General features: G+C 34.2%; 53 protein-coding genes, 1 tRNA gene, 2 other RNA genes and 5 pseudogenes. 31 read left to right on the top strand and 30 right to left on the bottom strand.

Annotation, left to right across the window (positions count from 1 at the left end; translation table 11 throughout):
- Nucleotides 1–467: 467 nt before the first annotated feature.
- A complete protein-coding gene (gene surE / locus INQ25_RS05195) occupies nucleotides 468–1,220 on the top strand; it encodes a 5'/3'-nucleotidase SurE (protein WP_213863222.1) in 753 nt (250 codons plus the stop codon).
- A gap of 20 nt (nucleotides 1,221–1,240) precedes the next feature.
- Here surE and hisS read toward each other — a convergent pair whose 3' ends face one another.
- Nucleotides 1,241–2,467 (bottom strand): histidine--tRNA ligase, encoded by a 1,227-nt coding sequence (hisS, locus tag INQ25_RS05190; protein ID WP_213863221.1) that lies wholly within the window; start codon nucleotides 2,465–2,467, stop codon nucleotides 1,241–1,243.
- Nucleotides 2,464–3,036 (bottom strand): NifU family protein, encoded by a 573-nt coding sequence (locus INQ25_RS05185; protein WP_151807847.1) that lies wholly within the window; start codon nucleotides 3,034–3,036, stop codon nucleotides 2,464–2,466. Before INQ25_RS05185 ends, hisS begins: the two co-directional genes overlap by 4 nt.
- A 160-nt stretch (nucleotides 3,037–3,196) precedes the next feature.
- Here INQ25_RS05185 and INQ25_RS05180 point away from each other — a divergent pair, with 160 nt between their 5' ends.
- Nucleotides 3,197–3,457 (top strand): J domain-containing protein, encoded by a 261-nt coding sequence (locus INQ25_RS05180; protein ID WP_227738613.1) that lies wholly within the window; start codon nucleotides 3,197–3,199, stop codon nucleotides 3,455–3,457.
- A gap of 19 nt (nucleotides 3,458–3,476) precedes the next feature.
- Here INQ25_RS05180 and INQ25_RS05175 read toward each other — a convergent pair whose 3' ends face one another.
- Nucleotides 3,477–5,006, bottom strand: coding sequence for an N-acetylmuramoyl-L-alanine amidase (locus INQ25_RS05175; protein ID WP_246484101.1), 1,530 nt, complete (start codon nucleotides 5,004–5,006; stop codon nucleotides 3,477–3,479).
- A gap of 68 nt (nucleotides 5,007–5,074) precedes the next feature.
- Between INQ25_RS05175 and INQ25_RS05170 the strand changes: the two genes are divergently transcribed.
- From INQ25_RS05170 to INQ25_RS05155, 3 genes are all read left to right on the top strand, one after another.
- On the top strand, nucleotides 5,075–5,245 hold the full coding sequence (locus tag INQ25_RS05170; protein WP_010082675.1) for a J domain-containing protein: 171 nt from the start codon (nucleotides 5,075–5,077) through the stop codon (nucleotides 5,243–5,245).
- Nucleotides 5,246–5,349: 104 nt separating this feature from the next.
- A complete protein-coding gene (locus tag INQ25_RS05165; protein WP_213863220.1) occupies nucleotides 5,350–6,579 on the top strand; it encodes a cytochrome b in 1,230 nt (409 codons plus the stop codon).
- Nucleotides 6,580–6,947: 368 nt separating this feature from the next.
- Nucleotides 6,948–7,706 (top strand): cytochrome c1, encoded by a 759-nt coding sequence (locus INQ25_RS05155; protein WP_213863224.1) that lies wholly within the window; start codon nucleotides 6,948–6,950, stop codon nucleotides 7,704–7,706.
- 138 nt (nucleotides 7,707–7,844) lie between these two features.
- Here INQ25_RS05155 and INQ25_RS07015 read toward each other — a convergent pair.
- A pseudogene (locus INQ25_RS07015) lies at nucleotides 7,845–7,943 on the bottom strand (IS5 family transposase); the annotation flags it as partial.
- Between the two features lie 47 nt (nucleotides 7,944–7,990).
- Here INQ25_RS07015 and INQ25_RS05145 point away from each other — a divergent pair.
- Together INQ25_RS05145 and truA are read left to right on the top strand one after the other, a co-directional pair.
- Nucleotides 7,991–8,113: pseudogene (locus tag INQ25_RS05145) on the top strand (IS630 transposase-related protein); the annotation flags it as partial.
- 71 nt (nucleotides 8,114–8,184) lie between these two features.
- Nucleotides 8,185–8,922, top strand: a complete 738-nt coding sequence (gene truA / locus INQ25_RS05140) for a tRNA pseudouridine(38-40) synthase TruA (RefSeq protein WP_010963021.1) — start codon at nucleotides 8,185–8,187, stop codon at nucleotides 8,920–8,922.
- A 79-nt stretch (nucleotides 8,923–9,001) separates the two neighbouring features.
- On the opposite strand, the gene dnaN is transcribed toward truA, so the two are convergent.
- From dnaN to INQ25_RS05115, 5 genes are all read right to left on the bottom strand, one after another.
- The gene (gene dnaN, locus INQ25_RS05135) at nucleotides 9,002–10,159 is read right to left on the bottom strand and encodes a DNA polymerase III subunit beta (protein ID WP_038199350.1); all 1,158 of its coding nucleotides are present in this window, start codon (nucleotides 10,157–10,159) and stop codon (nucleotides 9,002–9,004) included.
- A 123-nt stretch (nucleotides 10,160–10,282) separates the two neighbouring features.
- Nucleotides 10,283–10,780, bottom strand: coding sequence for an invasion associated locus B family protein (locus INQ25_RS05130; protein ID WP_006279310.1), 498 nt, complete (start codon nucleotides 10,778–10,780; stop codon nucleotides 10,283–10,285).
- Nucleotides 10,773–11,666: an RNA polymerase factor sigma-32 gene (locus INQ25_RS05125; RefSeq protein ID WP_041582625.1), complete on the bottom strand. Its 894-nt coding sequence runs from the start codon at nucleotides 11,664–11,666 to the stop codon at nucleotides 10,773–10,775. The genes INQ25_RS05130 and INQ25_RS05125 overlap by 8 nt, the downstream gene beginning before the upstream one ends.
- 138 nt (nucleotides 11,667–11,804) lie before the next feature.
- Nucleotides 11,805–11,972: a hypothetical protein gene (locus INQ25_RS05120; protein ID WP_213863219.1), complete on the bottom strand. Its 168-nt coding sequence runs from the start codon at nucleotides 11,970–11,972 to the stop codon at nucleotides 11,805–11,807.
- 12 nt (nucleotides 11,973–11,984) lie between these two features.
- The gene (locus INQ25_RS05115) at nucleotides 11,985–12,698 is read right to left on the bottom strand and encodes a P44/Msp2 family outer membrane protein (protein ID WP_213863218.1); all 714 of its coding nucleotides are present in this window, start codon (nucleotides 12,696–12,698) and stop codon (nucleotides 11,985–11,987) included.
- Between the two features lie 440 nt (nucleotides 12,699–13,138).
- Here INQ25_RS05115 and INQ25_RS05110 point away from each other — a divergent pair, with 440 nt between their 5' ends.
- Entirely contained in the window at nucleotides 13,139–13,315 is a 177-nt protein-coding gene (locus tag INQ25_RS05110) for a hypothetical protein (RefSeq protein ID WP_213863226.1), read from the top strand.
- Between the two features lie 135 nt (nucleotides 13,316–13,450).
- On the opposite strand, the gene INQ25_RS05105 is transcribed toward INQ25_RS05110, so the two are convergent.
- The 3 genes from INQ25_RS05105 to ffs all read right to left on the bottom strand — a co-directional run bounded on the left by INQ25_RS05105 (nucleotide 13,451) and on the right by ffs (nucleotide 15,386).
- Complete coding sequence (locus tag INQ25_RS05105; RefSeq protein WP_041573540.1) at nucleotides 13,451–13,765, bottom strand: YbaB/EbfC family nucleoid-associated protein; 315 nt, start codon at nucleotides 13,763–13,765, stop codon at nucleotides 13,451–13,453.
- 21 nt (nucleotides 13,766–13,786) lie between these two features.
- Nucleotides 13,787–15,271 carry a DNA polymerase III subunit gamma/tau gene (dnaX, locus tag INQ25_RS05100; RefSeq protein WP_213863217.1) on the bottom strand — a complete coding sequence of 495 codons (1,485 nt, stop codon included), beginning with the start codon at nucleotides 15,269–15,271 and terminating at the stop codon, nucleotides 13,787–13,789.
- Between the two features lie 15 nt (nucleotides 15,272–15,286).
- Nucleotides 15,287–15,386, bottom strand: an RNA gene (gene ffs, locus INQ25_RS05095) — signal recognition particle sRNA small type.
- Between the two features lie 123 nt (nucleotides 15,387–15,509).
- On the opposite strand from ffs, the pseudogene INQ25_RS06500 reads away from it, so the two are divergent.
- Nucleotides 15,510–15,629: pseudogene (locus INQ25_RS06500) on the top strand (WPE palindromic element domain-containing protein); the annotation flags it as partial.
- A gap of 92 nt (nucleotides 15,630–15,721) precedes the next feature.
- A complete protein-coding gene (locus tag INQ25_RS05085) occupies nucleotides 15,722–16,375 on the top strand; it encodes a glutathione S-transferase family protein (protein WP_065094500.1) in 654 nt (217 codons plus the stop codon).
- Between the two features lies 1 nt (nucleotide 16,376).
- On the opposite strand, the gene INQ25_RS05080 is transcribed toward INQ25_RS05085, so the two are convergent.
- Nucleotides 16,377–17,024 (bottom strand): O-methyltransferase, encoded by a 648-nt coding sequence (locus INQ25_RS05080; protein WP_010081993.1) that lies wholly within the window; start codon nucleotides 17,022–17,024, stop codon nucleotides 16,377–16,379.
- A gap of 250 nt (nucleotides 17,025–17,274) precedes the next feature.
- Between INQ25_RS05080 and INQ25_RS05075 the strand changes: the two genes are divergently transcribed.
- Complete coding sequence (locus INQ25_RS05075) at nucleotides 17,275–17,553, top strand: DUF2671 domain-containing protein (RefSeq protein ID WP_006279425.1); 279 nt, start codon at nucleotides 17,275–17,277, stop codon at nucleotides 17,551–17,553.
- A gap of 29 nt (nucleotides 17,554–17,582) precedes the next feature.
- Here the strand turns inward: INQ25_RS05075 and INQ25_RS05070 are convergent, their stop codons facing one another.
- The 3 genes from INQ25_RS05070 to ssrS all read right to left on the bottom strand — a co-directional run bounded on the left by INQ25_RS05070 (nucleotide 17,583) and on the right by ssrS (nucleotide 18,989).
- Nucleotides 17,583–18,287 carry a DsbA family protein gene (locus INQ25_RS05070; RefSeq protein WP_038199341.1) on the bottom strand — a complete coding sequence of 235 codons (705 nt, stop codon included), beginning with the start codon at nucleotides 18,285–18,287 and terminating at the stop codon, nucleotides 17,583–17,585.
- Nucleotides 18,288–18,341: 54 nt separating this feature from the next.
- A complete protein-coding gene (locus INQ25_RS05065) occupies nucleotides 18,342–18,809 on the bottom strand; it encodes a type II toxin-antitoxin system RatA family toxin (RefSeq protein WP_213863215.1) in 468 nt (155 codons plus the stop codon).
- 19 nt (nucleotides 18,810–18,828) lie between these two features.
- Nucleotides 18,829–18,989: non-coding RNA, 6S RNA (gene ssrS, locus INQ25_RS05060), on the bottom strand.
- A 116-nt stretch (nucleotides 18,990–19,105) separates the two neighbouring features.
- Between ssrS and INQ25_RS05055 the strand changes: the two genes are divergently transcribed.
- Nucleotides 19,106–19,696: an MlaC/ttg2D family ABC transporter substrate-binding protein gene (locus tag INQ25_RS05055; protein WP_010963011.1), complete on the top strand. Its 591-nt coding sequence runs from the start codon at nucleotides 19,106–19,108 to the stop codon at nucleotides 19,694–19,696.
- Nucleotides 19,693–20,982 (top strand): bifunctional folylpolyglutamate synthase/dihydrofolate synthase, encoded by a 1,290-nt coding sequence (locus INQ25_RS05050; protein ID WP_022626401.1) that lies wholly within the window; start codon nucleotides 19,693–19,695, stop codon nucleotides 20,980–20,982. Before INQ25_RS05055 ends, INQ25_RS05050 begins: the two co-directional genes overlap by 4 nt.
- Here INQ25_RS05050 and INQ25_RS05045 read toward each other — a convergent pair.
- Nucleotides 20,950–21,444, bottom strand: a complete 495-nt coding sequence (locus INQ25_RS05045) for a hypothetical protein (protein WP_231115854.1) — start codon at nucleotides 21,442–21,444, stop codon at nucleotides 20,950–20,952. The two genes, INQ25_RS05050 and INQ25_RS05045, sit on opposite strands and share 33 nt — an antisense overlap.
- Before the next feature lie 274 nt (nucleotides 21,445–21,718).
- On the opposite strand from INQ25_RS05045, the pseudogene INQ25_RS05040 reads away from it, so the two are divergent.
- Nucleotides 21,719–22,650, top strand: a pseudogene (locus tag INQ25_RS05040) (IS110 family RNA-guided transposase).
- 480 nt (nucleotides 22,651–23,130) lie between these two features.
- Here the strand turns inward: INQ25_RS05040 and INQ25_RS06495 are convergent.
- Nucleotides 23,131–23,259: pseudogene (locus tag INQ25_RS06495) on the bottom strand (DnaJ domain-containing protein); the annotation flags it as partial.
- Nucleotides 23,260–23,883: 624 nt separating this feature from the next.
- Between INQ25_RS06495 and recA the strand changes: the two are divergent.
- The 6 genes from recA to plsY all read left to right on the top strand — a co-directional run bounded on the left by recA (nucleotide 23,884) and on the right by plsY (nucleotide 30,015).
- Nucleotides 23,884–24,951 carry a recombinase RecA gene (gene recA / locus INQ25_RS05030; RefSeq protein ID WP_010963008.1) on the top strand — a complete coding sequence of 356 codons (1,068 nt, stop codon included), beginning with the start codon at nucleotides 23,884–23,886 and terminating at the stop codon, nucleotides 24,949–24,951.
- Nucleotides 24,952–25,130: 179 nt separating this feature from the next.
- Nucleotides 25,131–25,823: a phosphatidylserine decarboxylase gene (locus tag INQ25_RS05025; RefSeq protein WP_007548750.1), complete on the top strand. Its 693-nt coding sequence runs from the start codon at nucleotides 25,131–25,133 to the stop codon at nucleotides 25,821–25,823.
- Nucleotides 25,820–26,590, top strand: coding sequence for a CDP-alcohol phosphatidyltransferase family protein (locus tag INQ25_RS05020; RefSeq protein WP_015589351.1), 771 nt, complete (start codon nucleotides 25,820–25,822; stop codon nucleotides 26,588–26,590). Before INQ25_RS05025 ends, INQ25_RS05020 begins: the two co-directional genes overlap by 4 nt.
- 22 nt (nucleotides 26,591–26,612) lie before the next feature.
- The gene (locus INQ25_RS05015) at nucleotides 26,613–27,956 is read left to right on the top strand and encodes an alanine/glycine:cation symporter family protein (RefSeq protein WP_213863214.1); all 1,344 of its coding nucleotides are present in this window, start codon (nucleotides 26,613–26,615) and stop codon (nucleotides 27,954–27,956) included.
- Nucleotide 27,957: 1 nt separating this feature from the next.
- Nucleotides 27,958–29,424 carry an alanine/glycine:cation symporter family protein gene (locus tag INQ25_RS05010; protein ID WP_155969383.1) on the top strand — a complete coding sequence of 489 codons (1,467 nt, stop codon included), beginning with the start codon at nucleotides 27,958–27,960 and terminating at the stop codon, nucleotides 29,422–29,424.
- A 12-nt stretch (nucleotides 29,425–29,436) separates the two neighbouring features.
- Entirely contained in the window at nucleotides 29,437–30,015 is a 579-nt protein-coding gene (gene plsY, locus INQ25_RS05005; RefSeq protein WP_213863213.1) for a glycerol-3-phosphate 1-O-acyltransferase PlsY, read from the top strand.
- Here the strand turns inward: plsY and INQ25_RS05000 are convergent.
- The 3 genes from INQ25_RS05000 to INQ25_RS04990 all read right to left on the bottom strand — a co-directional run bounded on the left by INQ25_RS05000 (nucleotide 30,006) and on the right by INQ25_RS04990 (nucleotide 32,931).
- Nucleotides 30,006–31,883, bottom strand: a complete 1,878-nt coding sequence (locus INQ25_RS05000) for a hypothetical protein (RefSeq protein WP_213863212.1) — start codon at nucleotides 31,881–31,883, stop codon at nucleotides 30,006–30,008. The two genes, plsY and INQ25_RS05000, sit on opposite strands and share 10 nt — an antisense overlap.
- 52 nt (nucleotides 31,884–31,935) lie before the next feature.
- A complete protein-coding gene (locus INQ25_RS04995; protein ID WP_006280506.1) occupies nucleotides 31,936–32,832 on the bottom strand; it encodes a cation diffusion facilitator family transporter in 897 nt (298 codons plus the stop codon).
- A gap of 26 nt (nucleotides 32,833–32,858) precedes the next feature.
- Nucleotides 32,859–32,931: transfer RNA gene (locus INQ25_RS04990), tRNA-Val, on the bottom strand.
- Nucleotides 32,932–33,181: 250 nt separating this feature from the next.
- Here INQ25_RS04990 and INQ25_RS04985 point away from each other — a divergent pair.
- The 3 genes from INQ25_RS04985 (at nucleotide 33,182) to INQ25_RS04975 (ending at nucleotide 37,884) form a co-directional block, all read left to right on the top strand.
- Nucleotides 33,182–36,532 carry a peptidase M2 gene (locus INQ25_RS04985; RefSeq protein ID WP_213863211.1) on the top strand — a complete coding sequence of 1,117 codons (3,351 nt, stop codon included), beginning with the start codon at nucleotides 33,182–33,184 and terminating at the stop codon, nucleotides 36,530–36,532.
- A gap of 17 nt (nucleotides 36,533–36,549) precedes the next feature.
- On the top strand, nucleotides 36,550–36,699 hold the full coding sequence (locus tag INQ25_RS04980; RefSeq protein WP_174930912.1) for a hypothetical protein: 150 nt from the start codon (nucleotides 36,550–36,552) through the stop codon (nucleotides 36,697–36,699).
- A 519-nt stretch (nucleotides 36,700–37,218) separates the two neighbouring features.
- Nucleotides 37,219–37,884 carry a collagen-like triple helix repeat-containing protein gene (locus INQ25_RS04975; protein ID WP_213863210.1) on the top strand — a complete coding sequence of 222 codons (666 nt, stop codon included), beginning with the start codon at nucleotides 37,219–37,221 and terminating at the stop codon, nucleotides 37,882–37,884.
- Nucleotides 37,885–38,659: 775 nt separating this feature from the next.
- Here the strand turns inward: INQ25_RS04975 and glyA are convergent.
- From glyA to INQ25_RS04955, 4 genes are all read right to left on the bottom strand, one after another.
- Nucleotides 38,660–39,937 (bottom strand): serine hydroxymethyltransferase, encoded by a 1,278-nt coding sequence (gene glyA / locus INQ25_RS04970; RefSeq protein ID WP_213863209.1) that lies wholly within the window; start codon nucleotides 39,935–39,937, stop codon nucleotides 38,660–38,662.
- Between the two features lie 40 nt (nucleotides 39,938–39,977).
- Nucleotides 39,978–41,192, bottom strand: coding sequence for an MFS transporter (locus tag INQ25_RS04965; RefSeq protein WP_213863208.1), 1,215 nt, complete (start codon nucleotides 41,190–41,192; stop codon nucleotides 39,978–39,980).
- Nucleotides 41,193–41,267: 75 nt separating this feature from the next.
- Entirely contained in the window at nucleotides 41,268–42,482 is a 1,215-nt protein-coding gene (locus tag INQ25_RS04960; RefSeq protein WP_213863223.1) for an MFS transporter, read from the bottom strand.
- A 212-nt stretch (nucleotides 42,483–42,694) separates the two neighbouring features.
- Complete coding sequence (locus INQ25_RS04955) at nucleotides 42,695–42,856, bottom strand: hypothetical protein (protein ID WP_213863207.1); 162 nt, start codon at nucleotides 42,854–42,856, stop codon at nucleotides 42,695–42,697.
- Between the two features lie 142 nt (nucleotides 42,857–42,998).
- On the opposite strand from INQ25_RS04955, the gene INQ25_RS04950 reads away from it, so the two are divergent.
- Nucleotides 42,999–43,487 carry a hypothetical protein gene (locus tag INQ25_RS04950; RefSeq protein ID WP_006280043.1) on the top strand — a complete coding sequence of 163 codons (489 nt, stop codon included), beginning with the start codon at nucleotides 42,999–43,001 and terminating at the stop codon, nucleotides 43,485–43,487.
- 45 nt (nucleotides 43,488–43,532) lie between these two features.
- Here the strand turns inward: INQ25_RS04950 and INQ25_RS04945 are convergent, their stop codons facing one another.
- Together INQ25_RS04945 and hemE are read right to left on the bottom strand one after the other, a co-directional pair.
- Nucleotides 43,533–44,726, bottom strand: coding sequence for a pyridoxal phosphate-dependent aminotransferase (locus INQ25_RS04945; RefSeq protein WP_213863206.1), 1,194 nt, complete (start codon nucleotides 44,724–44,726; stop codon nucleotides 43,533–43,535).
- 68 nt (nucleotides 44,727–44,794) lie between these two features.
- Nucleotides 44,795–45,811 (bottom strand): uroporphyrinogen decarboxylase, encoded by a 1,017-nt coding sequence (gene hemE, locus INQ25_RS04940; protein WP_213863205.1) that lies wholly within the window; start codon nucleotides 45,809–45,811, stop codon nucleotides 44,795–44,797.
- Nucleotides 45,812–46,213: 402 nt separating this feature from the next.
- Here hemE and INQ25_RS04935 point away from each other — a divergent pair, with 402 nt between their 5' ends.
- A complete protein-coding gene (locus INQ25_RS04935) occupies nucleotides 46,214–47,032 on the top strand; it encodes a transporter associated domain-containing protein (protein ID WP_007549273.1) in 819 nt (272 codons plus the stop codon).
- A gap of 66 nt (nucleotides 47,033–47,098) precedes the next feature.
- Here the strand turns inward: INQ25_RS04935 and INQ25_RS04930 are convergent, their stop codons facing one another.
- On the bottom strand, nucleotides 47,099–47,443 hold the full coding sequence (locus INQ25_RS04930; protein ID WP_233395610.1) for a hypothetical protein: 345 nt from the start codon (nucleotides 47,441–47,443) through the stop codon (nucleotides 47,099–47,101).
- 14 nt (nucleotides 47,444–47,457) lie between these two features.
- Entirely contained in the window at nucleotides 47,458–47,751 is a 294-nt protein-coding gene (locus INQ25_RS04925; RefSeq protein ID WP_006280049.1) for a hypothetical protein, read from the bottom strand.
- 133 nt (nucleotides 47,752–47,884) lie between these two features.
- Here INQ25_RS04925 and purM point away from each other — a divergent pair, with 133 nt between their 5' ends.
- On the top strand, nucleotides 47,885–48,922 hold the full coding sequence (purM, locus tag INQ25_RS04920) for a phosphoribosylformylglycinamidine cyclo-ligase (RefSeq protein WP_007549277.1): 1,038 nt from the start codon (nucleotides 47,885–47,887) through the stop codon (nucleotides 48,920–48,922).
- On the opposite strand, the gene purC is transcribed toward purM, so the two are convergent.
- A complete protein-coding gene (purC, locus tag INQ25_RS04915; RefSeq protein WP_010081959.1) occupies nucleotides 48,919–49,641 on the bottom strand; it encodes a phosphoribosylaminoimidazolesuccinocarboxamide synthase in 723 nt (240 codons plus the stop codon). The genes purM and purC overlap by 4 nt on opposite strands.
- 74 nt (nucleotides 49,642–49,715) lie before the next feature.
- Here purC and trmD point away from each other — a divergent pair, with 74 nt between their 5' ends.
- The 5 genes from trmD to INQ25_RS04890 are packed head-to-tail and all read left to right on the top strand — an operon-like array spanning nucleotide 49,716 to nucleotide 53,121.
- Entirely contained in the window at nucleotides 49,716–50,426 is a 711-nt protein-coding gene (gene trmD / locus INQ25_RS04910) for a tRNA (guanosine(37)-N1)-methyltransferase TrmD (protein ID WP_007549279.1), read from the top strand.
- Entirely contained in the window at nucleotides 50,410–50,787 is a 378-nt protein-coding gene (gene rplS / locus INQ25_RS04905; protein ID WP_006279489.1) for a 50S ribosomal protein L19, read from the top strand. The genes trmD and rplS overlap by 17 nt, the downstream gene beginning before the upstream one ends.
- A gap of 15 nt (nucleotides 50,788–50,802) precedes the next feature.
- Nucleotides 50,803–51,066, top strand: a complete 264-nt coding sequence (locus tag INQ25_RS04900) for a hypothetical protein (protein ID WP_155975176.1) — start codon at nucleotides 50,803–50,805, stop codon at nucleotides 51,064–51,066.
- On the top strand, nucleotides 51,067–52,317 hold the full coding sequence (pstA, locus tag INQ25_RS04895; protein WP_213863204.1) for a phosphate ABC transporter permease PstA: 1,251 nt from the start codon (nucleotides 51,067–51,069) through the stop codon (nucleotides 52,315–52,317).
- A gap of 6 nt (nucleotides 52,318–52,323) precedes the next feature.
- Nucleotides 52,324–53,121: a phosphoribosylformylglycinamidine synthase subunit PurQ gene (locus INQ25_RS04890; RefSeq protein ID WP_044471287.1), complete on the top strand. Its 798-nt coding sequence runs from the start codon at nucleotides 52,324–52,326 to the stop codon at nucleotides 53,119–53,121.
- Nucleotides 53,122–53,922: the final 801 nt, after the last annotated feature.

The raw sequence follows: 53,922 nt of genomic DNA, 5'->3' as shown, positions 1-53,922 counted from the left end.
TTACTAAGCAGAAAAAAAGACAAAGAATCCCCGAGTTAGCTAGTCTTTTACTATCTCTGTCGAGTATTGGCATTTTTTGATGTCTTGTAACGCTTTGTAAGCGCGTTCAGCTTATTTAGATAAAAATCTAGATGTAGATGAAGTTTTGTAAAGACATACAGTATCTATATACTGCAAAAAATTGAACATAAGACGCCGATACATTAAGTAATCCTTACCTTTTAATCTGCAGATTGGCGAAAGCAAATACAATAGCTTCAGTTTTATGATAAGGGGGCTGGCGGAGTTTGTCAAGTAAGTTTTTTCGTTTCTATTGTAATGACAGTTATGGCCTGTGCAAGAAATCTATTGATTTACAGCAGGTTCTTTGTTACAGTCCACAGTTATGCAAAGAAACTTAAAGCCTCATGAGTTTATTTACAGCCAGTGGTTTACATAATTTGGAGCTGTATAGCTGAGTATTGTATATGATAATATTAATAACAAACGATGATGGTTTTGGAAGTGAAGGAATAAAATTACTCAAAGAGGTTACACGGAATTTTGCGTCAGAAATATGGATAGTGGCACCAGATACTGATAGAAGCGGAGCTGCAAGATCTCTTGATTATCCAGTGAAACAATCTATTGGAATAAAACAACATAGTGAAAGGGAATTTAGTGTGTCTGGTACTCCTGCAGATTGTGTCATTATTGCGCTAAATAAAGTTATGAATAAAAAACCAGACTTAATATTGTCCGGAGTAAATATTGGATCAAATGTCGGGGACGATATTTGTTATTCAGGAACAATTGGTGCTGTAATGGAAGGTGCTGCAAGGTCTATACCTTCTATTGCGCTAAGCCAAGTTTATCATGATAAAATAGACTGGCACAATACAAAGGTTTTTGCACCAAAGGTTATTGCCAAGCTAGTTAAGGTTGGTTGGCCTAAAAACATAGTGATGAGTGTAAATTTTCCTGCTACGGAAAAAGTAAAAGGAGTAGAATTTGCTGAACAAGGTGAATATAACATTGATGGGGATTTAACTTTTACTGAAAATTCGAATGGCTCTTTTAGCTTAAATTGGTCTCGAGAGCACTCAGGCAGTGGTAGTATAAATAAAATAAAAGAAGGATTTATTACTATTACACCGGTAAAATTAGATTTTACAGATTATGATACATTGAATACTATGAAAAATTCTTGTGCAGACGAATTTTCTTCTATAGCTGACTGAGAAAAACATTTGCATTGCTCCTAATAGATGTTTTCTATTGTATTATCGCGAGCAATTATTTTTTCTTCACCTGTATCCATGTTTTTAATCTTTAAAATTTTACTACTCAATTCTTCATCGCCAAAAATTAAAGCAGCTTTAGCATTTGCTTGATTTGCTTTTTTCATTCGGGTTTTGAGCGTTCCGCTATATTCATAGATTACATATAAACTATTTCTGCGCAATTCATTCGCAAGTGTTAAAGCATGTTTTTCAGCCTCTCTACCGATTGGAATTAGGTAAATAGGTCGCTCTTCTTTCGGAGAATAATTGATTAACTCCATTATGCGTTCAATACCTCCTGCAAATCCTATCGCTGGAGTGTGTTTTCCACCCACTGAAGATACTAAATTATCGTATCTTCCACCGGCAAAAACTGCCCCTTGTGCACCTAAATCCTCTGTAACAAACTCAAACACTGTGTGGCAATAATAATCCAAACCTCGAACTAGTTTATTGTTTACGGTATAAGGTATATCAAGAGCTGTTAATCCATTTAGTATTTGTTCAAAGAAATCTGAGGACTCTTTCGTATAATAATTGCTGATTTTAGGCGCATCAGAAATTATTAATCTATCTTTCTCATCCTTAGAATCTAGTATTCTGAGTGGATTTTTGATCAACCTATTTTTGCTATCTTCTGATAGATCATTTTGATACTTTGTAAAGTATAAGATCAAAGCTTCTCTATACTTAGTTATTGTTTCACTATCACCCAGAGAGTTGATTTCCAGCTTTACATTTTTATTGATGCCAAATTTAGTTAGTAAGTGCTGAGCGAGTGATATCAATTCAACATCGGCTTTTGAATCTTCTACACCAAAAACCTCAAAATTTATCTGATGAAATTGCCTTTGTCTTCCCTTTTGCGGTCTTTCGTAACGAAATGCAGGTCCTGTTGAGAATAGTTTTATCGGTGTTTGCAGTTTTTTTTCAATTAATAGCCTGACAATCGCTGCAGTGAACTCAGGACGTAAAGTTATGCTCTTTCCCCCTTTATCATTGAAGCTATACATCTCTTTAGTGATGATATCTGAGCTATCACCTAAGGTTTTTGTAAAAACCTCCGTGTACTCAAATATTGGAGTTTGGGCGGGCAAAAAGCCGTATAAACTTGAGATTCTGCTTGCTGTTTGCTCTATGTGTTTAAACTTGTACCATTCATCAAACAGGAGATCTTTTGTTCCTCTAACCGTTTGATTAGTCATAGTGTGGTCTCTATACCTGCAATCTCTGGTATGTGGTAGCTCAGCATATTTTGCACTCCTTGCTTTAAAGTAATTGCAGCACTTGGGCATCCAGAGCAAGCTCCTTGTAACTCAACATAAACTATCCCGTCTTTATAGCCACGAAATTTGATATCGCCACCATCTTGAGCAACTGCAGGTTTGATATAACTTTCCATTAATTCTTTTATTCTATTTACAATTTCTATATCATTTTTATCAAAAAATTCTTCATCCGGTATATTATTATCATTTACTCCTTCTTTATCTAGTGCTTTTCCACCTGAAGTAAAGTGATCCATGATTGTAGTTAAAATTTCTACTTTTAATGTATCCCAATTAATTCCACCCAATTTTGTTACTGAAATAAAATCATGACCAAAAAACACTCTTACCACATGTTCTATTTGAAAAAGATTTGCTGCTAGTTTAGAATTTTTTATCTCATTTGCATTTGAAAAATCAGCCGTTTCTCCTTCGTTTAAAATTTCAAATCCAGGAAGGAATTTTAGCGTATTTGGGTTTGGTGTTTCTTCAATCTGGATGAACATGTTATTTACCATGACAATTATAATTGTTACTATTTAATCATAAAATGATAAAAAAATATACATGTCATTCATCTTTTTTCTTTTTTTAGTATTCATAGTAATTACATTTGTCTTGCCTAGCGTTGTTATATTTTTTCTTTTCCTGACAAAAAAAAATAATATGAGTTTCATGATGAACTCTATATTGAGTAAGTTTTTGAACGAATTTAGTAGCAGTAGAAGTTATACTGAAAATTACACTGGTGATAACATGTCCAAGGATGAAGCATTAAAGATACTGGGGCTGAATCCTGAGGCAAGTCAAAATGAAATCAATAAAGCATATCAAAATTTAATGAAATTAGTTCACCCAGATAAGGGAGGCTCGGAATATTTTGCGCAAAAGCTAAATGCGGCACGTGATAAATTGTTAAAAAAGTGATCTTAAAAAAAGTTTTCGTTTAACGAATTTCTTCCTTTGCTTTTTCTAAATACTCCAATATTGCTTCATGTAGTGCAGTCCATGTTATCTGTTCTTCCAGGGAAGGTATAAATTCTTGTCTCCAAGCATTCTTAAACTCCTGAAACCACTGTTTTTCAAAACCCTGAAATTCTAAAGAAATATCTACTTTAAAGCTATCAATTAAACTGGAAACTTCTGCAGCTTTAGAGCTATCTAGTGATTTTAAAGATAACACTCCACTCTTTAAAATCTCTAACTCTTCCAATACATTAAGCTTAAATGGTTTATAGAGTGAAGACCATATGCGATATCTTAAATAAGAATCATAGTATAACTTAATTTTGTACATTAAAGTGGTAGATGCATCAGGAGAAATGTTATTCTCATATTGTGCAAGAGAAGATAATAAATTCTCATAATCTACTTTGCTTAAACATGGTTGTAGAGTCGATTTAATTTTTTCACTAAAGGTTAGATAACTAGAAGAAATGCCATGACTATATTCACTAAAGAATTCAGGAAATATATCTGCTTGTTCTAGTTTAAGAGGTAGATCTTTTCTAATTTCTCTTGGTAAATTATGTATTGAAAACTGATAAATAACCCATACAAAATTCTCATCAAACTCATCTGAGTAATCAGCATTATTATCAGGAAAAATTACATTACCTTTCTTATCATTCCAAGGTTCTATCTTATAGAAAAATCTGTTCAGCCTTTGTTTTAATTTCAAAATACCTTCATTTCTATCACCTGCTTTATACAATGTTTTGCCCATTTTGTGTTTAGCATCTTTAGGGTTTATTCTGTCACTTATGTGCAATCCAATTTCATTTTTCTCTAATAACTCCCAATCAAACAATTTGTGTGGATCTGGTTTACGCATTGTATAGCCAAGCTCTGGATCATACACTATAGTTCCTATTTCAGAATGACTAAATATCATATCCCTTTTAATTTTAAAACGCTCCATAAGGTATAAAATCAGCTCTTTAACAGATCTCATTTGCTCTTCCGGAAAAGGCTCAAGTCCTGTGTTTACAATTTCAATACCTACAGAATAGTTGTTAAGCTTCCGTAGCTCTTCAAGCTTGCTATTTATCTTAACTCTTGCATAACTAATACCAGCATGCCATGCTTCTTTCTCTAATGGAACCATTAAGGTAACGCTGCCGTCCCTATCGACAATAAAATGAACTGACAATCCTCTAGCATTCAGCGTATCTTTTGTACCTTTTAGTGTTGATGTTTCAGTATGGTGAACTATAACCATTAACACTTTTTTACCTGCCCTATCACCATAATTTAAAGCTGAAGCTGGATCTAAAAATAACAAATCCTGATCTTTCAATAATGGTAATTTTTCTTGTAAATCTTGAAAATCATTCTCGATATTGCTTGAACTGGATACTTGCCCAGATATGAGAAATGCTGAGACAGTAATCAGTAAAACTAATAAATATTTGTTGACTTTAGATAGTTGGATTTTCATACCATCTTCATAAACACTTTGTAGATAATTTTTCATTATATAGTTAGAATAGGGTTGTTGAATAAATTTACAAGACAAAATCATACTAGTCTGGTAGTAGTAACATGTTCAGAGATGGAGCATTTAAAGTGCTAGGAATAGATTCTGGAGCGAACCAAAATGAAATCAATAAAGCATATCAAAATTTAATGAAATTAGTTCACCCAGATAAAGGAGGCTCGGAATATTTTGCACAAAAATTAAACGCAGCACGTGACAGGTTGCTGAAGAGGTAATTAATATTGCTTTAAAGTTTTTATTTGTGCGTAAAGGATAAGTTGCTACAATAAAAAAATAAGATAAAAGTAGCAATGGACATGTGTTCAGAAAGGTTTAAGTTATGCAGGAAGATAACAAAAAAGAAACAATAAAAGAAGAAAAAGGCATATTAGGATGGATAGAATATAGATTGCCTATATTTTCTTTTCTAAGACACACTGCTTCTTACCAAGTGCCAAAAAACTTAAATTATGCTTGGAACTTTGGCTCTTTGGCTGGTATAGCGCTGATTTTACAAATAATAACAGGTATATTTCTTGCTATGCACTACACTCCGCATGTTGATTATGCGTTTAATAGTGTAGAGCGCATAATGCGAGATGTGAATTACGGGTGGTTAATACGCTACACTCACGCTGTTGGAGCATCGCTCTTCTTTATGGTAGTCTATGTTCATATAATACGTGGATTATATTACGGATCTTATAAAAGACCGAGAGAGATGGTGTGGTTTATTGGAATATTTATATTTTTTGCAATGATGGCAACTGCCTTTATGGGATATGTATTGCCTTGGGGACAAATGAGTTTCTGGGGTGCAACAGTTATAACCAACTTATTTTCTGCTATACCTTTAATTGGCAATAAAATAGTTATATGGTTATGGGGTGGTTTTTCAGTGGATAACCCAACACTTAACCGTTTTTTCGCTCTGCATTATCTTCTGCCTTTTGTTATTATTGCTTTAGCTATGCTTCATGTGATAGCTCTGCATAGGTTTGGCTCTGGTAACCCAAGTGGAGTGGAGGTAAAATCAGATAAGGATACCATCCCTCTCTATCCTTATTATATAGTCAAGGATTGCATAACTTTTGGTCTGTTTTTTGTAGTTTTGTTCGCATTTGTTTTCTATGCTCCCAATTATCTTGGGCATCCAGACAATTATATAGAAGCTGATTCTATGGTCACTCCGGTACATATAGTGCCAGAGTGGTATTTTTTACCTTTTTATGCAATGCTACGTTCAATTCCAGATAAACTTACTGGTGTGCTTACCATGTTTGCGTCTATTTTAGTGTGGTTTTTGTTACCTTGGCTTGATAAATCAAAAGTTAAAAGTGGTGCTTATCGCCCGGTGTTTAAGAAATTTTTTTGGGTTTTTGCAATAAATTTTGTACTTCTTGCCTGGCTTGGAGGACAAGAGGTAAAAGAGCCTTACATCACTATGAGTAGGCTATCTACTCTTTATTACTTTGCATACTTTGTGATAGTTTTACCACTGCTTAGTAAGTATGAAAAGCCAAAAGAACCACCAAAAACCTTAAGTGATTCTGTGCCGGAGATGAGGTGATGTCAATTCAAAGCAGATCTCTTACAAAATTCTCTGTCATCCCAGAGCTCTCTTCTGTCATCCCAGAGCCCTCTTTTGTCATCCCAGTGCTTGACACTGGGATCCAGAAAAAAAATAAATGGATTCCAGCATCATGTACACAATTGTATGAACGTTGTATACAACACACAGTGTCATTCCACTATCTTCCGTTGTCATCCCAGTGCTTGACACTGGGATCCAGGTATAAAAATACTTACAAATCATGCAATGGACAACAGATTCTAGGAGTGCATGATAACCATAATGTCAGTGATGAAATAAGCTGGATTCCAGTGTCAGCTACTTGCATGACATCAATTCGAAATTTACTAAAACAGTGGTTATGCATGGGATCTAATGTATTTGCAATCTTCTGCATGTTATTTCTATCTAGTCTTATATCTGCAGAAGAATTTAAATCATCACCAAATAAGAAAATAGACTGGAAATTTGATGGAATTGTCGGATCTTTCGATAGAGAGTCAATTCAGCGTGGCTATAAAGTGTATAAAGAAGTCTGTGCTGCTTGTCATTCAATGAATAGGGTAGCATTTCGTAATTTGCAAGATGTCGGTTTTTCTGAAGAAGATGTAAAACAAATAGCAGCTTCTTATCAAGTTAAAGATGGTCCGAATGATTTTGGTGAAATGTTTGACAGACCTGGAGTACCTTCGGATTATTTTATTGCGCCTTTTGATACAAAAGAAGCAGCTGCAGCAAGCAACAATGGTGCAGTCCCACCAGACTTATCATTAATTATTAAAGCAAGGCATGATGGTGCAAATTATGTCTATTCATTGTTAACAGGCTATCAAAACGGCGAACACGATGAAAATGATTTATATTTTAATTCGTATTTTCCAACAGGCAGATTAGCTATGGCGCCACCACTTTCTGAAGGAATGGTGGAATATGATGGTGCAAGGCAAGCCACAGTTGAAAATATGGCGTATGATGTGATAAATTTTTTACAATGGGCAGCAGAGCCAGAATTAGAGCGCCGGCATAAACTTGGATTAAAAGTAGTGGCGTATTTTATAATTTTAACAGTGTTTTTTGTATTAACTAACAACAAAGTTTGGAGCAAGCTCTATAAAAAGAAGTGATAGTCAATTTTGCCTCAAGCACAATGGTTGTCATCCAAGCAGCTAACACTGGTTCCTTTATGACGGTATCATCCGAGTAGCTGACACTGGGATGGCTTTGTCGCATCGTACCTTATACGGTAATAATTTACGATAAATTCATGTAGCCATTTCGAATTTAGCCATACCAATGTCAGTAAATTTATTAAGCAAACAGCACTTAATGAGCAGTTCTTTTTCACGATTTATAGCTCTTTTCATAGAAGTCCGGATGTGATAAGGATAGATAATGATAAGGAGGTTGAATGCCAGCAGCATATAGTTATGATTTTAGAAAAAAAGCAATGGAGGCGCTAGACGAAGGAGAAAGCAGAGAAGCAGTGGCAGCAAGATTTAAGATTGGACGAACTACTTTATGGGAGTGGCAGCACTGTAGGCTTGACCATAAATTATGTTAAGATAGAAAATGACTATTTTAGATAGAGCTTGATGTAATGCAGTGCGATACAAAATAACGGTAGAATATAATGGTAGTAATTTCTCTGGTTGGCAAAAACAGCAACACTCTGCTAACTCAATCCAGGAGAAGATAGAAAATGCTATATTTAATTTTAGTGGTGAGAAAGTTACTTTGTACTGTGGTGGCAGGACTGATGCAGGAGTTCATGCTTTAGGACAAGTTGCTCATTTTGATATGGAAAAGGAATTTGAGCTTTATAGAATAAGGAATGCAATAAACTATCATTTAAAATCAATTCCTATAGTCGTGCTTAATGCAGAAGTTGTAGATGATGCGTTTCACGCACGGTTTTCAGCAAAAAAAAGATATTACGAATATAGAATAGTTAATCGCTATGCTCCTGCCGCTCTGGAGACGGGTTATGTATGGCAAGTGTTTAGCCCACTTGATGTAAATATTATGCGTGAAGCTGCTAAACATCTACTTGGAAAACATGACCTTTCAAGTTTCCGTTCAAAAGATTGTCAAGCCGCAAATCCGATAAGAACAATTGATGATATCGATATAATACAAAATGGGAATCATATACACATCAAAATATCTGCTATTTCCTTTTTACATAACCAAGTGAGGATTATTGTGGGTACTTTAGTTGAATTTGGAAAAAATAGAACCAATCCGCAAGAAATGCTAAATATATTAAACCAATGCAAAAGAAGTGCCGCTGGAGTTACTGCACCACCTTTTGGCTTATATTTGGTAAAGATAGATTACTAATTTAATAAAAGCTAGTGAAATAAGTGCCATACCGCCACGGTATCTCCAGATTCCGCTAACAAGCAGCGAGATGACGAGTTTAAGTTCTCATTGGCATTACTACATATAATGCACTTGAATCGTCTTCATCAGTGATAATTGTAGCACTATTACCATCGGCTAAGCTAAACTTACATTTATTTTTTATGCAGGATAGAACATCAAGTAAATAACGCGAGTTGAACCCTATTTCTATAGGGGCTTCATTGTAGTCCACTTCTATGGATTCAGTTGCATCACTGCACTCTTGGGAGTTTGAATGCAGAGTTAGCAGCTTTTCTTGTAGTGAGAATTTAATAGATTTTACTTTATCAGATACAACAACGGAAACTCGATCTATAACGTCTGAAAGTTTTTTACTTTCAATAATCATATGCTTATCTTGAGATGCTGGAATAACTGCTTTATAATTTGGAAAAGTTCCATCTATTAATTTTGATATTAGAATATATTCACCGCATGTAAACTTGATTTTTCTGTCTGAGAGTTTTACTTTAATTTCATTACAATCGTCCAATATTTTTAACAGCTCCATAACAGTTTTACGTGGAATGATCACACCAAATTCGCCATTGATGTTCCCAGGCTTTGGCCTCTTTATACATGATAAACGATGGCCATCAGTTGCAACGCAGTACAGAAATTGCTCATCTGTATGTAGATATATTCCATTTAAATTATACCTTGTATCATCTAGTGATACAGCAAATTTTGTTTTAGTTAATAAGTCTATCAGGTCTGTATTTAGTAGAGTAAAATCATGTTTATAATTGTCTTCTTCAAGAGCAGGAAAGCTGCTTGAAACTACATTCGGTAAAGAAAAGTTTGCATTTCCGCAAGACATCAATAATTTTCCTTGGTTGTTTACTTCAAAATTGACATCCAAATCAGCGGGTAACTTCTTCACTATGTCATGTAAAGTATGCGCTGAAATTTTTACTTCTCCTTCTGTTAATACGGTTGCAGCAAGTGAGGCAAACATTGAAATGTCAAGATCAGTTGCCATTAATTTTATGCTGCCGTGTTGTGCTTTGATATTTATACACGCCAAAACATCTATTGCATTACGCCTTTCAACCACTCCACTTACTCTGGATAATGTATTTAAAAGACTTGTGCGGCTCACGCTAAAACGCATCTGCTCGCACACAGAATTTTGCTTTTTGATTTCTGTATCTACACCTGCAACCTCTGACATTGCTAACTCTCAAAAATATATTTTAAATGATATCCACATCCCATATAAAGTAAAGTGCTATTTATATTTCCATTGAAAGAGTAGTCTAGTTTATACTATAGCTGGGTATTCTGTTACAATAATTTACTTTGTATGGCATAAATCATGCATTTTTTGATACGCTTTTTGAAAACCAAGTAGGGAATAAGTATCATCAATGGTCACTGTTTTTGTTTTTCCATTAACTACCATTGATAATCCCTGCTTCATTTTTAGAATGAGATCTTGATCTATTTTTGTATGCTCTGCCCACGCAAAACTTCCCTGTATTATGGGCAGTGTATATTTAATTTTTTTGTCGATATTGAGAGCTACAGGCTCCTTATCATACTGAAAACCAGAGGTAACGCTTACCTCATCTGCTTTTTTATCAACATAACTAACCATTACATACGGCTTGCGATTGGTTGTATAATATTCGCTTTTTTTTTTAGGATAGGATACAATATAACATACTTTCTCTCCATCTTCCAATGCAGTATACACGAGCCAATCTTTATATTTTTCCTTCAATTGTACATCACTAACCGATGCAAAAGCGCCTATCGAAAAAAATATTAGAAATATAAAAAAACTACGCATGCAAACAAAATTTCAAACTTTCAGATTGTATATATTGTTTTACCTTAGCCATCGCCTGCTCAGCCAACTGCCTTATTCTTTCTCTTGAAACACAATATTTTTTACTAAGTTCATCCAGAGTTTGAATGTTTTCAGACAAATATCTACTGATAAAAATGTCTCTTGCCCTTTCGTTGAGGCTCGCTAGTGCATTGTTTAAAATTGCTTCTTTTAATTCTTTTTCTTCATGATTCTGATAGGTTACTTCTTGACTAACCAAGTTACATGGGATCATATCTTGTAGCTCCCTTTTAGAGTCATCACCTATTTTTATGCAATCGTTTAGCGACTGATCCTTACAAGCCATACGGTAATTCATCTGCAGAACGTCTCCTTCGGATACAGAAAGCTCATTAGATATTGCTTTTATTTCTTCATTATTTAAGGTTTCCCTGTTTGTATACTGTAAAATTCTTTTTTTTATTTTACGTAAACTAAAAAACAATCTTCTTTGTGCTTGCGTTGTGCCTATTTTCACAAACGACCAAGATTTCAATATAAAGTCTTTTATTGAAGCTTCAATCCACCACACCGCATAAGTTGAAAAACGAAACCCTAAATCAGGATTAAACTTTTTCACTGCATGCATTAAACCCATATTTCCTTCCATGACCAGGTCCATCAACAATAGTCCATAATTTTTGAATTTCATTGCAATTTTCACTACCAAATTCAAATGGCTGGTAATCAATTTATGAGCAGAAGAAACATCCTTATATTGGTTCCAATTTTTTGCTAATCGTACCTCTTCCTCTTGAGACAGCATAGGAAATTTTTGCACCCTAGCAATATATTGCATGAGATTGGTTCTGCTATCGACACATAAGTTTGCCATTGAGGTCAACATAACAACTTAAATTAAAACTTCATGCATATAATATATTGATTTTCCAGCAAAAATTCAAGCTTTGATTTGAAAAAAGTACAAATTTTCCATCTAATTTCTTGGAGACAGTAGGCCGCAGTGTTAGCTAATTGGATAACATTATGTAACTTTAGATGATATTCTACCAGTACAATGGTAAACATTATAGCTTAAACACATAGCAAATAGTGTTATTCCAGTGCCTTGACACTGGAATCCACATTTCTTTTTTCTAGATCCCAGTGTCATGCCACTTAGATGGCAAGAAAAAACCCACTGGGATAACAAGACTGAGATAGACTAGAAATTAAACGCTACTCCAGCTTCTGCACCAACAGTGCTGTAAAGGACTTTATATGCGCCTTTATCAGCAACCTTTTTGTTTGCATCTCTAGGATCTACTTTTTCTCCATCAAAATGAGCACCATAAGAACCGAAATAACGAGCTCCAGCATAAAGTTTGACTTCTGGAGTTACATCATAACTAACACCAGCTTTTACTTGACCAGCAAAACCAAATTTACTTTTTTGATCATTCACAGCGGGTTCCAAAGGAGTGCTAATATACGCTGCACCAACACCAACACCAATGTATGGAGTGATAGGCATATCTTCAATTGCTATATCGTAATACACGTTCACTAATCCTGAAATTGCTGTTACACTGTCTGCAATAGTATTTGCTGGGTCAAATGTTACATCTTTAACATCATTTTTGTTTAGGTATGAATAAACTCCTTCAACATCAACCCTGATGTCGTCCATTTTGTAACCAAATGCACCACCACCAGCTATAAAAGATGGTTTTAATGGACTGTAATCACTCTTGTCTTTCTTATAGGTAATACCATCAACTTTTGTGAAAAGAGGTAAAAATTCACCGTTGTATTGCAAACGAACGTAGTAGCTAGTTTCTTCATCACTTATTGGACCAACAGGATCTGAAAAAGCAGAGTTTGATAAACTTAGCAACGTTACTAAAGCGGCTGCTGAAAAAAACTTTTTATAATGCATAATTGTCCTCGTAAAAAAATTAAAATTCCACTTTAGCAGTCTAAGTAACAACTAAAGTTAAGTCAAGTGCTAACTTAATAACACAAAATATCTTACATTTTAACTAATTTTTAGGAGAAGACAAAGATTTTATTAATGAATAAATACGACTTTTGATTTTTTGGTATAGCTAACACAGGTAAGATTTACTATCGAAAGACCTCGTCATTCCGCTACGTGTTAGCAGGATCTATACCGCGAATGAATCGCGGTATGACGGTTAAATAATTTGTCATCCCGCTGCTTGTTAGCGGGATCTAGAGATACCGTGACGGTATGACATAGGACTGCTGTCATTCCGCTATGTGTTAGCGGCTGAGATACCGCGAATGAATCGCGGTATGACGGTTAATTATTCCGCGCGGGATGACAAGAAAGGAGCAGCAGGATGACACCTCACCATGTCATTCCAGTGCTTGACACTGGAATCTAGTCTTTATTATGCAGCCACTTGGTTGAAATTAAGTCTTCTGGATCCCAGTGTCAGCTACTCGGATGACACCATTCTTTTTCCTGGATCCCAGTGTCTGGGCACTGGGATGACACCATTTGCTGTGCAATTTACTTTCAAAAATTAATGTTCGTACAGCTATGGAATGAACCGCGGTATGACTTAGGGCTGTGCTAGCTATAGGTGCATTATATGAAGAAGTACTAGCGTTGGAAATATTAGAAAAAAAATACTTACACTAAAAGAAACTTCAGTAGTAAATTCAAAAAGGAAGTTTAAATCCAGGTGGTAAACCCATCATACCTGCAAGATCAGAAGTTGCATTTGCCATATCCTCTTCTGCTTTTTTAACGGCATCATTAAACGCTGCTGTTACTAAATCCTCTACTATATCTTTTTCCTCATTTCTCATAAGTTCTAAGTCTATGTTCACCTTTTTAGCTTTATAGCTACCTATTTTTATGACTTCCACTAATACAGAAACTTTGCCACCACCAGAAATACCTTGAAACTCTTTTCCAATATATTTTTCTTGAGCTTCTGCAAGCTTTTTTTGCATCTCTTGCGCTTGTTTCATTATTTGACTAAAATCCACAACTTACTCCTTATTTTCTATATTAACTACTTTTGCACCTTTAAACGTGTCAAGTATATCCTTAACTGCAGGTGCATAATTTAAATTACTCACTTCCCTGTTTATATAACCCGTATCAACTGCAATAACCCACTCTTGCTGAGTCACCTGGTTTAAGTAATTTTTTAAATCATTGCAAAAATTACTATCCAACTTAGATACAGCTTTTAATTTTAAATATCCAGGTTTACAATCTATTAATTGTAGATTATTACACAGTTGTTTGTAAAGATAAATTTGGTTACTCCGCCTTAATAGTTGCAAAACTTTGTCAAAATCATAATTTTGTTGCTGTTCATTTCTTACATTACGCGTATTTTCCGGCTGTGCATTCTGCGAAAGAATTTTTTTGACCACCTGTTCCGGAGAAGGCAGATCAGAAAGATAACAGAGGCTAATTAACATCATTTCAGCAGCAACATCGTTGCATGTTGAAGTTTTTATATCTTGAATACCTTTAAGCAACATCTTCCACAATCTCGAAAAAAATATTAAAGATCTCTTTATACTTAAATCTTTTATCCTATTCTTTTCATGCTCTGTAACTGCATTATCAATCTCTTTTGTAATCAAAAAACGGCATACTAACTGAATTGTTTGCAATAGACCTTCAAAAATACTAAGTGGGTTTGCTGTTTTTATCGCCTTGTCAAACACTGATAGAGCTTTCTGTAAATCACCTTCTAATATTGCCCCTAATAGATCGAATATAATATCTTTATCCACTAGGCCAAGTATGTCTGTCACATTTTTAGTGGATATTGCACCATCTTTGCTATATAGCACTGCTTGATTCATCAAAAACAAGGCGTTACGCATTGAATTTCCAGAATGTCGTGCAATTAATTCTAATGCTCCCTTTTCAATGGAATAACTCTCTTTTTGTGCAACATTATTTAAACATTCCACTATTTTAGCTACAGGAATGTTGTGTAAATCAAATCTTTGACAACGTGCAATAATAGTTATTGGTATCTTTTTTATTTCCGTAGTTGCTAAAATGAACTTTACACTAGATGGTGGCTCTTCTAGGGTTTTAAGTAATGCGTTAAATGCACTGCTAGATAGCATGTGTACTTCATCTATAATGTAGACTTTGAATTTAGAGCTTATAGGTGAATAGCAAATATCTCCCAGGATTACTTTAATATCGTCAATGCTAGTGTGACTTGCTGCATCGATTTCAATTACATCTGGATGGCTTGAATTTTTTATTGCTAGACAATTTTCACATGATCCGCAAGGTTCAAAAATTGGCCCCAGGGAACAATTCAAACATAAAGCTATTATCCTTGCAGTGGTGGTTTTACCAACTCCACTACTACCAGAGAGCAGTATAGATTGCGGGATTTTGTTTAAAATAAAAGCATTTTCTAATACACGCACTAATATATCTTGACCTACTAGATCTTTGAAGCTACTAGGACGATGTTTTAATGCTATGTTCATAGCCTCGGATAAAACAAATAATGAAATAGGTATGCAACCCAAAAAGGTTCTGATATGGCTGCTTCATTTCTGATCTGACCAAATTACAGAGTTTTTGCCTGCATACCTTATAAAATATTATACTTTTTTTTTTATTTAGCAAGGTATATCCTATATTAGTCTTATAATTTATATGTTAGATCTCTTGCAACATTACTTTGGAGTAAACAACTGTTACCTAAAATACTCTTCTTCTGTCATCCCAGTGCTTGACTACTTGGATCCAGAAAACTTAATTTTAAATGAATACATCAGGCTGTTGTATAATAAGAACTGGATTCCAGTGTCAGCTACTTGCATGACACCACCTGCTACGCAAACTTCTGTGGACTACAAAGAAAGTTCGTACAGTTGTAGGTCAAGCCATAGAGTAACAAAAAAAGGATATTGGTATAACAAAAGAGGAACATTATGATTTTATATCATTTTCCTCTTTGTCCATTTTCACGAAAAGTTAGAGCTTTTCTAAAAGAAAAAAAATTAGGCTGTGATCTAGTGTATGAAAATCCGTGGGAAAAGCGGAATGAATTTATGGAGATCAATCCAACCGGGCAAGTACCAGTGTTAATAGATAATAACTTTGTAATAGCGGATAGTAATGCCATTTGTGAATATATAGAAGAGACTTACAATAGCGACGTCAAATTACTTGGTTCATCCACTATTATTAAGTCTAAAATACGCGCTCTAATCAATTGGTTCGATAACAAATTTTACAATGAAGTTACTAAGTATATTATGAATGAAAAAGTAATTACTAACCGCAGCCCTGACTCTAGATTTCTTCATGCAGCTCAGCATAACCTACCTTGCCATATGGAATACATCGAACACTTAATTAACAAGAACGTTTGGCTTGCAACTGATAAGTTCACTTTAGCTGATATTACTTTAGCATCGCATATTTCCGTAATGGATTATGTAAGTAGTTTTCCATGGGAAAAAAGTAAAATTTTAAAAGAATGGTACTCCATTGTTAAATCAAAGCCTTGTTTTCGTGAGATATTATTAGAGAGGATTTCTGGTTTAATCCCTCCTAAACATTATGCTGACCTTGATTTTTAACTTATGTTAGCTTTAAAGCTACAGTCATTCCTTCATCAGTTGGAATCAATATAGAGAAATATTTTTTTTCATCTGATAATCTATTATTAAACTCCCTCATGGCATGCCATGATTTTTCTGATACTTCTTTTGGAGGCGATTCTAAAAATACTGTGTTAAACAGTAGAGTGTTATCTGCAACGATTAGCCCATCTTGTTTAATGTATGACTCTGCCCAATCTAAATACTTAGGATAACTACTTTTGTCAGCATCAATAAATATCATGTCAAATGGTGCTTTTGCTGATAATTCATTAATTTTTTCCAGTGCATCGCCTTCTATTAGAGTAATTTTATCACTTAGATTAAAAGCACTAAAATTTTTTTTTGCTATTCTTGAGTGTTGAGGATTATTTTCTATTGTATATATATGACCGTCTTTTAGTAGAGCTTTTGCCATGCAAATCGACGAGTAACCGTATAACGTGCCAATCTCAACAATACTTTTGATTTTTTGGATTTTTATAAATAAACTTAATAGCTTTCCTTCTTCAGGGCCAATTTGAATATGTTGCTTTTTTTCAAGAATACAATATTCTTCTATTTTTTTATATTCTTTTGCAAATAGATTTCTTATGTATGACAATTTTATACTAAAATTATTACGCATATATTATAAATTAGGGAGACTTAATTCATACACAATTTATAAATATAATAATATAGTTTAAAATAATAAAAACATTTATTTTAAGTTATTATTTCATAGTATAAAATTTTAAGTGACAAAAATTATTATATATCGTACTATAGTTAACTAGTATAATAAACAGTCGATTATTATGCTAGAATTAAAGGGATTGTTTATGCGCATTTCTCTTTTTAAAATATAATTTTTATAATCAATTAGAGGGGGTTATATGTCTTATACTATTGCTGGTGAAGTTGAAACGTTAAACAAAAAATCTAACAAGAATGAAGGGGTTATGTTACTACATAATCCAGCTTATCGTGAAAAGTATAAAGAACGTTTTGATGAAGCTCAGAGAAAAGTTATGGATATGGTTCAGTTTTATGATGGGACAATAGTATTAATAGAGAATAAAATCGCTATGTATTACTACACTTGGCACAGTAAAAAAAGAGAGTTTGAGCGTAAAAAACAACAAACAGTAGTGAAAAACAATGACTCAGCATAGAGTCTTTTATATGGTAAGCTACAGTGGTATTACTTCACTATAGCTTTTCCATATAATTTATCTATCACATTAGTGAAATATTTCAGCTCTTTATACCCTCCATGTTTAACTTTATTATGCTCTATATATGATTTATCATCGTTAAGCTTGATGAAAAATATTGGAGTGGCTGTGATACCAAGTTTATTAATTGCCAGTGATTTATCATTTACGATTTTATCCATTATTTTCTTATCATTAATGCATTGGTTAAATGCATCTTGCTTTAAGTTGCTTAGTGCAGCAATTCTTTGTAGTAAAGTCAAATCACTTAAATTGTAGTAATTCCACGAATCTATTGAGTTAAAAACAGCTTTGTTAAAATTAAAGTAGTCTTCTTGTTTTTCGTAGCAATGACTTAGCATTGCAGCCTTTAGCCCTCTGTAATCCAAAGGAAAATGACGAAATATATATAACATCTTACCTGTGTCTATATATTTCTCTTTAATTTTAGGAAAAACATTCCTATGAAAAAGAGAGCAGTGATAACAAGTTAATGAAGCATATTCTATCATTAGAATTGGTGCTTTTGGATCTCCTAATAATTTATCATTAGGTAATGGCGATAATAGCTCATTTGATGTTATTTCATTGGGTTTTTTTTGAATGTATTGGTTATCGGATAAATCTTGCTTAACAACTGCATAAGAATTAACACTTATGAAAATTAATAAAAACAATAGTCTAAAAATCATTACAATATAAACACTTAACTTACTAAAAAAAATTATACATTTATATTAATAATGTCAAGATAACTTTTGTTTAGCAAGGCTTTCAGCCCTATCTTTAAATGCAGCAATTATTTTACTTTGTGTATACTTATATACTGAGTTTAATAAAGTGGAAAATGAGTTGGAGTTGGACTTAAACTTAAACTCTATATAAAACTTTACCATAGTTTTATTTTCATCTATGGGAATGAATTGCCATTCATTGTATAGATGTTTAAATATTCCATTTGATGATACAGCTTTTATCCAACCTTCATTTGTTCCACTTGGAGAAAGAGAAGTAACTTCTGATGTATATCTACCTTTAATTCCATGAAAAGCTGCGAGGAGATCCACAACCATTTGGTTGTTAATTTTTTCTTTTATATAAACGGCTTTGCACCAAGGAACAAAATCAGGATACCTTTCAACATCAATTACAATTTGGAATACTTCATTAGGCAAACATAGGAAAACACCCTGTTCTTTGTATTGATGAAGCATAAATGTTAAACCAATCAAAATAGGATCCGTATCTACCGTCAGCCTTAGTAGATTCCTGAGACTAAAGTTAAGGTGGGCATCGCGTATCAATTTCAACGAAATTAACAGAGGCAATTCCCTTGACTAGAAATTATCGCTCGGGAAATTTAACTTAACTCATAACGCATAGAACAGACCCTTAATTAATTGTAGATGATTTATACAAGGTGTGTCTATAGATATATTAAAGCTAGCGATTATTATTTAATCTTTATTAAACTTTGCATTCTAAGTATCATAGCTAATAAATATATCTTATGAACATTACTAAAGTTTTAACTATCATTGTTTTTATTGTAATTTCTTCAAGTGCTTACACTAATTGTACAGATCACAAAATTTTTGTGCATACTATGAAGCAACAAGTGGATGGTATATCTACAAAGGAGAATAAAAAAAACCGGGAATGTGTGCAAAAAAAGCTTCAGGAGGTCATTCAAAACAATGTTAACCTCAAAGGAATATCGCAATTCGTCATAGGAAAACATTGGGCTTTAGTTAAACAAAAAGAAAAAGAAGATTTTTTAAGAGAGTATGAAGTGTATCTTACGCGTTTGTGCGTTAAAATTTTATATAAATACATGCATGATAGTGAAATGATCATAATGAGTACAAAAGCAGTTGACGATGAAACTTGCTTAATTGGTACAAGATTTTCTTACGGTGATGAAGAATTTACAAATATTGATTTTAAAGTTACTAAAAATAACAGTTCTTTCTTGATAAGTGATGTTGTAATGAGTGGAATAAGTATTGCTATTAATCAACGTTATCAATTTAGTGAAAAAATCGACACGCATGGCATAGCAAGCGTTATAGCTGAATTAAAATGCAATAACAATCCATGATATATATGCCTCATTGGCCTAAGCCACTTGGTAGCAGGCCGAATGATTTTTCTCTTGATCGCATAAAAGGCTTTCTTAGCAAACTAGATAACCCCGAGAAAAAAGTGCCTCCCGTAATTCATATAGCTGGAACTAATGGGAAAGGCTCAACACTAGCATTTATAAGATATATAATGCAAGCAGCAGGGTATAAGGTACACGCATACACTTCTCCACATTTAGTGAGTTTTAATGAGAGGATAGTGATAGCCGGCAGCTATATCGACGATAATGAATTATATAGCTTATTAGAAGAATGTCGTGCAGTAATTGCAGAACAACCTATCACTCTGTTTGAAGCTGCAACTATTGCAGCTTTTTTAGCTTTTTCTCGTCATAAAGCCGATATAACTTTAGTTGAAGTGGGTATGGGTGGAAGGCTTGATGCAACAAATGTTATAGATAATCCGATTTTAACAATAATTACTTCCATTGCACTTGATCATACGGAATATCTTGGCCCTACTGTAGAAATTATAGCAGGTGAAAAGGCTGGAATAATGAAACCTAATGTTCCTTGCGTAATAGCACCGCAAGAAAAATCTATAGTGAACACGCTAGAACACCACGCAATAAATAAGAAATCTCCCTTGTATAGAGGAGGTCTTGAATGGAATTGCAAAAAAAAGAACAACAAAATGGTTTTTCAATCAGCTATTCAATCAATAGAATTTCCTTTGCCATCTTTAAAGGGTGATCATCAGGTGATTAATGCAGGCAATGCTATTGCAGCATGTAGTATTTTAAGTGGAAAGTATGAATTTGATATTGGAGAAGAGGATATCACTTCAGGTTTACAGTGCACTTATTGGCCTGCACGGCTAGAGTCTATAAAAGAAGGTAATTTAATTTTCCTACTACCGAAAGATTGGCAATTATTTTTAGATGGTGCACACAATAATGATGGTGCTAGAGTACTATCTCAGTGGGTAAAAGATAATTTTGCTGAAGGTATTTATATGGTTTTTGGTGTTACTAGTAACAGAAATGTGGAAGAGTTCTTAGAGCACTTAAAGCCATATATCAAGCTACTATGTGCGGTTTGTGTTAAGTCTGAACCTAAAGCAACAAATACAAATTTGATTAGGGAAAAAGCCAATAACATAGGAATAAAAGCAGTTGAATGTGAATCAATTGGCGATGCAATATCAAATCACATATTAAAAGCCTCTACCCAAAACGTCAAAACCATACTAATCTGTGGCTCATTGTTCCTAGCTAGAGACTTCGCTATGGAGAATAGCTAACTTTGATGATATTAACTGACCGATGGGGAAATAACTTTGATTGCTCATAGTACTGCTTGGCTTTTCGTTATCGACTTCTATAAACTGATCATCACCTTTAAATTGCTCCTCAATTGAATTTATAGCTGTCTTTTTGAGAATATAATTACTTGCAGCATTTAAAATAGGTGAAGTAACAATTAAAAGCGTGAATGGTAATGAAAGTAATAAGCCGGATAACATCATAGAGTTAGTTATACCAAAGCCGTTGGCAACTAAATCTAATCCCACACCGAAAAACATTAAAGATGTACAGATTGTGTTGCTCAAAATAACTGAATTTTTTAGCCACTTTAATTTAGTCCTATCACTCTTTGAAAAATTTTCGCATTCTTGGTCAAAGTTAAACAATAATAAAATATTAGTCTGATGATTAAACTCTTTCCCATTTCTAGTATAAATGCTCTTAACAGCTAGACTCAAAATAGATCCTGCTAACAAGGGAGCAAGAAAACCTACTGCTATTGGTACATTAGAAGAAATTGTAAGTTAAAAACGTGATATAAAAGAGATAAGAGAGAAAGATAACCCTGCTCACTAGGAATAGCGGGCGTGCGCGACCGAAAGGAAATTGGTATTACAACCGTTGGTATCAAGGTACGCTAGCCCTATCTCTCGATACGTTTGAATAGTTGCTTGGGACATATATATGCACCCGTTTACAATCTTAAATTAACTAAAACTATCGAGGTTTATTATGGTTACATCTTATCAAAATTTTATTGGCATTGACATCGGAAAATTTAAAAATGTCGTTGCAATTCACAAACAGAAGAATGCTGTCGAATTTGATAATAATGCTTCTGGTTGGCAACAATTATTTCAAGAGTTTTCAGATATTCTACCTAATGCTTTAGTGACTTTAGAAAATACAGGGAAATATGAGCTTGGCTTATCACATTTTCTTACCGACAAAAATATTGCCGTGCATCGAGCTAATACTCGTAAAGTAAAAAGCTTTATTTTATCTCACGGAACTTTAGCAAAGTCTAGATGCAAGAGCTCTTGCTCAATATGCGCCATAGAACTATCTCTCTATTTGTACCTACCTCTACAGAACAATCAACTTTGGCTGCACTTTGTCAACGTCGTGATGATATTACGCAAATGAGAACTCAAGAAAAATGCAGACTTGAAGCACCGGAAAATGATCATATAAAAGAAAGCTGTCAAAAGACCATTGAGTTTTTCGATAGTCAAATAAACGAACTCAATGATACTATACAAAAGATTATTGATGAAAGCCGCGAATTACAACAACGCCAAAAAATTCTTAAAACAGTTCCTGGAATAGGTAAAAAGTTATCACAAGATTTTTTGTGTTTAATGCCAGAGCTTGGTTACTTAAATAGAAAAGAAGTAGCAAGTCTTGCCGAAGTTGCACCGCATCCAAAAGAAAGTGGTAAAGCTGTTGGTTACCGAAGGATTACAGGTGGTAGAAGTAACGTTCGTTCAAAGCTCTTTACAGCCGCTATGGCTGCTACAAGGTCAAAATCTATACTTGGCGCCTTTTATTCTAAGCTTGTTGAAAGTGGTAAGAAGAAGATGGTGGCTATAACAGCCCTAATGCGTAAAATTATAGTAATTGCTAATACAAGACTTAAAGAAGCAATTAATTTGCATACTTAAAAATCTTCACAACGGTAACTGAAATTGGCTAATAAATATGTGCGTCCACACAGACTTAAAGCACATATTCATTAGCTTAAGCAGAAATTGCTGTGGTAGCTGTTTGATATAAAATTCTATTTCTATGACAAACGGGTTTTTATTGCCCATATAATTTGCAAAATTACACAAATAAAAAAATTTTTAAAAAACATAGTTGATACCATTAATTATTAAAAATGCAATTGATGTGAAGGATACTAAAAGAACTCCTAAGAGATTTGAATAAGAAGAATATTTTACATAAGCAGTTACATTATTGTTAATTGACTGCTGCTTATTATAGAGTTTATTTCTGCACTTATCATCTAAGTATTTTTGCAATTCTTCATAACTGCGACTCCACAACTTACCGCGTAATTCTTTTATTAAATTATTTCTTTTATTGAGACCTTTCTCCAATGGCTCTATTATAAATTCTTCAAAAAATGGCTTATTTAATGCAATAACCTTAAATTTCTCCTCCGCTTCTTTATTGTTTGGGTTTTTATCTGAGTGATATTTTAACGATAATTTACGGTATTGTTGACTAAGCTTTTTCTTAATATTCTTAATGTCAGAATTTACCACATCCTCCTTTTGAATATTAAATGTTAAAAACAACTGCTTTAAAGCGTGGTACTCATTTTCATTCAAAACATTTCTAGCCACATTACACCTACAAATTAACTAACTATTAATGTTCTATAATATACATATTTCCAAACTATGTCAATTATTTCATAAATATCTTTGGTAAAAATTATTTCTGTTATGACTAGCATGATAAGTGTATGAAGCGACTAAAATTGTCATTACAGCGCTTAGTGTACGACAGTACTCCAACATTTAGGGTTGCAGTTTTCATGGCAGATCTGAGTAGCTGACCCATCTAAGAGGTGTCATTCAAGTAGCTGACACTGGAATGGCTTTGTTGCATCGCACCTTATACGGTAGTAATTTACAATAAATTCATGTAGCCATTTCGAATTTAGTCATTTCAGTGTTGGCTACTTGGATGACACCACCTGCTATGCTGCAAATTGCAACGTTCGTACACTAAAGTATAGTGTGTTACTAACGAAGGCAAACAAATATCTGCTTTATGGAAACGTTAATATTTTTCATTGAAATAATACATAAATACTAGAAAAACCTTGGCAGGTTATTCGCGTTTGATTATCATAGAGAATTATATAAATTAATAAATGATCTATGGCAAGTAACCCAGAAGAAAGAAATAGTGATAAACAAAAAGCGCTAGATAACGCAATAAGCCAGATTGAAAAAGCATTCGGTAAAGGTGCAATAATGAAGTTGAAGCAAAACCCTGTAGAAAAAATAGACACAATATCCACAGGATCAATTGCGCTTGATTCGGCTCTAGGTGTTGGAGGTCTGCCAAAAGGGCGTATAATTGAAATATTTGGCCCCGAGAGTTCTGGTAAAACCACTCTTGCCTTGCACGTGATTGCTGAAGCACAAAAAAAAGGAGGATCATGCGCATTTATCGATGCAGAACATGCATTGGATGTCTTATATGCTCGTAAACTTGGGGTAAGCACTGATGATTTAGTGATTTCACAACCAGACACTGGAGAGCAGGCGTTGCATATTGTTGAGTATTTAGTGTGTTCTGGTGCGGTTGATGTGATAGTTATTGACTCTGTCGCAGCATTAACTCCAAGAGCTGAAATTGAAGGTGATATGGGTGATCAACATATGGGGCTGCAAGCAAGGCTTCTAAGTCATGGGCTACGGAAACTAACCTCTGCCGTTTCAAAAGCGAACTGTATATTGATATTTATTAATCAAATTCGTATGAAAATAGGAGTAGTGTATGGAAATCCTGAAACTACCACGGGTGGAAATGCATTAAAATTCTATACTTCTGTAAGGCTTGATATAAGAAAAGTTGGTGTAATAAAAGACAAAGAAAATATTACAGGTAATGAAACAAGAGTTAAAGTTGTAAAAAATAAAGTTGCTCCTCCATTTAGAGAAGCGAAATTTGATATAATGTACAATGAAGGTATATCAAAACTCGGAGAAATAATAGATATGGGAGCAAAGCTTGGTGTGCTTGAAAAAGCAGGCGCTTACTATTCATATAACAACACACGTCTTGGGCAAGGAAGAGAGAATGTAAAAACTTACCTAAAAACAAACAAAGAAGTCGCAAATGAAATAGAAACGAAAATCAGAGATTTACTCAGAAATCATGATAATTCTATCATAATAGACGAGGATAGTGAGCAACTTTTAGAAGAATCAGTTTTCTGATCTAAACTTAGGCATTAGATTTTGTGTTGGACGGGTTGTTACAGTATGACGGTAATTCTATGTGCTAATATAACAATCTGTCTTGTATCAAAAAGACTTTGCTGAAGCAGTTAAAAAAAGCTTTTCATGAGAAATTATAAATGATAAATTGTTAACAATAGGTTATTGTTAATAAGATTATGTGTTTTGGTTTACCTAATATAAACAGGGAAGGTTATTCATTTATAGTAGTTTCCTTTATAGTAACGTGTATAGCATTCTCTATATCTTGGGGGTTTGGCGTTACGTGCTTGTTTCCGACATTATTGTGTACTTATTTCTTTCGTGATCCAGCAAGAGCTGTGCCAAACAATAAGAATCTTATATTAAGTCCTGCTGATGGTGTGATTTCAAAAATTGAAGAAGTTAATTATCCTTTATCAGCAGAAAACGGAGAGGAGAAGAAGTTTACGCTTGTTAGCATATTTTTAAGTGTTTTGAACGTCCATGTGAACCGTATACCAATATCTGGTACGATAAAGGAAATGAGTTATAAAAAAGGCAAGTTTGTATCCGCAATGAGCAATAGGTCTAGTAATGAAAATGAAAAGCAGGTTATTGTAATTGAATACGAAAAGGGGAAAGAAATTATTGTGGAGCAAATAGCTGGATTAATTGCACGTCGTATCGTTTGTAATTTAGGAATATCCCAGAACGTAAAAGCAGGTGAAAGGTTTGGAATTATAAGGTTTGGCAGTAGAGTGAATATCTATGTTCCTGCTGATACAGAAGTCAGAGTTTCAGAAGGGCAAACTGTTATTGGTGGTGAAACAATTATAGCAAACTTAAATAAGGAAAACGTTCAAGAGAAGCTTACTTTTGACGTTATATGAATAACGATGGAAGTAACAGTAGATTCTTACCTATTACTAAATTATTCCCAAACTTTATAACTTTATTGGGTTTATGTTCTGGTCTCACTTCACTTAAATTTACATTTAATGAACAATGGGAATTCTCAGTAATTTTTATCATCATTGCAGCAATAATAGATGGAATGGATGGCAGAATAGCTAGAATTCTAAAATCAACTAGCGATTTTGGAGCCCAGCTTGATTCTTTTGCAGATTTTCTAAATTTTGGTGCAGCGCCTGCATTTCTTTTGTATTTTTGGAAGCTAAACGAAATCAAAGTCATAGGTTGGATTTTAGTAATGATATACGTAATCTGCATATCAATAAGACTTGCAAGATTTAATGTTTCGCTACACTCAGAACAACCATACTGGGAAAAATTTTTCTTTTCTGGTGTTCCAGCTCCAGTGTGTGCTTTACTTTCTTTGTTACCAATAATTATTACCTTTCAATCTCATGAGAGTGAATACTTACTTCTCATAGAGCGATTTTTTAACACAAGAAACGTAGCTTGTTACTTTCTGGCCATTTCATTTTTTTCGATAAGTCACATTCCAACTTTCTCTGCAAAATATATTTATATTCCCAAAAGCCTATCCTATATATTTGTGTCATTTTTTGGAGTACTTATTGTATTTTTCATCAGTAAGCCCTGGATGACTCTACCAATTTTAGGTATAGTGTATACACTTACTATTCCAATAAGCATCGGGTTTTACATATATTTTACATATAAAACTCGTTAGCTAACAAAAAATAGAAAACTGCATGATTTTGAAGATAAGTGAACTATTAAATTCATTTCTGTATATAAAGATATTCAACATTCCATTTATAATTATTTGGGTAATTGCAACTGGAATCTTTTGTACTGCCCAGTTCAAATTCATTAACTTTAGGTTACTTAAATATGGAATACAGACGCTATTCAATCTAAAGTGTAATAACAGCAACAATGGCATAATCACTCATATTCAAGCGTTTGCAACAGTAATTTCAGGAACAGTTGGTCTTGGAACAATATCAGGAGTTGCAATAGCTATCACAATAGGGGGCCCAAGTGCAGTTTTTTGGATGGTAATTACCGGAATACTTGGTATGTCGATAAAGTTTGCCGAGGTGGTGCTTGCATTTACTTATCGCTCTGAAAATACAACTGGCGGGGCTTTTTATTACATGAAGTACGGGCTTGCAAAAATTGGATTTGCAAAAACTGGTAGATTTCTTGCCTTCACTTATGCGATTATGCTACTTATTGCAATGATTTTGGGCGGTATACCATTTCAAGCAAATCAAATAGCAGCACTATCAAATAACCTCCTAGAATACAACGCATCCATTATTATATCCCTGCTTGTCTTTATTGTAATATTGGGAGGAATAAAGCGCATTGCTTTCGTTTCAACGAGCTTAACACCAATTATGATAGTGCTATATGTGGGTATGTGTATATATTTAATTTATGTAAACGGAAGTAATTTGCTGAATGCTCTATCCATAATATTCCAAGATATCTTCAATAAATCAGCTATAGGAAGCGGAGTATTGAGCGGATTAATAGCCGGAGTGAGAAGATCAGTGTTTGCTAACGAAGCAGGTACCGGAACAGCAGCTATAGCACATTCAGCTGTAAAAGAAGAAGATCCAATTAAAGTTGGGTGCGTTGCAATGATTGCACCACTTATAGACACAATATTAATCTCATTTTTGACTGGTATTGTGATAATTATCACTGGTATGCATAGCACTGATAACGTGGGTGATATTACACTAATTAGTTCGATATTTTCAACAGCTTTGCCCTTGTTCAGCAAGTTAGTTTTTCCGCTAATGATGTTTTCCTTTGCATTTTCCACAATAATAGCTTATTGTTACTACTGTGAAGTTGCTTTGCTGTATTTATTTGGTAGTAAAAAAATACTGATACCGTTCCAAATTCTTATAGTGGTTTCAGTGTATATCAGCTGTATGTCAAAGAATATAGAATTTATATCTTATCTAGGTGACAGTTTGTTTATGTGCCTTATGATTCCAAATGCTGTTGCAATATATCTACTAAGAAGGGAAGTTTTGAATACAATAGATTCTTATTACAATTCTAAAGGGTATTAACATGATTTATAGATTGCTTTGTATGGTGTTATTTTGCCTATTGTTTAATGATGTGTACGCTGCTTCAGGTTTTTACGAAAGTTATGACGCTGTGTTGAATGGAATAAATAACTTCATGAATGAAGTACTGTTTTTCAAGATCCTTTACGTGCCATTTATAATCCTTCTACTAGTTTTTGGTTATGTGTTTCTAACATTACGTTTTGGATTTCTCAACATAAGAATGTTTAAGCATGCGTTTGCTATTTTATGTGGAAAATATGACACGAATCACCATGATGGTCATATTACGCATTTTCAGGCATTTATGACTGCACTTTCAAGCACAGTAGGCCTTGGAACTGTTGCTGGAGTCGCAATTGCAGTTTCAATGGGTGGACCAGGAGCGGTGCCTTGGATGATGATTACAGGTTTTTTTGGTATGTCAGCAAAATTTGCTGAGGTAACGTTGGCGTTTAGACATAGAACAGAAGATCAGGACCAATTGTTTAGTGGTCCCTTTCAGTATATAAGGAATGGTCTGGAGGAATTTGGATTTAAAAAACTTGGTATTGTGCTGGCTGCCATGTATGCAGTATTCTTTGTATTATCAGGTCTTGGTGGAAGTGTAGCGTTTCAAACCAACCAAATGGTTTCAATATTATCTGGCTATTCAAGTTGGGTAGATGGTCACTCTTGGTTTCTTTCTTCCATAATTTCTGCGCTGCTTGCTCTAGTGATTATTGGCGGAATTAAAAGGATAGCTAGAGTATCTTCTGCACTAGTGCCTATTATGTCACTTATATATATCTTTAGTTGTATTATTATTATTGCATTTAATATTCATAACCTTGGTTATACGTTGAAAATATTATTTTCCACTATGATAGATTTCAATGCTGTTGGCGGAGGGATGGTAGGAGCATTTGTTGCTGGAATTCAAAGGGCAATCTTTGCCAGCGAAGCAGGTGTTGGTTCTGCTTCAATTACTCATGCAACAACTAAAGATGAAGAACCAGTAAGAACTGGACTAGTCGCTATGATAGAACCATGCTTTGACACAATGTTAATTTGCTGTTTAACAGGAATAACAATAGTAATAACAGGTGCATACCAAACAGGTGTTGGTGAGGGAATATTAATTACTCACAAAGCATTTGAGACAGTTTCTCCATGGTTTCCTATCCTTCTAACAGTAGCTGCTCCTTTGTTTGCATTTTCTTCAGTAATTTCGTTTGTATATTGTTGTGAAATGGGGTGGCTATATTTATTCGGTGCAAAAAGTATAGTGATATACCGCATAGCGGTAATAATTGTGGCGTTTTTCTCTGGTCTTTCTAAAGATATAATGGCTATTGCCAATATCGGTGGAACTTTATTCTCTTGTTTAGCTCTCATCAACATGACAGCGCTTATACTGTTTAGTAATCAGATTAACGATGAAGTTCAGTGCTACCTAAAAAGGCTGAGGAATAATAAAATTAATTAGGTTCTTGGTATAATGGAAAAGTATGTAGTCCTTATGCTGTCCTACATACTCGGTTCAATACCGTTTAGCTTAATCATTACAAGAATAAAAGGGATAAACTTAAGAGAAGTAGGTTCAGGAAACATTGGTGCTACAAACGTTGCAAGGACGGGAAATAAATTTCTTGCTGCTTTGGCATTATTTCTGGATTCCTTTAAGGGATTTATTGCCGTTTATATAGCACAACAATTTTGTGATAATAACGATTTTTATATATATGTATCTGCAATTTTAGCAGTTTTAGGACACATGTTTCCTATTTGGCTAAAATTCAGTGGAGGAAAGGGCGTTGCAACCGCTCTAGGGATACTGATAGCATTTAACATCGATATTACTTTAGTATTCGTAATAATTTGGATAATAGTCTTTCTTGCCTTTAGATACTCTTCCCTTGCTTCACTCAGTGCTACTTCAACGGCTGTAGCATGGTCCTTTTTTTTTCAGAGGAATTTGTTCTTAACATTACTAATTATAGGAGCACTGGTCTTCCTAAAACACCACAGAAATATTGTGAATCTTCTGCAAGGTAAAGAGTATAAATTTTATAGATAATGTACTGCCAAATTATTGACACTTAAACTACGAAACAAATTGCTTGACGGTATGATTTTGTCCTCTTTGTTTAAGTCTATGATTTTTGCTTTTGTTATATTCTCTACTTCTTGAGGTGTTAAAAGACCATCTTCAATGAATTCCTTTTTTGTTTCTCTTATTTTTTCATAAAGTTGAGTAACGTGATCTTTATTTCCTTCATATACACTTTCAATTTCTAACTCTAGCTTATGTGAAGCTCCTTTTTTTAACATTTCATCCATTGCTGCTTTTGTTACTTTTAACCTTTCTTGCAAAATTTTCTTTATTTTTTCCTTATCATTTTCGTTATTTTTACTGAGTTCTACATATACCCTATAACATCTTTTTTCTCTTGGGAGCATTCTTAACCCATCTAACATGCTAATTATCTGACCTTCAATAGTCTTCTCAGCCTTTAATTTAAATTCTGCTACTTCTTCTTCTATTATCTTATTAGCTATTCTCTTAGCTCCATCCAAAGATGAATCCTTGAGAGAAAAATCTGTCTCGAGTAGATCTCGATTTAATAGCTCTAAGAATACTTTTTTTCCGATGTTTTCGAGTAAACTTTCTTGGTCATCTAAATCATGCTCCTGCAGTTTATTTCTCATGTGCTGAACCAGCTCACAACATTGTAATTTATTTAACTTTATAGAGCTAATATTTTTCATTAACGTCAGCACAATTTGTTCACTATATTGAGAAGTAATACTCAATAATTTTCTCATTAAAGGAATACTTACTTCTGAAATAAAATCATCAACTATTTTTTGACTTTCATCGTCTTCATAACCATTTTGAACGTCATACCAAGCCTTAAGAATTTCTTTATTGTTTTTCTTGTTTTTTAACCTGTCTAACATAAACTCACGTGCTTTATTTTGTGCTTCTGAGAGCAACATTTCCCTTGGGGGAGTAAATCTAATTTCTGGATCAGGATGAATACCCTCTAGCGTGCTTAACATTCTATAGATAATACCGGTGAAGCAAGTGTTAGGAATTCGCTCTTTTCTAGAGAAAGTTTGGCTATCAATTAAATTAGAAATCAATGCATCCTTTTTACTCTTAACGGCTTCTCCGTCTCCATCATTGCAAGCCCTTAAAACTAAAAGCAGAACCTGCCCACCTGTAAAGCCGGAGCTATGCTTTTGATCATCTTTGCAAAAGTCATCTAAAAATGCAATTACTCTTCCTTTATCCTCATCACTAAACTCATATGAATTGTTTATATATCCAATGAATTGAATATATTCATCATTTTTGATTACGTCTTCAGGTACTTGTTCACTATACTTACCTTTTAATTTATCAATATTTTTAATGATATCATCATTTAATTGATGGGGCAGTAAATGTTCAAGCTTAACATCAAAACTATTAACCATACCACGTAAATTCTCTTTTATACCTTCCAAAAAGAAATTTATAGAAGCTTTAAGCAGCGTAAATGGGTTAAAATCTTTTGGCCTTAGTTCACTCTGCAATAAAATTAATAGCATTGTAAGTGGTATAGTTCCCAGTAACGAAATAAGCAAGAAAGTGGTAGTGAAAGTTAGATATGTTATGAAAGCAGAAAACAAGAGGAAGGCTGCTACCTTGATTGTATTGTTTTTAAAAAATATTTCCCAATATTCCCTTTTGCTCATTTTTTGCTGTTTTGCCGTTTTTATTTCTTTGTAGATATAAAGAGTTTTAATTTCAGACCTGAAGAACATAGTACCAAGAGAAAAAAGAACATTAACAGGATTAGTGATAATGCTTAACGAGACAAAAGCTCCAAAGTAGCTAACAAATTTTAGCTTACTAGAATCCTTTGAAGGAAATTGTATTTGAGAAATACCTATCATAGCTTACCTTCAACATCATTACACTCTAGTAATAGCATAATAATTTAAAACGTCAATGTTTAAGTATCTTATTATCCGCACACTCATCGTATTCGATCTCGACTGTAGAGTGTGCTATCTCGAACTTATCTAGCAATATTTTTTTTATTTCATATAAAACATTGGTGTGCTGCACATTTTGCTTTATTTTAGCATGCATGGTAATTATAAAATAATTATCAGACAGCGACCATGTATGTATGTGGTGCACATCTATCACTTCAGGTAATTCTGATGTGATCTTACTTTTTATCTCTTCAGCAGATATACCCTCAGGCGTACCTTCAAGGAGTATATGGCAAGAATTTTTGAGAATTTTATAGCCGCTATTTAGAATTATCACACTAACAAATACTGATAAGATTGGATCTACTATTTGCCATCCAGTAAGCATGATAATTATAGATGCAAGTATAGCAGCTACAGAACCTAAAATATCTCCTATAACGTGTAGTACAGCACTTTTTATGTTTATATTGCTCTCGCATTTACTATGTAATATAAAAAAGACTATTATGTTAGAGACAAGACCGAGTGTAGCAATTATTAACATTACTTTCCACTCAACATTGACTGGAAAAATAAACCTCTTTATTGACTCAATTATAATGATTACTGCAATGAGGAATAGAGTTAAACCATTAACAAATGCTGCAATTATCTGCAACCGATGATATCCGTATGATCTCTGCAAATCGGATTTCTTAGCTGAAAACCTATGTGCTAACCAGCTTAAAACCAAGGCAAAGAGGTCAGTGAGCATATGCCCTGCATCTGATAATAGAGCAAGCGAATGTGAAATTATTCCACCTACTATTTCCATAAACATTGTTATCGCAACTATTATTATGGAATAGATTAAGCGCTTGGACTGCGCTGCTGAGTGTTTACCGTTATGCACTGCTGTCATATAAAATCTTTTCATAAACAAAAACGTGGGTAACACTGGGTTCGAACCAGCGACCGCTTGCACGTCAAGCAAGTGCTCTACCAACTGAGCTAATTACCCATCGTGGTTTTAGTATAGTGCTTTGGTGGAATGAAAGTCAATAAACCACTTTGCTTTTGTCCTTGTCCAATGTGATTCCGGAATATAGCTGTATAGAATTTCAGCCATATTCTAAATTTTACATATTAAGTTAACTATCTATACTTTATTTATTAAGATATAAATTATATTAATACAGGGATTTACGTTTTTTTTAGGGAAATTACTTTATGCTTGATATTGAAAGATCAGCAAATTAGAGGTTAAAATTATGACAATTAGTCAACAAGTAAATAAAAATATAATTAAAGCAGAATATTTCAACAATAACGGCAAAGGGTTTAATTCGCCACATGTTATAGAAGTTGAAGATTTAAATATTAAAGTAGAGGTTTATTCTCACAATTTAAGAGCAAGTAAAGTTGCTAACATTGAAAGTGAGATAAGAGAAACAGCTACTAATTTTAAAAACGCATTCGAGTTAGAACGCGGCAGTTCAGAACAAACATTTAAAATTTACATGTTTGATGACAAGGATGATTACACTCACCTTGGCGGAAGCAAGCGTTTCGGTTCTTACCTTGGAGACGAAGGTGGTAAATGTTACTACAAAGGGAAAGCTGACGTTTTTGCTGAAATGTACGTCTACCAGCAAGGTGGCATTCATAACCTTCAGCATGAATTTGCACATGGTTTAACTTACTTGGCTACAGGAGGCAAATCTTTACCTACAGTATTAATGGAAGGAATTGCAGACTACTTTGAGCATCATTCAGATCATAAATTCAATTCTCAAGGATCAAGTATCGACAAAACTGAAGCTGCAAATTTGGATTTAGATAAAATTTTAAGTTTAGAATACTCAAAGGACAGCGAAGCAAATAGCTTGGTTTATAAAACAGGTCATGCGTTGATAATGTACTTACAGGAAAAAGATCCTAGTTTATTAAGAGACTACCTAGATGCTTTACGTCAAGGTAACTCAGATGAGTCAAAAAGTTTCTTGAAAGACATAAAAGGACACGATACTGACTTCAAAAGTTGGCTTGCTGAGAATGATACAGAAACTGCAATGGAACATCTCAACGCTTTGCAAGTTACAAAAGGAGATTTCATAGCAATTGGTCAAGAAATAGTGGGTGGAGAAATTAAAAACGTATCCTACTATAAAGCAAATATAGAAAAAATGGATGGAGAAAACGTTGGAAGTTTTTCTCCTGTAGAACACGTTGCATTTTATGATGTTGCTCGTGCTATAAATAGGGCAACAAATGATACACTTGATATATCAAAGGAATATCATTTCCTCAAGGTAGTAAAAACTTCCGATGGACAGGATAAACTAACTTACTCTGACCAACAAGGTAATGAATATCGAAACAGTCAAGAGTATAAAAATCAGGCTTTAAGGATATTATCAAAATATGATACAGAAATTAAGAATCAGGTAGATGAATTTGATAATTTGAATAAAGAACGTGGTGAAATGTATCAAAAATATCATAAAGGAGAGATTACTATTGAAGAGTTACGTAATGAGGAAAATACAAAATACAGACCAGCATTTTTAAAGTTTGATCAACTAAAAAACAAAGCTGTTGATAAGATTGAAAATAATTCCCAAGCAGCAAAAATATTAGATGGGCTGGTCAATATCGATCCAAACTTAATCAGAGGTACTCATATTGATCTACAAGAAGGTAAGATTTTTTCTATGCAAGCTCATGGTCAAGGAGATATGGGTGCACTGTCTATATATGACGGAAATACAAAGCTTGGAGAATTATTGAGCGAATCAGGATTTTTTAAGCAAGTTGAAGGCCAAACTAAAGAAACTTTCGTTTTTGAGGATATATTACACAACTTAAATGTTTCATACGAAGGTGGTGCTTACATGGCAGTTACAAAAGAAAACGGTCATTATAAAGCTTCCCTAATAGATGGCAGAACAGTTGAACGTGATGAATACTTTGATGAGGCGCATTTACATGAAAATGAATTGTTGCATCCTAGCACTGGACACATCCAAAAAGATTTAGATTCTCTGCTCCTTAGAGGTACCAAAATTTTGAATCATCAGGATTCAGAGCATGCCCAATATTCTGATGAGCAAAAGGCAAATGGAGTAATCGTAGAAAAAGGAAAACTACTGGATAATAAGGGAACAGATAGGACAGACGACGATGTACACGAAGCGGTTGTAAAACAAGGAGGCGAAAATTTACATACATTCAAAAATATGGGCTTTTATATTACCGAAAAAGGTGATCTATTTATTCATGACCATGGAGCAAATGTAAGGTTTCAACTACCACAAAGTATTACTCATCTAAAATTAGTGGAAAAAGACGGAGCATATAAGCTTGTTCCGGTGACGAAAGATGGGAATGAACATCCAATAGGTATGCCAAATATATCAGACGAATATAGATACATAGATCCAATATTTGCACATGAATATGAAAAGAGAGATTATTCTCATAAACATGTAAATGTGGGCCTTATAAACTTAGAGAAATATGGCTCTGGCAAACTTTTTGCTATAAAGCACGACCCAAATGATTACCACATACAAAGAAACTCTAGTGGTGAAATAGTTAGAATAAAAGATCAAACATATTTCACTAAAGTAAAATTGTTTGATGGTGATGAAGAAATTGGAATGTTATCTAATAACTTTCACAATTTTAAAGGAAAAATATTCTTTTCTGCTGACTACAACTACAGTTATAACGATTTCCTAGCATCTGTTTCTCCTCAAGTTGAAATTGAAGATATGGGAAATGGAAGTAAAAAAATAACTTTTGATCAAGGCAGTGGCGATATCGGTGATACTAATAGAGGCTACACGGACTATCAGAGAATATTTACAAAAGAGAAACAAACCGAAAGTCCAAAAGGGCAAGTAAGTGAAACTAAGACAGAAGTTCATAGTACTACTAATGTTGTTGCACAAGCTGCTGAAGAGAAAACTGCATCAAACGACAATAGTGAAATGCAGTCTGATCAGCCACAAATTCCAACAAGGGCAAAAAGGTCAGCTTCAGTGGAGGAGAAAGAGCAAGAACAGGTAGTATTAAAAGACACAATTCTCAAAATAGAAAAGAGCTACGAGCAGGACTCAGAAGGGAAGCATAAGGCAAATGTAACGATAAATTATAATGATGTGAAAGCCTTGTATGATAGAGCGGAAGGAGCAGAAAAGCAATCTGTGTTAGATTTTTGGAACAAACTGCACACATCAGATTATAAGGTTGGTGCTTTGCCGGAAGACAAATACTATTTTGAAAAAGGCAAATTCGTAATCCACGATAGTGGCACAAAGAAGCTTATAGTGTTACCTGAAGATAAGGTGTCCATCAAGATAATGAAGGATGGTGATAGTTATAGTTTAGCTATATCAAGTGGTAATGGCAAAGTAATAAACAGCATTAGTAAAATAGATAATCCAAATTACGAATTGCTGTCAGATTCAAGTCATTTCAATTCAGGGGAGCAAGATAATATTGTATTATCAGATCAACATCACGAATATAATCTTTATCTAGAGAATGGTTTTGTGAAAATGTTCGATTGCGCAAGCGATCACATTTATCACGACCACAACTCGGCCTATATCTAACACATACAAGGAGGGCAGTGCCCTCTTCTTGTCATTCCAGTGTCAAGCACTGCCGTCTTGGATGGAAACCAGCGTCACGCCCTGGAATGACAGGGTTTGTCATCCGAGTAGCCCCTTCGGTGTCATCCCAGTGCCCAGACACTGGGATGGCTTTGTTGCATCGCTAGCTATGATGGATTAAAGATAAAAAAGATGGAGAATATCAGTAGCTTATTATTCTGGTATTTATAACAAGAACGGTCAGTGAATACCTAAATTTGAGTAAAAGAAATTTCACTACCACTCACTAATCCGGCTAAAATTCAAGAATTTCAATGCTTTAGCTATTTTCAATAGAATTAAATTTATTAATGTAAATAATAAATTACTATTCTTAAATTTGATCAGATTGATTGCAAAAAAACAAGATTTTCAATAGGTTACTTATAATCCTAACTATAGTTAGCCTTTCATAAGTAGCGATGCAACAAAGCCCACTGGGATCCAGAAAACTTAACTTTAAATAAGTGGCTGCATAATAAAGGCTGGATTCCAGACTGGAATGACATCATCTGCTACACACTTGAATGACAAGAGAAGAATTCTGAAACAACAAGTTTCAAGGAAATCTTATGTAAAATCTAGCATTAACAAAAATTATACTATTTTCATGCATGCTATGGTTTTTGTAATTAATGGAGTGTGATATGCCGGCTAGTTTAAAATTTGAAAGTGCTGCAGGAACAGCAGCAGCAACTCTGGCAGAAGTCAAACTTGTAACTTTGGCAGATAATACGGGTAATGAATATACTTTGGATATAACCACAAATGATCTTAAAGTGGGATATACACCAAATGGTGGTCAAATAACAGAGCACAAAATAACTGGTCTATCAACAGCTCTGGGAAGTTTACTTAGTACAAAAGATAATAATGAATCAGTTCTAGTAGATACATTAGGAAACTTTCTTGATAGCCCAGATAAAGCAAAGTATGATGGTCAAAATAACCAAACAGTAAAGGAGTTCTTAGTAAGTAAAGGGCTAAAAGGAGCAAATGGAGCTCAAGGGCTAAAAGGAGAGAAAGGGCTAAAAGGAGAGAAAGGGCTAAAAGGAGAGAAAGGGCTAAAAGGAGAGAAAGGAGACACCGGGCTAAAAGGAGAGAAAGGGGATACTGGTCCTAAAGGAGAAGATGGTAAAAATGGAACAAGTCCATCATCTGCTGAAATAGCTGCTGAGAAAGCCTTACAAGAGCATGTAACAAAGATAAGCATAGAAAGTCCAGAATTTAAAAGAGCTGTGCAAGAGGAAATGTCACAACCGTATTTTGAGCCTCCAACAAGTGATGATGCTGCACTTAATTGGACTTGGTAATACAGCTTAGATCCAAGTAGTCACGCTACTTGGATGACGTCATACGGTCCTCGGATGACGGAAAAAGGACTCGGATAACACCCTACAATGTCATTCCAGCACGTGACGCTGGAATCCAGCCTTTTCATAATCATTAAAATGTTGTATTTTAACATAAAACGGCTACTTTTATGCTTACCAACTTAATAAAATTCCTGGATCCCAGTGTCTGGGCACTGGGATGACAAAGGAGAGCAGTGTCAAGCACTGGGATGACACCCTACTAGCAGAAGTTACTCTCAAATGTTTGTTCATGTTAGCTACAAACATTAAGAAATTTACCAAACGAAAAAAAGGCAAAAGAAGCCCTAGTCATTGTCTATTTTCAGTATTGGCGTTTTTTAAGTCTTAAACACTGCAATTTAGCTGCTTTTAAATGCAACTCATCTTAGTTTAAATATTTAAGAAATTTACTAAGCAGAAAAAAAGGCAAAAGAAATCCCGTATTAGCTAGTTGTCACTCTCTAATCCTGCAAATTGGCGTGCTATACTGTCTTAAACGCTTTATAAGCGCGTTTCAGCTTATATAGGTAAAAACCCAGAAATGTTGTGAAGACGTAGGGTGCGCATAGTGCAAAAAATTAAAAATAAGACGCCAATTACGTAATACTGTTGTCGTTTAATCTGCACAGATTGAAGATAAATGAATACCTTCAGTTTCATGATAAGAGGGCTGGCAAAGGGTGTCAAGTAAGTTTTTTCGTTTCTACCAGCTACTTGGATGACACCACATAAATTAATAAATAGGAAAATTACTACAAATCCTTTCAACTTTAGCTTTTACTGCTTTTTCGACACTTGAGCTATTTCCGCTGATTAACCCTTGAATTACTTCATTTATTAGACCAGCTATCTCTTTAAAATTTTCTGCCTCAAGTCCGCGTGTTGTCTCAGCAGCGGTGCCAAAACGGAGCCCTGAAGTGATGGTCGGCTTTGCTGTATCAAATGGTACAGAGTTTTTATTACAGGTAATACCGGCTCTCTCAAGGCTATCTACAACGTCTTTTCCAGTTAATTTCTGCGATCTTAAGTCAACTAGCACTATATGAGAGTCAGTGCCACCGGTTATAATGTCGAGTCCATGCTTTTGCAATTCTTGAGCTAGTACTTTCGCATTTTCCACGACTTTCTTGCTATAAGTTTTAAATTCTGGCGCCAATGCTTCTTTAAATGCAACAGCTTTTGCAGCTATCACATGCATAAGTGGCCCGCCCTGCAATCCTGGAAAAACTGCAGATTGAATTTTTTTGTGTAATATTTCATCATTGGTCATCACTATTCCACCACGAGGACCACGCAAAGTTTTGTGAGTTGTGGAAGTCATAACATGTGCATATTCAGCAGGAGACGGATATTCACCTGCTGCAATAAGCCCTGCATAGTGAGCAATGTCTGCAAGCAAATAAGCACCAACTTTATCTGCAATTTCGCGAAAGCGTTTGAAGTCCATTTTTCTTGGATAAGCAGAAGCACCAGCTATGATCAATTTCGGTTTATGCTCCAGCGCCAGCTTTTCTATCTCATCCATATTGAGCAGATAAGTGTCTTTATTTACTGTATATTGAATCGACTTAAACCATTTACCAGAAAGGCTTGGCGCCGCACCATGAGTTAGGTGCCCACCGCAACTCAGTGACAATCCAAGTATTGTATCACCTGGAGTAAGCAGTGAAGCAAACACGGCTTGATTTGCCTGAGAACCAGAGTGAGGCTGAACATTTGCAAATTTTACACCAAACAACTTACAAAGTCTTTCTATAGCCAGACTTTCAACTTTGTCCACATGCTCACAACCACAGTAATATCTTCTGCCTGGATAACCTTCTGCGTATTTATTAGTCAGAAAAGAGCCTTGTGCCTCCATTACCGCTTTGCTTGCAAAATTTTCTGATGCAATTAGTTGCAGTTGTGATCTTTGGCGTTGCAATTCTTTTTCTATAGACTGATAAACCTCGTTATCAAAAGACTTTAAACTATTTTTAGAGCCACAGATTTTTTTTAAAACACTCATCATAGATCAAACCTCGCTTTAATTTTAAGATGCACAAGCAATTTTAAGACTGCTTATCCTGCTTTTTTAACCATAAGAGCCCAAAAACAGCTATTAGCAAACATACAGGAATAATAGATGTTGCTTTTATCAGCAATTCAGCACCATACACAGGATTTCCATGTATAATCGCTTTATCCCAATAAGAACCTATTACCTTCGCAATTCCAGTGTGAAAGAGGTAGCCAAAAACCATAACTATCATATTTGATACAGCTGTAGCCAGGCCTACTAAGTTATTATTCACATAACTTATCGCTTTGTAAATGGTAACCACCTGATATCCAGATGCGAAGCCAATAATAAAAAGCGTAGGTAATACAACATACAAGCCACCAATCTGAGTAAAAAGTAATAGAAAGCCGGCGATCATTGCAAATGAACAGGCAATTATTACTTCATAATGTTTATTTTTATACTTTTCCAATAAATAAGCCAAAGAGAATGATCCTGTTAACATTCCTATCAATATTACGGAAGAGAGAGAAGATGCCAAGTCTTCATTCATTTCATATACTTCAAAAAAGAATGCCTTTGCCCAACCATCGGCAAAACCTTGCATTGGACCGACCATGAGTCCACCAAAAAAGCTAATTAGAATAATATGCTTGTTGAAAAGTATGTTTTTTAAGTCTCTAATGCTAACTTTTTCCTGTTGAGCCTTGCTTTCAGGCGTTACTAAGAACAGCAACAGAGCAAGTAAACACCCAAATGCTGAGAAGGTATAGATAACATAATTCCAGCCAAATTTATCGAGTAAGAAGTCTAAAGGTAATCCGCCACATATCCCTCCCAAAATTCCTATAATTATAGATAAGCTGGCCATTCTTGCTGATTTTTCTTGCGCAAAATACATGCTTGCAACTTTAAAAAGCCCAATTGCTGAAGCGGATGACCCAATTCCAACGACTATTCTGCCAAGTATTGAATAATACCACTCATCAAAGCATATAAGTGGTAATGTTCCGGTAAATGTTAAGATAATACAAATAGGCAAAACAAATTTTGGCCCGAATTTGTCAAGAGCAAGACCAATAGGTATGTGAGCCAGCGTATAGCCTACATAGTATAACCCACCAAACTGGCCAACATCTGCAATACTTATGTTAAATTTTGTTATCAATTCAGGCGCAATTATGTTTGGAATTACGCGTAATATATATTGGTACGCATAAAACAGTGACGCCAACAGCCAGACTAAAAAATTCCTCTGCAACATGAATCTCAGCTAAAATTTAGGATTATAGATACTTTAGTTATAAAAAACAATACTATATTAATCATCTAAATCTGCTTAGCTCTTTTTACAGCTTATAACTTTAAGTAGCCAAAAGCCTATCATACCTATTAGTAAACATATAGGTATTATTAACATAGATTTAACCATTACATCGGCTCCATAAAGCGGTTTTTCATCAACGATCTTACCATCCCAATAAAAATTCATTATATTTGCAATAACGGTATGAAAAAAATAGCCAAAACTCATAACTATAGCATTACTTACAGATCCTGCACTTGCTACCGCATCATCCTTCACAAGATTTACAACTTTGGCAGTCAAAACAATTTGGTACGCAGAAGCAAAACCAACTATGAATAGTAATATGGATGCTAAAAGTGAATCAATGTTACATATAAAAAGTAATAAAAACACAATTATCATAGCCATAGCACAAGAAATTATTATCTCATAGTGTTTGGTTGGTTTTTTTTCTAGTAAGTAAGAAAGTGATAAATATCCAAAACCAAAGCCTATCAGTATCCATTTTGAAATATTGTATGCAACCTGTCTATCTATAGCATACATCTCATGCAAGAATGTTGCAGACCATACATCTGTAAACCCTTCCAACGGTCCAACCATAAAGCCACCAAATAAACTTATTAATAGAACATTTTTATTGAATACAACTTCACTTAAACTTTTAATATTTAATCTTTCTTCTGAAGTATCAATTTTGGGTATAAACATAAAGGAAACAAGAGCAAGCAACAATCCCAGTGTTATAAATGTAACAAACACATAGTCCCACCCAAACTTATTAAATAAGATATGTAACGGTTTAGTGGCAAATACACCACCTGAGATGCCAATAATAGCTGATATACTAAACATCATGGCAAATTTTTCTCTACGGTAATAAATACTTATTATTTTAAAGAGTCCAAGTACTGAAGCAGAGGATCCAATACCAGTAATTATTCTTCCAATAATAGAATAACTCCAATCATTAGAACTGACTAAAGGTAAAGCACCTAAAGATGTTAATGCAATACAAATCGGTATAACAACTTTAGAACCAAATCTATCTAAAAGAATACCTACAGGAATATGTGCTAACACATAACCTACATAATACAGTCCACAAAATTGTCCTATTTCTGTTGTTCCTATATTAAACCTTACTACCAATTCAGGAATTATAATATTTGGAATTACGCGTAATATATATTGGTATGCATAAAACAGTGACGCCAACAACCAGATTAAAAAATTCCTCTGCAACATGAATCTCAGCTAAAATTTAGGATTATAGATACTTTAGTTATAAAAAACAAAATAAATATTTATCAAAATTTAATAAATATTTATTTCGATCTATTGAAACTTAATATAGATAACTAGCGTAAGCAACTATACATATTAACTAAATCCTCTAGATCCCAGATTGGTATGGCAGAGGGTAATGTAAAAAGTCTATTTTACTTTTGCAATTTTTAAAAGAGACCTTTTATTTTACTTACAATTTTTTCTACCATATCTACAACTGGCTCATGAATAAGGTATATGAAAAAAATTACACCACAAATGATAAGTATATTTATGATTTTACCCTTATTCATCTTTATCTTGAGCTTCACTTTTGTTACAAGATCCATTTTATTTATGTTTTTATTTCATGCTGACAATTATATCTTAAATACCATAATTTTCAGTAAAATTTGACTTCAGAAGTATTCTATTAATTCAATATTAACCTTTTTATGTGTAAAATAGTTAATATAATATTAAAGCAGGCTGATGAATATAAGCACAATAGATAATACGCTGCAAAATTACATAACAAAATACATTGAACAAACATTCGCTACACACGTGCTAGGCAATAGATACGACAAATTGTATAGGAAACTTCTAAGTGGTATAGAAGAGATAATAAAGCTTGCTGTAAATGAAGCAAAACACTACGATGAAAATTTAGAAGATCTATATAACGATTCAAGATTTAATAAGAAATTTATTCAAGCTGTTGCTAAACATCAGGTGTCGGAATTTTTAAATACTTATCCGAAAAGAAAAGAAATTGTTGCAGAATTTTACAATGAACATCACATTAACGAAAGTGATTTAAAGACTCTGGAAAAGGGGAAAGATTTAGTAAATAAAATAAATAACATTAACTTACTGCAACAAAATGAAAAAAATGAGGAATTCAATATTAGAAAGACACTTGCTCAATCAATAAAAATGCCTTCCATAGAAAAACACAAGTTAGAACATTCAAAATAACCTTGGCGAAGTATGGCAAAATATACAACTTATGGATAGTCTATTTCATTTTAACTCCTGGCACGCTTTAGTAATACTATCACATCCAATTTCTAATTGTTCCTGAGAGGTTGCATAAGAAATTCTGATAAAATTTTCTAGACCAAATGCAATTCCTGGAACCACAGCAACCAAATGATCTCCCAGTAAGTATTCAGTAAAATCTAAATCATTATTTATTATCTTACCACTTTTTGTGCTTTTACTGAGCAATCCTTCACATGAGACAAATAAATAAAACGCACCTTGTGGAACAGACGCTGATAATCCCGGGGCAGAATTTAGCTCTTTCACCATAAAATCTCTACGACTCTTAAAAATCCTTGTTCTTTCTTTCAAAAAACTATGATCACCGTTTAATGCTGCTGCTGCTGCTGCTTGTGCTATCGAATTTGGATTAGAAGTGCTTTGAGACTGCAGCGTAGAGATAGCTTTTACCACATCATTTCTACCTGCAATATACCCTATTCTCCAGCCTGTCATTGCATAGGCTTTTGATACTCCATTGACTACAAAAACTCTATCATAAAGCTTCGGCTCAACCTGAGCGATAGTAAAAAACTTTTCGTCGTATATTATATGCTCATAAATATCATCTGTAACGACATTCATATGTGGATATTCAAGCAATATTTGTGCTATGTCTTTCAATTCATCACATGTGTACACAGCTCCTGCAGGGTTGTTCGGTGAGTTAAGAATTAACCATTTAGTTTTTTTAGTTATCCTGCTTTTCAATAATTCCGCTGTCAGTTTAAAATTTTGTTTGCATTCTACTACAACTGGCAAGCCGCCAAAAAGACTTACCATATCAACATATGAAACCCAATAAGGAGCTGGAATAATAACTTCATCTCCAGAGTTAATTGTTGCCATGAACAAATTGAATAACACCTGCTTAGCACCTGTACCAACACAGATTTGGTTAAGCGTGTACTCGAGGTTATTATCCTTTCTTAACTTATTAATTATTGCTTCTTTCAGCTCACGCGTTCCATCAACAGCAGTATATTTAGTCTTACCTTCACTTATTGCTTGAATAGCTGCTTTTTTTATATGATCTGGAGTATCAAAATCCGGTTCTCCTGCAGCTAAAACACAGATCTTTTTTCCTTCATTTTTCAACTTATTTGCCTTATCAGTTACAGCAATCGTAGGTGATGGTTTTATTAGGGACATTCTTTTTGCAAGGTCTGACATATCTTACTGAAGCTAAATTCAAATGATAAACCCCGTACAACAAAAAAGCTAGAATTTTGTGTATTGTATTAGTAGCTTTTTACCAGGTTTACCAACGCAGCAATATTTTCAACTGGAGTATCAGGGAGTACTCCATGTCCGAGATTAAATATGAAGGGTAAATCTCTAAAGCAATCTATTATACGTTTTGCTTCTTTGATTGCTTCCGTTTTATTATAGGCTAAAAGATTAGGATCAAGGTTTCCTTGTAGAGGGATGTTTAGATTCGCTTTCGCCCATTTTATTGGAACATTATAATCTATACTTACTGCAGATACACCTGTTTGTTCGTAGTAATCTTTATAAAGATTTCCAGCAGACCTTGGAAAACCTATTATTGGAAAATCAGAAAATCTATCCTTTATTGCCAAGATAATTCTCTTTGTTGGTTCGATAACATATTCTTTAAACAATGGTTCCGATAACGCACCAGCATTACTGTCAAATAGCTGAATAACATCTGCTCCAAATTCTATCTGTTTAATTAGATAAATAATCGTTACTTCCGTTATTCGTTCAATTATTTCCTTCAAACACGAAGGATAAAAATTTAATACTTTGGAAAAAGTTTTGCTGCTCCCACCTTCTATGATGTATGAGGCTACTGTCCATGGTCCACCAGCAAATCCTATGAGAGATTTTTCTTTTGGTAATTGGCTTCTGACTTTTTTTATAGCGTTTAGAATTGGTAAGGTTTTAGTTTCAATTTCTTGTGGACCCTTCAATTCCTTAGGACTTTCCACGGGTTTTATTATTGGACCTACACCGCGTACGAAATTCACGTCACAACCCAAAACATCAGCTATTATTAAAATGTCTGAAAAAATTATCGCCGCATCCATGTCAAATCTTGTCACCGGCTGTAACGTCAATTCTGTCACTAAATCTGTGTTGTAGCATATCTCCATAAAATTATTCATATTTTCTACTGCTTTGCGGTACTCAGGAAGAGACCTGCCAGCCTGACGCATTAGCCAGATAGGCACTCTTCCACCCGGCTCATTTCTCTTAATAATTTTCGCTATTATTGTTTTACCGCTTTCCAATCTATTCTATTTATTCTTTTGTATATTAAAGTATAGTAATAATAATAGTTCTATCAATAACTTGTTACTAACTTAAAATTCAGTAAAAATTGGCGTTGTTCAACTTGTGGATAAATATGTGAGTAACTTTCGTATATTATTGATTTTCTGTTATGATTTATGTGTATAAGTAAGGTGTTTAGAGTGTTAGTAATTTTCTTTTATGGAAAATACTTTACCATCATGCATTGTTACACAACTATGTATATGTTGTTGAAAAAGTTGTTGATCAATTGTTGGTATTTTATATCAACAAATAATTCACAAATTAATTTGACATTATTCACATGCTTATTAAACATTTAATAACAGTTTTCTTGATAAATCTAATCTGAAAACGTTTTTGCCATTACAGGGAATAAATTGAGTAAAAAAAGAACCTTAGTAGAAAAAATAGCATATAGAATTTTTCTCTTCCTTTTCAAAAAAGCTTCTGTGTTGAAAAAGTGTGCGACTGAGGCATTAATGAAAGATCTGCCAGACCTTAATATATTTAATGGTCTATTAAAATTCCGCGATTGTGGTATAATGGATATAATGACTCCACGTACAGAGATATGCGCAGTAGACATTGAGTCAAGCGAGCGTGAAATAATAAAGAAGATAAAAAACACTTGCCACACTAAAATACCAATTTATAAAAATAACTTTGATAACGTAATAGGCTTTTTTTATGTAAAAGATGTTATTTTTAATAGGGATAAAAATTTTAATCTGAAACATATTATACAAAGCGTAATATTTGTTCCACCCTCGATGAAGACAACTAATCTTTTTGTTAGGATGAACTCTTCTAAATCATGCTTAGCTATCGTATTGGATGAATATGGTGGAACTGATGGTTTAATTTCAATGACTGATCTTATAGAGGAACTAATACCAAACATTGATAGTGAAAACGAAATAAATTCAGAATATACCATTACTGAATTGTCTCAAAATAAGTTTGAAGTATCAGCAAGGGCTCTTATAAAAGATATAGAAGAGGATCTAAAAATAGAATTACGTGACCCTGAAGAAGACTATGTTACACTTGGTGGTTTGATTCTTTCGATTGCTGGTAAAGTGCCTTCTGTAGATGAAGTCATTAAATATAAAAATGGTATGAAGTTTATCATCAAAGATGCAAATGAGCGCTACATTAATAAAATAGTACTAGACTTAAGTGATTACAAAAATTAGATTTGGTACCCCTTGTCGGGGAATGCCTTGACACGAAGAAAAAGTTGTAATAACCAAATATGCAACTCAAGTTATAGTTAAACCTATTTCCAGCAAATTATTTTCGCAAGTATAATGCATTTCAGTGTTATAGTACTCTAATAATAAAGAGGTCATATAGATATTAATATCTTTTGTATTTAAATTAGTGTCATTTTTTTTGATTAATTTGTCTACTAATGATTTGCTTATTGGTTTGTGTTCATTTAGAATTTTTATAGTTAATAGCATTTTATCTTCTGTTTGACTCAGTAAAACAGATACTAGTTCAACTTCCGCCACTGCACTGGCTATAGTTAGCACCATATTAGAAATTATCTTATTTATCTTTTCAATTAAATCTTCCTTATTTTTTGCAGAGTATGCGTCTATTTTCCACGTAAGCTTTACTTTTTTTTTAATAAATAATTTTCGATATTAGATTTGGTCTTATCAAAGCTATAATTATCCATTGAAGAAGAATATGCCTGCTTCATAACTTTATGTTTATATATTAAATCATCGGAGCTTTCTTTAAGAAACAACAACGCTTCCTTCTGCGCATCAGCATCATTCTTATCTATTACTTCAAGCTCTTCTACGCCAAACGTTATTCCATTCATAGAGTTAGCAAAGTCATGAAGCAGCCGTCCTGATAGCAGTTCCGTTATTAACAGTATGTTTTTGGTATTTTCGTTCATTGGATAATTATAAATGATTTAAGTTACCCTATATTGGTAAGTATATAATAGTCAATTAAAAGAAAGTTTCGTTGCACTTTTTATATCAAGGCATTAATATAGTATTAACAATTTTAAAATTTATAAAAGGATTATGAATACTTATACCAGATCAGGAATAGATATTGAACTATATAATAAGTTAATAAAAGAAGTCAAGCCTATTGCTCAAGAAACTACTAGAGAAGAAGTAATCAGCGAAATAGGTTCATTTTCTGCGTTATTTGATTTTGCTGCACTAAGTAAGAAGTATGACCATCCAGTACTCGTTTCCTCAACTGATGGAGTAGGTACGAAACTGTTGATAGCTCAAGAAGTGAATAAACATGATACTATAGGTATAGATTTAGTTGCAATGTGTGTAAATGACTTACTTGCACAAGGAGCAACGCCTTTGTTTTTCCTTGATTACTTTGCAACAGGCGTTTTGACCAAAGATGTTTTATTATCTGTGGTTAAGGGCATTGCAGAGGGGTGCAAGCAAGCTAAAATAGCATTGGTTGGTGGGGAAACTGCAGAAATGCCTGGAATGTATGGTAATAATCACTATGACCTTGCAGGGTTTGTGGTTGGTGTAGTTGATCGAAAGCAAATTCTTCCAAACTGTAGTATGATGAAAGCAGGTGATTATATAGTTGGCTTAGAGTCAAGTGGAATTCACTCAAATGGGTTTTCTTTAGTGCGCCATGTTTTCAAAAGCTTAGGTATAAATTATAACGATACATCTCTATGGAATAATAAATCTTGGAGTGAAATACTACTTGAACCAACAAAAATATATGTTGATTCTTTGCTGCCTATCATGTCACAAGTAAAAGGTATTGCGCACATCACGGGTGGTGGTTTGGTAGACAATATTCCGCGAATTCTTCCAAAAAACTTATTTGCAAACATAGACATTAATTCCTGGAAATGGCCAGATATATTTTTATGGCTAACAAAGGAGGGTAAAATAGAGAAGAAAGAAATGCTAAAAACATTTAATTGTGGTATTGGTATGGTATTGATCGTAAGTTCTGAGAATATGCAAAACGTGAAAAATCATTTCCAAAAACGTGGAGAAAAAATTGAAATTATTGGAAAACTTGATGAGGCATGTAACCCTCCACTTGATAGAGTAGTATTTAGTTAACCTAACTTTACTGACAGTCTTTTTGCAACTTCTAGGTATGCTTCCTTTAAATCTCCTAAATTCAAACGAAAGACATCTTTATCTAGCTTTTTATAAGTATTTTTATCCCATAATCTGCAGTTATCAGGGCTAATTTCATCAGCTAAAACGATTTTAGTACTGTCATTTATTAATCTGCCAAATTCTAACTTGAGATCAACTAAATATATACTTGCATTTGAAAATAGGTGAACTAATATTTCGTTGATTTTTAAAGTTGTAGTTTTAACTTCATCCATTTCTTTGCTAGATAGCCAATCAAAATACAGTATGTGATTTTCACTTACCATTGGGTCGGCTAGGTCATCATTTTTGTAAAAAAAATCGATTATAGGAGATGCAAGCCTCTCACCTTCTTTGATATTAAAACGTTTGCAAAAGCTGCCAGCTGCGACATTTCTAACTACTACCTCAAGAGGTATTATCTTGAGTTTTTTGACTAGCTGTTCTCTTTCGTTTAGAGTTTTTATAAAGTGTGTGCTAATTTCTGCTTTCTCAAGCTTTTCCATGATAAAAGCACTAATATGATTATTAATTATTCCTTTACCATCGATTATTTCATATTTTTCCTTATTGAATGCTGTAACATCATCTTTAAAGTGCTGTATGACAATTGATAAGTCTTCAGTTTCAATAATGGCTTTCGCTTTACCTTCGTATATCGTTTTATTCAGTGACATGTTTAATTTAACTATATATTATATCAATTTACTATTCTTAGAGTATAGCCCCAAATAACTTAAAATAAACCTTAATGGCATTCAATGTTACAATATTAACCATATTCCCAGAAATGTTCCCGGGGTTTTTGAACTATTCTCTTGCCGGAAAAGCGTTAGAAAAAAAAATATGGAACCTTGAAGTAATAAATATTCGTTCTTTTGCGAAAGATAAACATTCAACTGTGGATGATGTTCCATATGGAGGTGGAGCAGGAATGGTTATGCGTTCTGATGTAGTTGGTGATGCAGTAGATAGTATGCTCTCTGTTCATAAAAACACTAAGTTTATTTACATGACTCCATCTGGAACTAAGTTTAATCAGAATATTGCCAGAGAATTATTAGAGTTTCCTCATATAACAATATTGTGTGGTCGATTTGAAGGTATTGACCAAAGGATAATTGATGCGTATACTCCTTATGAGTTAAGTATTGGAGATTATATACTTTCAGGAGGTGAGCCAGCTGCAATGGTGGTTCTTGATGCATGCATTAGACTTCTTCCAGGTGTAGTAAATAATACCGATAGTATTACTGAAGAAAGTTTTAATTATGGTGGTGGTGTACTTGAATATCCTCAATATACTAGACCTGAGCAGTGGAAGGGATATAAAGTACCTGAGGTTTTGTTATCTGGCAATCACAAAAAAATAAGTGATTGGAGGCAGAAGCAGTCTCATGTTATAACAAAAAAGCGTAGGCCTGAATTATTGAGTGGAGAGATAAATGACAAATTTACTTAAAAAATTTAACGAACAGCAAATGCAAGTGTTAGCTAAAGAAATACCAGAATTTCGTCCTGGCGATGATTTGAAGGTCACTTTTAAAGTAGTTGACGGTACAAGTGAACGTATACAGATATTTGAAGGTGTATGTATATCAAAAAGGAACCGCGGGTTACATTCTTCTTTTGCAGTCAGAAAAGTGAGCCATGGAGAAAGTATAGTGTCTCAGTTTTTTGTTTATTCTCCTGCACTGGTTTCAGTGCAAGTGACAAGAAAAGGAAAGGTTCGTAGAGCAAAACTGTATTATCTGTGCAAACTATTTGGAAAAGCTGCAAGGATCAAAGAGCGTACTACTTATGTTAAAAAGAAATCTAAGTAGATACAATAGGGAGTGATGTCAATTGTGTCATCTCAGAACTCTCTCTTGTCATCCCAGTGCGTGACACACAACTGTACGAACATTGTGTTTGCCTCCCGCTGTGGTGTCATCCCAGTGCTCCGACACTGGGATCCAGCATTCATTATTCTCCTTTTGGTTTGTGCTTTCATGGAAAATGTAAAAATTATTTGCAGGCAAAGCCTGCTGGATCCCAGTGTCAGCTACTTGCATGACAAAAAAGGGGAAAGTTTTTTCAAATCCTCGTGTAAAGAAAAGTAAATGAGTATAAAGAAAAAATTCCTTAAATTACTTCAGTCAAGGCGTGTACATGCTCGTATAAAAAGGAAAAATAAAAAGAACAGAGCGCTACGCTTTTGTTCTTTCACGGCACTAGTTATCTCACTTGGCTGTCCTGTGTGTATATTGTTGAGTATATTAGTTAACTCTTACAGTGCCTTAACAGTAACGAAAATTTTATTGCCAGTTGAAATAAATGCTGATCTTGCTTTGGCGAGTAATCCTAGTGATTTGCGGTATAAGTCCATTGGCTTACTCAACGATTCTTTACGTAAGGTGTTTGGAGGAACTGATTTTAAAGACGGTGACGAAATTTTAAGTCGTAATTCTTACAAAGAACTAGAGAAATTTTTTCGTAAGAAAGTAAAAGATAGTGGTGAATATGAGATCTGGTTTACCGCGTCAAGTATAATTAATTCAATAAATAAAGATAAATATTTGAATGATCGTTATGCTAAATTACTTGATTGGCTAAAAGAAAAAGGGAGAGTGAAAAAATTTTTTAATAAGTCTTTATTCCTTAAATCTGACTCTCGTGAACCTGAGAATGCAGGGATTTTAGGTGCATTTATCGGCTCATTGATGACAATTATAGTGTGCCTAGCATTAGCATTACCAATAGGAATTATGTCGGGCATCTGTCTTTACGAATTTATGCCTAAAAATAGGCTCATGACCAATATTGTAGAAATTAGCATAAATAATCTTGCTGCAGTGCCTTCAATAATATTTGGTGTAGTAGGCTTAACTCTCTATCTTGGCATATTTGGGCTACCACGCTCTTCACCACTTGTTGGTGGAATGACTCTTTCATTTATGATGTTACCTAATATTATAATTGCAACAAAAAATGCCTTTGCGAATGTTCCTATTACGATAAAAGATGCAGCGTTTGCGCTCGGTGCACCTCACATCAAGGTGATATTAGATCACTCTTTACCGATTGCGTTACCAAGAATAATACATGGTACTGTGCTTGCAATTGCAAGGATTTTAGGTGAATCTTCTCCTTTACTTATGATGGGTATGGTGGCATTTATTGCTGATACACCTACGTCCTTTTTCGATCCGGCGACTGTTCTACCTGTGCAAATATACATATGGTCAAGCAATCCTGAAATTGCATTTGTTGAACTTGCTGCTATCGCAATTATAGCTTTATTATTGGTGTTATTTGCGTTAAATTTAGTAGCAAATTTTGTAAAAAGGAAATTCGAATTTTTTAATTTTTAGCAATTCATGAAAATCACAGTCCTATCTGGTTATGGCTTAAATTGCGAAAAAGAAACTGCATTTGCATTTATGGAATGCAGCAGAAAACTTGGTATTGGTAATATTGAAGTAAAAATCGTTCACATTAACGATATCATAGATAATCCAGGTGAACTGAAATTAAGCAATATACTTGCAATTCCAGGGGGTTTTTCCTATGGTGATGACACTGGTGCTGGTAATGCGTTTGCTTTACGTATTAAAAACAACTTGTTGGATGAGTTTCAAGAGTTTTTATCTCAGGACAAGCTGATTATAGGAATATGTAATGGTTGTCAGATATTAGTAAAATTAATTCCAGAGTTCTCTAATCTAGCTTTAATCCATAATGATATAGGCAATTACCAATGCCGCTGGATTAGAGTGAGAGTTAATCCGCAGAGTAATTCTGTTTGGCTACGGGGTCTGAGTGAACTATATCTCCCTATTGCTCATGGGGAAGGCAAATTTTTTATGGATCAAGATATTTTGAACCAATTGATTGAGAGCAATTCCACCGCATTACGTTACATTGATAAAAATGGCAACTATGCTAACCTACAATTTCCTTACAATCCGAATGGATCTACATACGACCTAGCAGCTTTATCAGATAAAAGTGGAAGAGTGCTAGCTTTAATGCCCCATCCAGAAAGGGGAATATTTTTTACCCAGCAAGATAATTGGCCCCTTGAAAAAGAAAAGAGCAAGCGTTTAGGTGTTGCTGTGCCAAAATATGGCGATGGAATGCTTATATTTGAAAATGCACTAAAGTATTTTTGTTAAAATTTATTGATAGGGATTTATGGTCGAAATTATCCCCTGATATTGCAAAAAACTTGCTTGACAAACTCCGCCAGCGCCCTTATCATGAAAATGAAGCTATTTATTTATCTTCGCAATCTGCAGATTAAAACGACAAAGGGAACTTTGTATTTGGCGTAAATCATGCTTAATTTTTTGCACTATGTGCACCTCATGTCTTTATAAAACTTTTAGGTTTCTACCTATACAAGCAGAAACGCGCTTATAAAGCGTTCAAGACATCAAAAGACGTCAAATAGAACAAGGGAGAATTTGAATACTGGCTACCCTGGGGATTCTTTGCCTTTTTTTTCTGCCTAGTAAATTTCTTAAACATTTATAGCTAAGGTTAGTTGCATTTAAAAGCAGCTAAATTGCAGCGTTTAAGACTTAAAAAACGCCAAATTGACAATAGAGAGTGACCGGGGCTTCTTTTGCCTTTTTTTTCATTTGGTAAATTTCTTAAATATTTATGGCTAAACGACAATCATCATCCCGCTACGTGTTAGCGGGATCTATGTTAAGAGATACCGCGAATGAATCGCGGTATGACGGTTCGCGGTGGCATCTCGTCATCCCGCTGCTTGTTAGCGGGATCTAGAGATACCGCGGCGGTATGACGGTGTAGATAGTATCCCGCTACGTGTTAGCGGGATCTATGTTAAGAGATACCGCGAATGAATCGCGGTATGACGGTTCGCGGTGGCATCTCGTCATCCCGCTGCTTGTTAGCGGGATCTAGAGATACCGCGGCGGTATGACGGTGTAGATAGTATCCCGCTA

Source organism: Wolbachia endosymbiont of Rhagoletis cerasi (assembly GCF_018454475.1).
GTDB classification, from domain to species: domain Bacteria; phylum Pseudomonadota; class Alphaproteobacteria; order Rickettsiales; family Anaplasmataceae; genus Wolbachia; species Wolbachia pipientis.
Note: the sequence above shows the minus strand (reverse complement) of the source record. Positions and strands in the feature narration are given on the sequence as shown.

Bases quoted from the DNA above. Each gene is read 5' to 3' on its own strand.
- purC (WP_010081959.1), bottom strand. From the start codon at position 49,641: ATGTCACTGAATAAAACGATATACGAAGGTAAAGCGAAAGCCATTATT.
- INQ25_RS05070 (WP_038199341.1), bottom strand. From the start codon at position 18,287: ATGATTTTTAGACTATTGTTTTTATTAATTTTCATAAGTGTTAATTCT.
- INQ25_RS05125 (WP_041582625.1), bottom strand. From the start codon at position 11,666: ATGTTGACCTCAATGGCAAACTTATGTGTCGATAGCAGAACCAATCTC.
- INQ25_RS05080 (WP_010081993.1), bottom strand. From the start codon at position 17,024: ATGCGTAATAATTTTAGTATAAAATTGTCATACATAAGAAATCTATTT.
- INQ25_RS04950 (WP_006280043.1), top strand. From the start codon at position 42,999: ATGAATATAAGCACAATAGATAATACGCTGCAAAATTACATAACAAAA.
- plsY (WP_213863213.1), top strand. From the start codon at position 29,437: ATGGAAAAGTATGTAGTCCTTATGCTGTCCTACATACTCGGTTCAATA.
- INQ25_RS04945 (WP_213863206.1), bottom strand. From the start codon at position 44,726: ATGTCAGACCTTGCAAAAAGAATGTCCCTAATAAAACCATCACCTACG.
- rplS (WP_006279489.1), top strand. From the start codon at position 50,410: ATGACAAATTTACTTAAAAAATTTAACGAACAGCAAATGCAAGTGTTA.
- INQ25_RS05050 (WP_022626401.1), top strand. From the start codon at position 19,693: ATGATATATATGCCTCATTGGCCTAAGCCACTTGGTAGCAGGCCGAAT.
- INQ25_RS05130 (WP_006279310.1), bottom strand. From the start codon at position 10,780: ATGCGTAGTTTTTTTATATTTCTAATATTTTTTTCGATAGGCGCTTTT.
- INQ25_RS05020 (WP_015589351.1), top strand. From the start codon at position 25,820: ATGAATAACGATGGAAGTAACAGTAGATTCTTACCTATTACTAAATTA.
- glyA (WP_213863209.1), bottom strand. From the start codon at position 39,937: ATGATGAGTGTTTTAAAAAAAATCTGTGGCTCTAAAAATAGTTTAAAG.
- INQ25_RS05180 (WP_227738613.1), top strand. From the start codon at position 3,197: ATGAGTTTCATGATGAACTCTATATTGAGTAAGTTTTTGAACGAATTT.
- purM (WP_007549277.1), top strand. From the start codon at position 47,885: ATGAATACTTATACCAGATCAGGAATAGATATTGAACTATATAATAAG.
- INQ25_RS04890 (WP_044471287.1), top strand. From the start codon at position 52,324: ATGAAAATCACAGTCCTATCTGGTTATGGCTTAAATTGCGAAAAAGAA.
- INQ25_RS05025 (WP_007548750.1), top strand. From the start codon at position 25,131: ATGTGTTTTGGTTTACCTAATATAAACAGGGAAGGTTATTCATTTATA.
- recA (WP_010963008.1), top strand. From the start codon at position 23,884: ATGGCAAGTAACCCAGAAGAAAGAAATAGTGATAAACAAAAAGCGCTA.
- INQ25_RS05185 (WP_151807847.1), bottom strand. From the start codon at position 3,036: ATGTTCATCCAGATTGAAGAAACACCAAACCCAAATACGCTAAAATTC.
- INQ25_RS05115 (WP_213863218.1), bottom strand. From the start codon at position 12,698: ATGCATTATAAAAAGTTTTTTTCAGCAGCCGCTTTAGTAACGTTGCTA.
- INQ25_RS04900 (WP_155975176.1), top strand. From the start codon at position 50,803: ATGTCAATTGTGTCATCTCAGAACTCTCTCTTGTCATCCCAGTGCGTG.
- INQ25_RS04985 (WP_213863211.1), top strand. From the start codon at position 33,182: ATGACAATTAGTCAACAAGTAAATAAAAATATAATTAAAGCAGAATAT.
- INQ25_RS05015 (WP_213863214.1), top strand. From the start codon at position 26,613: ATGATTTTGAAGATAAGTGAACTATTAAATTCATTTCTGTATATAAAG.
- INQ25_RS05175 (WP_246484101.1), bottom strand. From the start codon at position 5,006: ATGAAAAATTATCTACAAAGTGTTTATGAAGATGGTATGAAAATCCAA.
- hisS (WP_213863221.1), bottom strand. From the start codon at position 2,467: ATGACTAATCAAACGGTTAGAGGAACAAAAGATCTCCTGTTTGATGAA.
- INQ25_RS05170 (WP_010082675.1), top strand. From the start codon at position 5,075: ATGTTCAGAGATGGAGCATTTAAAGTGCTAGGAATAGATTCTGGAGCG.
- INQ25_RS04995 (WP_006280506.1), bottom strand. From the start codon at position 32,832: ATGACAGCAGTGCATAACGGTAAACACTCAGCAGCGCAGTCCAAGCGC.
- pstA (WP_213863204.1), top strand. From the start codon at position 51,067: ATGAGTATAAAGAAAAAATTCCTTAAATTACTTCAGTCAAGGCGTGTA.
- INQ25_RS05010 (WP_155969383.1), top strand. From the start codon at position 27,958: ATGATTTATAGATTGCTTTGTATGGTGTTATTTTGCCTATTGTTTAAT.
- INQ25_RS05085 (WP_065094500.1), top strand. From the start codon at position 15,722: ATGATTTTATATCATTTTCCTCTTTGTCCATTTTCACGAAAAGTTAGA.
- INQ25_RS04925 (WP_006280049.1), bottom strand. From the start codon at position 47,751: ATGAACGAAAATACCAAAAACATACTGTTAATAACGGAACTGCTATCA.
- INQ25_RS05110 (WP_213863226.1), top strand. From the start codon at position 13,139: ATGTCATTCCAGTGCTTGACACTGGAATCTAGTCTTTATTATGCAGCC.
- trmD (WP_007549279.1), top strand. From the start codon at position 49,716: ATGGCATTCAATGTTACAATATTAACCATATTCCCAGAAATGTTCCCG.
- INQ25_RS04955 (WP_213863207.1), bottom strand. From the start codon at position 42,856: ATGGATCTTGTAACAAAAGTGAAGCTCAAGATAAAGATGAATAAGGGT.
- INQ25_RS05075 (WP_006279425.1), top strand. From the start codon at position 17,275: ATGTCTTATACTATTGCTGGTGAAGTTGAAACGTTAAACAAAAAATCT.
- dnaN (WP_038199350.1), bottom strand. From the start codon at position 10,159: ATGTCAGAGGTTGCAGGTGTAGATACAGAAATCAAAAAGCAAAATTCT.
- INQ25_RS05105 (WP_041573540.1), bottom strand. From the start codon at position 13,765: ATGAAACAAGCGCAAGAGATGCAAAAAAAGCTTGCAGAAGCTCAAGAA.
- surE (WP_213863222.1), top strand. From the start codon at position 468: ATGATAATATTAATAACAAACGATGATGGTTTTGGAAGTGAAGGAATA.
- INQ25_RS05055 (WP_010963011.1), top strand. From the start codon at position 19,106: ATGAACATTACTAAAGTTTTAACTATCATTGTTTTTATTGTAATTTCT.
- dnaX (WP_213863217.1), bottom strand. From the start codon at position 15,271: ATGAACATAGCATTAAAACATCGTCCTAGTAGCTTCAAAGATCTAGTA.
- INQ25_RS05165 (WP_213863220.1), top strand. From the start codon at position 5,350: ATGCAGGAAGATAACAAAAAAGAAACAATAAAAGAAGAAAAAGGCATA.
- INQ25_RS05000 (WP_213863212.1), bottom strand. From the start codon at position 31,883: ATGATAGGTATTTCTCAAATACAATTTCCTTCAAAGGATTCTAGTAAG.
- INQ25_RS05155 (WP_213863224.1), top strand. From the start codon at position 6,948: ATGGGATCTAATGTATTTGCAATCTTCTGCATGTTATTTCTATCTAGT.
- INQ25_RS04975 (WP_213863210.1), top strand. From the start codon at position 37,219: ATGCCGGCTAGTTTAAAATTTGAAAGTGCTGCAGGAACAGCAGCAGCA.
- INQ25_RS04965 (WP_213863208.1), bottom strand. From the start codon at position 41,192: ATGTTGCAGAGGAATTTTTTAGTCTGGCTGTTGGCGTCACTGTTTTAT.
- INQ25_RS05065 (WP_213863215.1), bottom strand. From the start codon at position 18,809: ATGCTTCATCAATACAAAGAACAGGGTGTTTTCCTATGTTTGCCTAAT.